The organism is Larkinella punicea, from assembly GCF_003334855.1.
Taxonomy (GTDB): domain Bacteria; phylum Bacteroidota; class Bacteroidia; order Cytophagales; family Spirosomataceae; genus Larkinella; species Larkinella punicea.
This window is the reverse complement of sequence record NZ_QOWE01000019.1, coordinates 57,672-115,342: the sequence shown is the minus strand read 5'-3', so window position 1 is coordinate 115,342 and position 57,671 is coordinate 57,672. Positions and strand designations below refer to the sequence as shown.

The following is a 57,671-nucleotide window of genomic DNA, read 5'->3' as shown; positions in this document are numbered from 1 at the left end:
CCACCTTCAGCATCCGCAACGATGGGTTGGCTTACAAGCTGTCGTTTGCGTCGAAGCCGTGCGGTATCTCAAAGTTACGCAAACGGAACACACCGAAAAACGGTATTTTATTACCAGTTTGGGAGCCGATGCCCAAAAAATAGGCCAGGCGGTGCGTTCCCATTGGGGCATCGAGAATGAATTGCATTGGGTCCTTGATGTCTCTTTCGGCGAAGACCGTAGTCGAAAACCAGAAGGAAATGCGGCCGAGAACTTCTCGATTCTGTGTCGAATTGCCCTAAATTTAATTAAAAATGAAACCAGCCGGAAGCGAAGTATCAAAGGCAAACGACTGGAGGCCGGATGGGACAATGAGTATTTGCTCAAAATCCTTAAAAATTAGATGCGTTTGCCCTGGGATAGCCGTTATCCGCAGGCGATTCAGTGTTGGCTTAATAAATGGGAATTATTACCACCGTTTTTCGATTACCAAGCCCCTATTCGCAAGGTAATGTACACGACTAATACGGTAGAAGGCTATCACCGCCAGCTCAGAAAGGTGACCAAGACGAAAGGCGCTTTCTCTTCAGAAATTGCCCTTCAAAAATTAGTCTATCTGACGATTTAGAATCTACAAATCAAGTGGGAAACAACAACTTACAACTAGAAGGAGGTGCTGGGCCAAATCAGTATCATATTTGAGGAACGAATTAAACCGCACCGATTCGATTAAATCCCGCTGACACAGTTCGGCGAGCACTCCCGGCAGTCGTCCAGCCTCTGGCTGGACGCAACGTTATAGACATGAATCGAACAGACCAGCCTTTATTTTCCACTATACACCCACAGACTAACCCATAAGGTAAAGGCCCCCTCTCTCCCTATGTACGAGTATAGACAATTTTCTTATATGTACGAGTCTGATAATGAGTTAGATAATTAATGGGGTGAATTTGGGAAACGATCAGGGTGAACCGCCAGCTTCCTATTAAACACTAACTGGATTCGACAAGCTTTACGGAATTAGCTTCGGGCGCAACTGTATGTATACGAAAGGACTCAAAGCATGCCAGACTACCTCGACGCTCCCCAGTTTGCCAACCTCTCCGCCCACCAGAAAACCCTGATCCGTCAGGCGGCTCAATACTACCTCCGCGAAAACAAGGAGTCCGCCACGGGGCGGAAAATTGACGATTCCCAGTTTGGTCAATTCCTGAACCGGACGGAAGTCCGGGACTATTACGACGAACTGCTGAAGGGTCTGGTGGAAGCCCGGCAGGAACAACACAATTTATCCCAAGGGGCCCAGCAGTACACCCAACACCTCGCCCGTGCGGCCCAATTCCTGAAAGCCGAAAAGAATACACAAACCACCCTGAACGATCTCAACCGCTATAATCTGGGGTTGGTCGAGAAAATAAAGCGGCTCGACGAGGGGCTTCTGCGAAATGACATCAAACGCCGGGACATCGAGAAAATGCTCGGGGAGCTGCGTGGGCAGCGCATCCGGGCGGAAGGGGCTCTGGTGGACGTCATCGAATCGGTGCAGGCCAAATCCAAGGCGTATCAGGACAAACTGGTGGACCCCAAACACTGGAAAAGTCGGGTGGCCCTGACCGGGGCTGAAATGGCGTTGCTGGATGACTACGAGGTCCGTCGGGAAAAGCTCAGGGCCGAGCAGCGAGCCACCACCAACCGCCAGCAGAAACAGGCCCTGACCGCCCAGCTCAAGGCCGAAGAAGAGCAGCACTGCGCCCTGATGGAGAAGCTGACCCACGACCGTTCCCGCTACGCCAAGGGCATTGCTAGTAGTCTGAAAGCCCAGCGGGACGGAGCCATGGCCAGTCAGGCCGCCCTGAAACAGGAACAGAAACTACTACGCGAAACCGAAACGATCTGGGGTCAGAAAGCCCGGCAGATCGGGGATCTGAAAGCCGGGGTGGCCTCCATGGTCCACCTGATGGAAGGCGTTGGCGGGACCCGGCTGGGGGGCTTCTTCGACGCTCACCAGCTAGCCGCCCGGATGGCCGATGCCAGCCGTTTGCCGGGCCGGTTTTCGGGGTTGGGCAATTCGTTCGGCCCTTCGATGAATGCGGCCTCAGCGGGCCTATCGGGCGTGGTACAGGGGCTGGCGGGGAAGCTCCTCCGCTGGAAAGCCGTCTTCGAGATCGGGGGATGGATAGTGGACTCCGTGACTAAAGCGGATGAGCGGGTAACGCAATTGGCCCGCTCGTTTGCCGTTTCCAAACAGCAGGCACGGCTGTTGTACGATGCCCTGCAAGGGCAGCATACCGCCTTGGCGGGGGTAGGCGTGAACCTCGATGATCTGGTGGGCTCGCAACTGCGTTTCAATGACTCACTGGGGACATCCGTCGTTTTGAATGCCCAGCTCAACCAGACGCTGGCGGAATCGGGCAAACTGATGGCTCTCTCCCAAGAAGCCGTTCAGGGGTTGGCCGTGAACACGATTCTGTCGGGGGATTTGAATCGCAACGTGCGCGATGAGATTTTGGGGATTTCCAAAATCGAACAACTCCGGCACGGCATCTTGTTGAACGACCAGTCGATTCTGGAAGCCACGTTGAAAACCACCGGCACAATCCGCGCCAATTTCAAAGGGCAGGCGGGTGAACTGGCCAAAGCCGTCACGCAGGCCAAAATGTTGGGGATGAATCTGGAGCAGGTTGATAAAATGGGTGAGTCGTTGCTGGACTGGCAGACCTCGATCGAGAAGGAACTCCACGCCGAGCTGCTGACCCGGAAGAACCTGAATCTGGAACGCGCCCGGGCCTTCGCCCTGCAGGGCGACATGAAGGGCCTCACGTCGGAGATCGACCAGCAGGTCGGTGGCCTCGACGGCTTTTTACGCCAGAACGTCATGGGCCAGAAAGCCTTGGCGGAAGCCATCGGCATGACCCGGGCCGATCTCGCGGACGTGTTGTTTCAAAAGAAAGCCATTGCCGACATCAACGACCAACTGACGGGGAATCTCTCGCAATTGGATCGGCAGCGGATGGCTACCTACGGCGACGCGCTGGTGACCAACGCTAAATTTCGGCAGGACTACGAACAGATTCTCAAACGCGTGGGCATCAGCGAAGAAAAGCGCATCAAAGACATGGGTGAGCTGGTCTCCACCAACCTTAGGACCCTGTCGGCCCAGCAGAAATTTGAGGAGTCGATGAGTCGCATCAAGGAGAAAATTGCCCAGCTCTTCGGGGACGGTAAAGTCGTCGATCAACTGGCGGATTCCCTGATCCGGGTGATTCAGTGGCTGCCGGGCGACAGTGGTTTGTTGACCAGTGCCGAGCAGGCCAAACAGGCGGGGATCATCACCCGCCAGCAGGAAATGGCGGAGTTGCGCAACCGGACTGATTTGACGGGCCCGGTTCGCAACGCGGTGCAGCGGTATTTCGAGAACAAGGAGAGTGTTTTCTTCGATGAAAAGCTCCTGCACGGCAATGCGATGTTTGAATATGATCGCCAGCGGGGAATCCGGTCGGTGCGGGATGCAGTTATTTCCCCCGCAGGCGAAGTGATGATTTCCGGACCACTGGGGGCGATCCGCCCCGACCCCCGGGATTATCTGGTGGCGACGCCCCATCCGGCCGAATGGCTGGGGGCGGGAGCCAGCGATCAGCAGGGGAGTCTGTTGCGCCAGTTGATCGAAGTCATTCGCTCGGGCGACCGACAGGTCCTGTCGGCGTTGGAAACGGGGCTTCAGGTGCGGTTAAACGGAGGGAAGGTAAATGAATCCCTGCGGATGGGGAATGGGAGGCTGTAACGGAACCAGCGATGATCATCATCCACCATCCACTGGCGAGCCGAGGGTCTAAAACCTTCGGCTTTTTTTAGGTCCCGGGGTTTTGGCAGGGTCCCGGAAGGAGGATTACAGGTGAAGAAACAGGGAAACGAGGGTGATCATCTGGATCAGCCACAGACCCGCCAGCCACAGAACCAAATGCCTTTTCATTCGGGCCAGCATAAGCTCAACTTGGGGGGTTGTGGGAACGGATTCGGGTCCCGGTTTTGCACCGGCTTGCTGGAGGGTAAAAATAGTTTGCATCAACTGCTGGGCCGCTTGCTGACCCAGTTTCTCTTTCAGAGCCTCGTAGGTTTTGATTTCGATGGAAGTCATGAGTTGGGTTGAATGGGGTTTACGGGTAACTATTCAAATTCAACGATTGCGGAAAATCCCGATTTGTATGATTACTCAATTGGTAACCGGCTCCGAGTTTGTGACAATCCGGTGTAGGTACCTCAACCATCTATGTGTCAGCCGGTCAGCGCAGGAAGGTAGCACCCCATGTGTCACCGTAAATTTTGATTCGTTTAGCCGACACCTCCATGTTGTACTTTTGATGCTGTTCGTATTTGCCGATCTTTTCACTGCCCCTAAAAATATACCGCCCGTTTTCTTTTACGATCGTTCCAGATTCATTTTCTTGTCCATAATAGCCAAAATCATAGGATAGAATACAATTACATGCTTCGGTTAGATCCAGCGAAGCACGACCACCGGTAATAGCTCCCATGTAAGCACTCCCTTGGTAGAAACCTGCAAAAGAATGACATGGCGAAAAATCCTCGATCCGTTTTTGCCGCTCGACCAGATCAGTGCGAGCCGCCACAATTTGGTTTAAAAGTGGAGCTTCAGGTTGGCAGTGCCGCTTAGCTTGTTGATAGTGTTTTTCTGCTTTCTGAAACATGGCCATTTTAACAGTATAATTCAGGTCAGGCCGGTAAAGGCCTTGATGTTCATAGAGTTGACCTAAAGCCAGATAGGCGTAGGGTAACTGATCCTCGAGGGCAATGGCTTTCTGTAGAGCGGCCTCGGCTTTGCGATACTGTTCCTGTTTTGTGTAGTATTCGCCCATTCCCAACTGGCCCCAGTAGAAATCTGGCTTTAGTTCCAAGGCTTTTTGGAAGTATTCGACGGTAGTCGCGCTGTCTTTGTTTTCCAGTCGTCCCCGTAAATAGTTGGCCTCGGGGCTATCGGGATGTGCTTGCAGCAGGTCCCGGTATTCTATTCGGATCGTTTCTTTTTTCCGAGGGTTGAAATCCTGATAATTAAGGTGCTTTTCGATTTGGGTTAGGGGAATTTTAGCGGCTCGTTCCTGCATACGATCCCAGATTAATAGAAAGCCCCCGAAAACGAACACCATGACCCCTACGATCTTGAGGGCAAGGGCTACCGGAGCAGGTGCGGACACATGCGAAAACTCCGGATTTTCCTCTTCGATGAGTGGGATCGTATCGAGATCCGGGACGGCTGGCGGGAGATCATCGGGGATCGGTGGAGGAACTTCTTCGTTGACCAGCAGGATTGGCGGGGTTTCTTGCTTTGGAAAAAGATCATCTAATTCCGGGAGTTCTTCGGCTTGCTTCCAGTCTGGTAAGCCAGAGTGCCACACCAGTGATGTCGGCACCATCCCAGCTTCCAGTAATTGCTCTTTGGCCAAAGGTCCTAGCTGTTGATCCCGATTCAGGAGTAAATAATAGTTCATACACGGCAAATGCTAATCAGTAGTTTGTATTCTGCGTAGGATCGATCCCGATTCAATGTTCGGGTCTATAGCGATGACTTGGCGACGTAATTCTTCGTTAAGCCATCGGATTTGGCATTGTTCGTTGGGTAAACGCTGCATTTCGAGAATATCACTTCCACTGCGAGGGTACGTGAGGCTGGAAATGCCATCCTCTTCCTGAAAGCTCAGGATGAGTTTATTGCCTTCGAAGCGCCCGGTACAGTTGAGTATAAGTTGTGCTGCTATCCAGAAGATCAAACCATCCTTTTTGAGGGCCATATCGCCCGAAAAAACATCTCCGTTAACTGGACTCCAATGGCCTTTCCAGCGAGCGTAGTTTTCGGGGTCGGCGATCAGGTTCGAAATAGCGAAGGAGGGCTGCTCGCTGCTTTCCAACCCGTTCTCGATGGGTGGTTGGGTGGCGAATCCGGGTACCTGTTCGGGCTCCTCGTTGGCAGGCTCATCCACGAAGACCATGATGGAATCTGCTTCTACCGGGGTGATTGGTGGCTTCTGTCGGGCTTCGGAAATCTCATTGGCTGTTGGCGGCAACCGGTGTTTAGTGGCGGGTTTCGTTGCCGCTTGGTTCATTGTGGACCAGTCGGAACGACTAAAAAGATAGACCAGTACCACTAAAGCAAGGGTGCCGATTATAAGCCCTACATACATACCCGTCGATGCCTTCTCGCTAGCTGTTTCTTCGGGGTCGATGGTCTCCCCCGATTCCCACGCTGGAAATAGCCTCCGGATTTCCTCGACGTGGTAAGCCCGCTGCCATTGCTTCGATCCCGGATACCAGACCAGCGTATTGGGCGTTAGGGAAAGCCCGGCGAGTTGCTCCCGGGTAAAGGGTCCTTGCCTCTGATCGTTTTCGACAAGGTAATACGTTGGGTGATGCATGCTGGGTAAGCGTAGTTCACATGGGTCAAGAGTAATCAACCCGGTGGAGGTTTTGGAATTTACCCGTTAGGGGGTCCACAGGTTCAAACTCATAAAACAACGGATGGTCCGGCTATCGCTTTCAAAAATCACCGCTTTCAACGAACCCGGGTTCCCTTTTGCTGCCGGAGCATATTTGATGAGGTAATCAATAATTTCATAGGAAAGGTGCAAAAAGCGCGGGGTGATAACTTCATCGTTCAGGTGGATTTCCGCCCAGAGTACGTCGATTTCTTCTCCATTCGGTGTCTCGTAGCGGACGACATCCTCATGCTTCAGCGGGTACTGCTTACCGCTCGGGAGTTCAACAAATACGTGGGGAAATTCGCCCCCCACCACTGGCAAGCGCCCAGTTTGTTTTTTTCCTAACGGTTGTTCGCGGTAGGTTCCGATGGCATAAATCGTGGGAATCGTACTTTTTGGGAAAGACACCAGAGGGGCCTTCTCCTGTGTCCTTAGATGATGGATTTTCTGCCCAAGGCTTTTCAAATGCCAGTCGCCTGTTTTTACTGGTTCGTCCCCTCCTTTATTCTCCTGTGGATCAAAATAGCCATTTGGGAACTGTAAACGGATGGAATAGGTACTCCGCCCCTCCCCAAACAGGCTTTGACCCGAGTAATCATGCTCGAAGCCAAAGTTGGTGAGTGGCTCGCTCATCCCCGGCCCGAAATACGCGATTCGGATGGCGTTGGGATCAAACGGAGTAGTTGAATAGTCATCTGATCGGCTCTTCATGCCGATGATTTCATCGTGGGTATAGCCGATCAGGGTTTCAAGCTTGGCCATATCCTCGGTGATTTTCCCGCTGGGCAAAGGAATCTGAATGCGAACGGTTTTGCTGGCTTCTTTCGGATTTTCAGAGTCTTCCTTGATGGCCGAATCATACGAAGAGGTGAATCCCCAATCATCCCTAATCGTGTCCATCAAAAAATCCGTGGCGCGTTCTTCAACGAACTGGGTGGAACCCAGTTCGTCAAGGGGAAGGAACAGCTCTTTTTGGAAAAAGCGGAGGTAGAGACCACCATCGGGGTATATGCTATTAGCTGGCACTAAAATGGTTGAATTACTTTCCATTTTTAATGGGTCTTTGATTGAAAATTCAGCAGCAAAGATACCTAATTTTTCAAAATAGCACTTAAAAGTGTTATTTATTGAAAGAATCAAGTTAATTATTTGTCCCGTGGTAAAAATTCGGGACAAAGAGTTACTTCGGTTATTTGGGCATCAGCTTCGTAAGGTCCGCACGCAGCGTGGAATGACCCAGCAGGCTCTTGCTGATGAATCGGAACTTTGGCTGAGTCAGGTCGGACGTATTGAGCGTGGTGAAGTAAATGTAACGCTCAGTATGATAGCAGTACTTGCTCGTACACTGAAGGTGGATTTGAAGGAATTGGTTGATTTTGAATTACCCCCATTTGAAAATCAACAGGAGCACTAGATAAATTTGGTTTCGTCACTGATCAGATCATCATGCTCTGGACATTTCCATATACCCTTCTGATTGATTCTGAATACTAGTGATCGGGCAACACATGGTTGATACGATCGTCCGATACACTTTTTGATAATAAGATTATCTTGAGGTGTTTATAGAACGATTCAACTATACGAAATTCCTTTCGGCAAAAAAGGGGGCATGAGATTTACTACAGTAGGAGAACCATCCTTTTTGAACAACATCTGACGTCTATATCGGCGCAGAGAATAGGCCCAGCAGATTAGCTTTCTGGGTATATGCCGTTTTAGGGCATTTCAAAAATGGTCTTGCGATAAAAAACACCTCTCACCACCCTTCTGAAAAAACTCTTTTCTTAGCTACGAAAACTGTCTAATTGAACTAGTAGTATGGAAATTGTGTAGCAAATTGTGTATCAAACAAAAAAGCCACCTCGTTTTCGAAGTGGCTACGTACTTGATTTTCAGGGTGGGAGTTGACGTATTCGAATATTGATAGTAATTTATTGATATACAGCTAGTTACATTTTTTATTTATTTTCAATTGTTAATTAGAATACTATTATATTATTTGTACGTATTGAATTTGCCTTGGATTTTCATTAATTAATTGACTATCAGTATGTAAGTCCGAGGTTAAATGTAAGTTGAATTGTAATTTTAGTATTAGAATAAACATTGGAATTGGAATTTGGCAAAATTGATTTCGACTAAATTTAATCTAAATTATGGAAATAAGTTTTGAAGATTTAGGATTTATTATGGAACTTAATAAAAGAAAAAGTCCATTATTGAAAATGTTATTTGAAATATACGAAGAATCAAGTATAATATTAAATAATAGAATACAAGTGGTTTTTAGTACATATACTCTGCATAATACAGGCCATTCGAACAGAATAATGGAATATATGTATAATTTTATTAACGATATTAGTCAGCTGAGCGATCTAGAGATTTGTGTTCTTTGCTATTCTGCATTGCTTCACGATATTGGAATGGCTGTCTGGGATGATGAAATACTTCAAATTAAAAATGATAATTACGTATCTAGTAAAGGTAACTATTCTGCTTATAGTAAATATTATTCGAACGAAACAATAGCAATTCAAGAATTTATTAGAGATATGCATGCCGAAAGATCGGCAAACTATATAAAAAATAATTTAATTGATAAACTACATTTGCCTAATCAAGCCACAAATAATTTTGCGCATGAAATTGCATTAATATGTCAAAGTCATACTGAAAATACAGATTGGATATTGAAAAATTTAAATAACCATGTAGTAAAAGGTGATTATACTTTTAACCCCCAATATTGTGCATGCTTGCTTAGAATATCTGATATTTTAGATATTGATACTCAAAGAACCCCATATAAACTATATAAGCTTATTAAACCAAAACTAATAAGTGATAAAGAATGGCTACAGCATTTTGTTATTAGTAATAATAAAAAAATAGAAAAAGACCAACGTACAAAATTAAATAAAATAGTGTTTTATGGAAGTTGCGATAATCCTAGTATACACAGAAAAGTACTTACTTATTTAGATTGGGTACAGCAAGAGCTTTACGATTGTATTTTATTAACTAGCAAAATGGATATGAAATACTATTTTCTATTTGACTATCAAATAGAAAATAAAATTGAACCTAAAGGTTATATTTTTTCAAATCATAAGATGATTTTAGACTTTAAAGCAATTAGTAAATTATTAATGGGAGAACATATTTACGGGTCTGCAACTCTTGGTTTAAGAGAACTTGTTCAAAATTCTATTGATGCCTGTAAAATAAGATTTGAAGAAGAACAAAAAAAAGCTTCCTTCCAAGATGATGCGTATATCCCTAAAATAAAAATTATCTTTAATAAAAAAGATAATATTGTTTCTATTAAAGATAATGGGATAGGTATGACTATTAATACTATTAAAAATCATTTTTTAAGTATTGGGTCATCTTATTATACTTCAAAAGATTTTAAATTGAAAGATTTTTCATATCAACCAATTGGAGCATATGGCATTGGATTTTTATCTTGTTTTATGCTTTCTTCAACTGTGAAAGTTGGTACAAGACATTATTTGTCAACTGAAAAATATATTATTGATTTAGAAAAAGACAGTGAATACACCTCAATTTCTGAAAATGTTGATTTATCATTTAGCGGTACTGAGATAGAATTAAATTTTTCTTCATTTATGGCAGTTTTTAATAATGATATAAAAAATGTAAAATCTTTTATTGAGGAATTTTTTATTACGGATAATATAGAATTTGAATTAATAAACTTTGATAATTCGACTAAAGACAATGTCATTAATATGATAGCTATGAATCAGAGTAATGCTAAAGAGTATACTAAAATTGATATTTCTAAATATATGGAAGGTGTTGAAGGGTTTGTTACAATAGAAATTAAGGATGAATTTATTGTTAATTATCAAAGTATATTTGAGGGGGATTCGTACATTTATGATGATATTATAGAGGAGTTTATTCAAATAGATAATGATTTAGATTTGAAGCCATATATTATTGATGGATGTATACATTACTTGAGTCTACCTATAATAGATGACGATACAACTAAAGATTATGAGAGAGCTCTTTACTATTACAGTGACGATCATGAAAAAGCTATGGAAATGATGCGGAAATCTATTGAAATTGTATACATATTATTAAATGAAAATCAATATAAAGAGCCTTATAGTGGACTTTACGCTAGCAATGATTATATTTTTAATGATTTAACCTTTGATAGACTTGGTGAATTAGGTCATGATATTTATTGTGAAATTAAAATTGATAAACATAAAATATTAGCTCATCATTCGTCGGATAATTCAGAGATATTAGAGTATAAGAAATTTGAAAAAAAAGATGGTATTTACTATCCGTCATTTAAATATAAGACATATTTACGAAATGTATGGGTATCGAGGTATTCATTTTTTAGTACTTACCTAACCAATTTATTTGTAATTCACGATTTTAAGATTAATATATTAAATAAGAAAGTTTATGCAAATGTTTCTCGTAATGATTTAGATAACGAAATATTACTTTTATTTAATTATGCATTAGAGAAATCTATTTATCTTGGGGTATTAAATGAATGTAAATATTCTGAGAGTAAGAAAAATTTACTTAAGGATTTTATTAATAAGTTTTTTTCTGAAAAGTCTATTTTGTTAAAAAATTAAAAGTATATCAATCATATTTTGATAATAATTATGAAACTATATTTATAAAATGTTAGAAATAAAATTTTAGAGTTGCTCTTTGAAGCTCTCCACTTTTTCCTTAGCCCATTCTTCTAATTTCCCCTCTGGATCAAGCTGCTTTTTAAAGACTTCTTTTGTAAGTCCAAATTGACTAATCAAACCTTCTCCCATTTCCATGAAAAGGGTCATAAAAGCCTCCAACTTTCTTTGATTAGTCATAAGGTATATATTTCTATTCTGGAGTTCATTGATAACTAAGGCACCCTTGCTAAAGGCTTTGTGCTCTAAAGGAAGTAAAAGCTCAAAAAACGAAACTCCCATTGCATTTGCAATTTCTTCAATTTGCCTAATCGATAAGTCGTTTCCTCTTTTCTCCAAACGGCTATAATTACTTCTTTCCATACCAAGCTTTTCAGCTAAATCTGCCTGCCTTAAGCCTTTCTTCTCCCTCATTGCTTTAATATTCTTCGTAACATCCATAGTGCTTTGCTTTCTTTTTGTAAAGGAAAGCACTGATTATGAGAATCAAAACAAAATATTTGATCCTTTATGTATCAAATATTGCACATTAAGTGAATAATATGCATCTTTGTGAGATTAATTATTCACTTTAATAATAAAATACATGCAATCACCTACTCCAATTAGCCGCGCAGTTGAAAGCTTTGAAAGTCGAATTGGACTTTCAATCAAGTTTAATGAACGCTTTTACCAACGAACAGGGATCAATCAGAAACGATGGGGTATGCTTATGGCCGGTAAACTAAAGCCAATCTCAGACGAATTGAAAAGCTTGTCAGAAGTATTTCAAGTACCTATTACTGAGTTAATCTAATATCTAGCTCTGATCAAAAAAGACCCGATTTTACACTTTAAATACATTTCGATGGAAATTCAAACAAATACCAAGCAGAAAAGAATTAAACCCTTTCGCGTCATATGTTGGAGACGCAAACAAGCTGAGAACTCTCAAGGGCTTGCACCAGTCATGTTTGAAATCAAGTTCAACGGACAGACGAAAACAATTCATTCCGGTATCTACTGCAAAGCAAACTCGCTAAATACAAAGGCGTTTTATGTACTGGATAATAGTCCTGCTACTCAATTACTTCAAAGTAGAAAATCTGATTTTGAAAAAGCTTTCTCGAAAGTCAGTTTATCAGGAGAAGATATTGACTTAAGCCGCATTGCAGATATGGTTATGAAGCAAGCGGGATATACTGATAAAACACCACTATTTCGAGAAGCTTTAGAGCAGGTTGTTATCCGTTATCGGGAGCAAACGGGAAAAGTCACAACAAAAGGTACGCTCAAAGCAATTGTAACGGCTCAGTACCGTTTGCATGACTACTTAAAGGATTCAGGGAAGTGGAACGTTCGATTAGCTGAAATTAAGCCTGTATTTGTCAGTGATGTTATAACCTATATGCAAGGCAAGAAAGGTTATTCAAAGAACTATGCCAATAAAGTTATACGGGTGGCAATGCAGGTTTTGAACCATGCCGAAGATTCTGAATGGATACCCCGTAATCCCCTCCGAAATGTCCGCCTGAAGCATGAGCGGGTAAACATTGTCTATTTGGATGAACAAGAAATTGAGCGGCTTAAAACGCACCATTTGTTCAATGACACTTTTGATCTAGTCCGTGATGGATTTCTTTTTCAAGTATATACGGGACTTGCTTATATGGACATGAAAAATGCGCTCATAGAGAATCTGACTACTATAGATGGCATGTGCTGTTTGCGAGTTAAGCGGGAAAAGACCAAAACCCCTTGTTTAATTCCACTTCTACCACCAGCCCTGGTATTGATTGAAAAGTATAAGGATTGGCCTTATTGCAAATATTTTGGTAAGCTAATGCCCACAATAACAAACCAGCGAATGAACAGCTATTTAAAAGAAATTGGTGGTATGTGTGGAATTAGTAAGCATTTGACCACTCATGTAGGCCGTAAATCGGCGGCTACGTTTATGGTAAATAACGGTATTTCACCCGTAGTGATTCAATCCATTTTAGGTCATTCCTCATTTTCCACTACCGCTAACCATTACGCCGTGACGATGGAACAAACGATAGTTCGAGAGATGAATGATTTGGCTAAACGTAAGTTTCCAGCCATAACAACATAACATCAAAATAAAGCCCGCTCACTACGGTAATAGTGAGCGGGCTTAAATCGTAGTCACGGTAAGACCTTCATTTCTAACCATTTTACAATTTTCTTATGGCAAATATAAGCCAAGATTCGACTGTTTCAAATAGTCGGCAACCTATTATTACCCAAATCCGAACCTACCTTTCCGAGCGGTACAAATTCCGGCTTGATGTGGTAGCAAACATTCTTGAATACCAGCGCAATGGAATAGCTAGTTTTCAAGAAATGAATGAAAATAACATTCTTCGTGAACTTTATGAAATAGGCTTTAGCCGGTTCAAAGACCAATTAAAAGCCCTTCTACGCTCAAGCTACATTCCTGAGTTTGATCCTTTTAAGACCTACTTTGAAAGCCTTCCTCCCTGGGATGATACCCAACCCGATTACATAGGCCAATTAGCATCCTATGTGACGGTTAACGACCCTGAGTGGTTTTTGACTATGTTTCGTAAAATGTTGGTTCGTTCAGTGGCTTGTTCAATAGGAGAAGCAAAATTTAATAAACAGTGTTTCGTGCTTTATGGGAAACAAAATGATGGTAAAACGTCTTTTTTACGTTTCCTATGCCCGCCCTCTTTACAGAAGTACTATAAAGAGAATATAGACTTTGAGAATAAGGACGGGCGTATCGCTTTAGGGGAAAATTTCCTAATCAACCTTGACGAGCTTTCGTCTCTGTCTAAATCGGATACCAACAAATTCAAAGCCTATCTGACAGAAGAGTTAGTAAAAATCCGGCGACCCTATGCCGAACGGGAAACCACAATTCGACGGCGGGCAAGTTTCCTTGGAAGTACAAATCAACGCGAGTTTTTAACCGACGAAACCGGAAACGTTCGGTGGCTAGTATTTGAGACAGCTGGTATAAATCACGATTCAGGCGGGCCAAACGGTTATTCAGCCAATGTGGATATTAATGGCCTTTGGGCGCAAGCCTATGCTTTGCTAAAAAGTGGGTTTCAGTATCAATTAACGCGTGCAGAACTTGAATGCTCTGAAAGTAACAATCGCATGCATCAACGTACTACAGCGGAAATTGATCTAATAAACTTCTATTTCAAACCTGCTGAAAAGAAGGCTTCCAAAGCAAGCTTTCTGACTGCAACGGAGATAACCCGACGGTTAACCATTTTAACGGATGGCAAAGTGAAAATACATGAAAATAATGTTGGCAAAGCCCTAACCTTATTAAGGTTTCAGCAAATATCTGCTAGACGTGAAAACTTTGCATTTCCAGTTAAAGGCTACTGGTTAACTCAGCAAGTAGGAGAAGCCAAATTTGAATAGCTTTCTCTAATTCCCCTACTACATTACTACAAATCATTAATTACTAACGTAAAGTATTGGTATATAGTGATTTATCATGTAGTAGGGTTAATAATTTTTAAGCTTCTACAAATAAGGCTCCTTACTACTAATTCATATTCTCTCTTACTACATCTTTTCTAGTCTACTACAACAAAAGCTCTGATTAACAGCTGGATAGCTCCACTGTAGTAGCGTAGTAAGCGATTTATTGAAAAGATTTGCCGCTAAAGAAAAAGTAAATGAAAAGCCCTGAAATTATCCAACAGATTCGCCAAATTCCGATTACCGAATATTTAGTTAGTATTAACATTAGACCTGTTCAAAGAGCTGGTCAACAGTTTTTTTATTGTTCGCCAATCACGAACGAGAAGACGCCGTCTTTTGCTGTTGATCCGAAAAAGAACGTTTTTTTTGATTGGAGTGGTGAAGGGAGGGGAGACATTATTTCACTAGTTCAATATGTCAGTAAATGCACGTTTTTGGATGCCTTACAGCTACTCGAAAATTATTTGCTCAATCCGCCTGTAACATCTTTTTCTTTTAGCGGCCACACTTCTGCTTACGAAAATACTGGTGTTAGCATTATAAATGTTAGACCCCTACAGCACCTTGCGTTAACTCAGTATGTTGAAAGAAGGGGCATTTCATTCAAGATTGCCTCCCGTTACCTAAGAGAAGTAAATTATAAAATAAAAGGTAAGCAGTATTTTGCTGTAGGATTTCCGAATGATTTAGGCGGGTATGAAGTACGGAATCAATATTTTAAAGGCTCATTTTCTCCCAAAGCTATTACAACGTTCAAAGTCAATGACTCAAAAACAGTTTTACTTTTCGAAGGCTTTTTTGATTTCCTTTCTGCTTTAGAATACTACAAGAAACCTACTTTACCTGCTTCTGTAGTAATTCTCAACTCATTAACGAACTTAACTAAGATCTTGCCCGACTTGAAACAGTATGAGAAAGTAAGCTCATTTCTTGATACAGATGAAGCAGGCCGAAAAGCATTTAGTAAAATCAAGTCAGCCTCACCCATTGCTACTGACTTTTCGAAAGTCTATTATGGCTTTAAAGATTTCAATGAGCTATTAGTCAGTAATTTAAGTTCCAATAGAATACTTGCAACCTAAAAAATCTTCCCTGAAATTCTGGAAAGCTTTAGTATTTTCAATACTCTCAAAGTAATCCCACCAAGAACCGCTAGCACGACAGATCGCTTCAAAATAAGAAACAATTTGAATTAAATCGGGCTTGCCTTTCAGGTTTCGTCGCAAGAAGCAGTAAAAAAGCAAATCCATTCCATTATTTGCCAATTTCAAATATTCCCCAAATTCGACCATTGAAAAGTCATAAACAGAAGTTTCTTTGATATTTGGTAATGGGATGCCCGTTTTACTACTTAGATAAGCTTGCTGTTTACAAGCATTGGAACAAAACAGTTTGCTTTTACGGTAAGGGAATCCTTTACCGCATACCGTACATTGAGAAATAGCTTCTAATACCATAAAATTTACCGTTTTTTTTACTATTTGTTTGTTAAGAATTTACTGTTTAATTTACGGAAATTTACTATAAGAAACAAATAGTATGGCTATAGTCCGTCCACGACTAAATGATTATTTTGACATACCTTTTACTCAAGATGAAGTAAGTTTTGCTATACCTTTTCTAGATGAAGATATACCTTTATATGTTGACCCTTTCTTACTTTATGCTAGCCCATCTCAGCAAGATCATTCTTTACATTTGAACTTGATTTCTGTAATGAATAGACTTGGAAGGCTGTATCAAAAAGGAGATGACAGATCTATAAGTATTATTATCAATGCTAGCGAATGTGATGAAGTTGGTTTAGGTAATTCAAAGACTAAAGTGGGAAGGCGAATTGGAGAAAAAACTGCAATTGCCATTCTAGATTTATATAAAAACGTGCCTCAGATCGGCGCGAATGGATTAACACATTTAGAAGAGATTCAATTATTAGTAGAAAATGTTTCTAAAGATAGGATAAGTGATATTACATGTTCATTTATCAAGTCATTTTTAATTGATTCAACGATTCAAGAATGTAGGAAATATAAAATTCCAACCGAAGAATTTCAAATTTCTATTTTTGATGTAAGGACTTTGAGTTTTAGGAATGAAGTAGTACCATTACCTTACAACCCTGAATCTGAATTGCCAATAATATTAGTCCCAAAGAGATGGCTAAGATTTGTTCCATTCATTAACTTTGATGAATATTTTAATTCAGCTATCTATCAAGAAAATTCAGATAGAACACTAGATCGTGTTGATATATTGGAGTATAATAGACATAATTACGGCCTAATTGAAGCATTTGTTAGGTCTAAAGAACTGGAAATTAGAAATTGTAAGAGCGACCCATTATTTAACCAGATTCCAATAACTTCTGCTAAGCGCAAACTAAAAACTATACTTGGCTTACCAACTGGAAAGGTTGATAATGCTGATAAAAGTTATGAAGATAACATGGTTCAATTACTTGCATCAATGTTATATCCACATCTTGATTTTGCTAAAGAGCAAAGCCGGATTGAATCTGGTAGCCAGATACGAGACCTAATTTTCTATAATAATCGTTCATTTGATTTTTTAAAAGATATTTATGATGATTATGAATGTAGGCAGCTAGTGGTGGAACTAAAAAATGTTGCTGAAGTTGAGAGAGAGCATATAAATCAAGTGAATCGTTATCTTACAAATCAATTTGGACGATTTGGTGTAATATTTACTCGAAAGAGACCTCCTAAAAAGATTTATCAAAATACTATTGACCTTTGGGCGGGACAAAGACGGAGTATTTTGATTTTAGATGATGAAGATTTAAAACTAATGTGTGAAGTTTACGAAAGTAAACAAAGGTTGCCAATTGAAGTAATTAAAAAAAAATATGTAGAATTTACAAGAAGTTGTCCATCATAAAATCATGAAAGAAAATAATATTGAGCCATTAGAAAAGGCATACACACAGTTAAGGGCTTTCTATGATGAAGTCAGCATATTAGCTAAAAAATCACCAGATGGTGCTATAAACACTTTTAAGCTAAAGTTTATAAATCAAACGTTAGGGATGTTAAATGATATTCTTAGCCAAGATTTTATGCCATTTCCTGATTTTACTATTTTCAATGTAGAAGATGTTCCTACAAATAGCGACGTAGTTTTAATACTTGCTCAATATCTTAAAAGTACTGCAAGTTTCTACGATATGTTCACGGCTTACCGGAATAGCAAACTTTATTGGATTATTGATGATGAGATTAGTGATCATGAATCTAAACGTAATTTTAAAAGGGACGGTTCTATCAATCGCTATTAGTTTATGGAAAAGCAAGAAAACACAATTTCAAAAAAGGAATTGGATATATTCTATATGGTTGAACCTTTATTAAGCTCTGTTTTAATAGAAATAAAATCCTTTGCGAATAAAAAGCAAGACGGAATTTTAAGCTTAGCTAAAGTAAATATGATCAATAAGATTTTGATTCCAGCTAAAGAACTTTTCAAAGATCAACCCGTTAATGATTTTTTAGAAATTCTAGATAAAGATTCGCTACCTTCTTATAGTGATACTGTAATCGTGATAGTTCAATACGAAGCCGCTTTACGTAGGTTTAGAAGTCAAAATATTCCATCAACTAGCTTTGACTTAACATCTTGGGACTAGAATAAATGAAGCAAATTATGCGCTATTTATGTGGAATGACTTACACTAGGTAGCCAATAAGAAAAAGAAAAACCCCTCAGAAATGATTTCTGAGGGGTTTTTGCGATTTTTGTGGGAGTTGACGGGTTCGAACCGCCGACCCTCTGCTTGTAAGGCAGATGCTCTGAACCAGCTGAGCTAAACTCCCTTTTCTGTGTTTCCCGGCGACTCATTCGCGTCGTTTGGGAGTGCAAATATAGTGGCTTCCGGCGGCATTCTGCAAGCATTCCACTAAAAAAAATCAAGTTATTTTACAACCAATTCATCGTCAGGGCTTTTGAATCGACATTCGGGACGTTGGTGCCCACGCTCAGCCTCCGGTTTATTCGAAGGTCAGATACAGCGTTATCGTGTGGGTGCGCAGTTTCTGAATGCCGATGTTGGCGGCATTGCCCTGCACCGGTTCGAAGAGGTTGACCAACCCGTGTGAAAACCGGATTTCGGGGGCAAACTTGAAGAATTCGAAAAACTGCTCGAATCCAACCCCGTATTCAACCGTCAGATCCCGGTTTTTGGTCAGCAACCGGCTCGAACCGGCCACCTCGCGCCGACGCACGTTGGTTTCGATCCCGAGCGAACCCCCGCCCACGACGTACATCCGCGAGTTCATCCGCCGTTTGGACTTGTACTTCAGCAAAACCGGAAACTCCAGCCAGGTCGATTCGCGCACTTCTTTTTTGCCGGTTCCACCCGGATACTTGTATTCGACCGAGCGGGAATAGAGCGACACTGCGGGCGTAATCCGTACATCGAAATGTTCGCTCAGGATGGTATTCATGACAAAACCGACCCGAAAACCGACTTTGCTGGGCGAATAAAGTTGGTGGGCCGAATCAGAACTGACGTAAGCGTCGCTGTATTTGATGTTGAAACGGGTGACGGGAGCCGCAAACAGAAAACCGTAGCGGATGGTCTTGTCGTCGTACCCTTCCAAATGAATCCGACGGTATCTCATTGATGACTGGGCCTGAAGATTCGGACTCAGCATCGCCAGCAGCAAACCGAGGGCTATACTTTTTTTCCGGTGTAAATAGAACAAATGCCAAATGTAAGAGGTATCCATCGTGTTTGCGTAAAGCCTGCCTGTTCAAGAACCCGGATAAAATCGGGGCCGTCCGGAAACGCCTGCATCGACTCGGGCAGGTACGTATAAGCCGAAGCGTCTTTCGACACCAGCCGGCCAATCAACGGCAGGAAACGATTCGTGTAAAAACTAAAAAATTGCTTGAACGGAAATTTGCGCGGCTTCGAAAACTCCAGTACCAGGCAGGTGCCGCCCGACCGCGTAACGCGGTGCATGTCGGTCAGTCCTTTGAGTAGATTTTCAAAATTGCGTACACCAAACGAAACGATGACGGCGTCGAAAACATTGTCTGCAAACGGTAATCTTTCCGAATCGCCGGAGCGGAGTTCGATCTTATCCTCGTGCCCGAGTTTGCGGATTTTCTCCCGCCCAAACGACAGCATGCCTTCCGAAATATCGACCCCGATGATCTTGTCGGGGTTGAGTTTCAGGGCTTCTATAGCAAAATCACCCGTGCCGGTGGCAATGTCGAGAAGCATTTTGGGTTTCTCGGGTTGCAGGAGCCGGATTGCCTTCTTGCGCCACACAATGTCGATACCGGCACTGAGGAGGTGATTGAGCAAGTCGTATTTCGGCGAAATCGAGTCGAACATCTCCTCGACCTGCTCGCGCTTGCTGGTATTTTTGTCTTTATACGGAACGACGGCCATAAACTGGATAAGCTGGATGGTTAAGATGGTTCAATAGGGTTGAATGGCTCAGGATGGTTTTTATGGTTGAATGGTTATAAATGGTTGAATGGCTCAGGATGGTTTTTATGGTTAAATAGGGTTGGGTGACTTTAGCCATGCAGTCGAAAATGTCATTCTGAGCCATTCAACCATTTTTAACCATTCAGCCATTTACAACCATTCAACCCCCTAACCATCAAAACCAAATTTCACAAAGGTACGTGCCCTTGGTTAGAAAGTTTGTGATTACCTCACAGATTGCGTAGTTTTCGAGGACTATTTCTTCCCTGCATTGTTATGAATCGTTCTGAATTTTTGAAAACATCGGCCCTCGCCGGTGCTGCGGTGGTCACTCGTCCGTTGATCACGCTGGCGCAACAATCGACCTACCGCACGGCCCTGGTTGGCGCCGGCTGGTGGGGCAACAACATCCTGCGTTGCGCCATGCAGTCCGGGCAGTCGAAACTCGTGGCGCTGTGTGATGTGGACCAGCGGCAATTGACAAAAACCGCCGAAGAATTTTCCAAACTGACCAGCGACAAACCCAAAATCTACCGGGATTTTCGGGAAATGCTGTCCCGCGAAAAACCCGAGATCGTGATTGTGGCCACGCCCGACCACTGGCACCCGCTCATTGCCATCGAAGCCATGAAACAGGGCGCTCACGTGTATGTGGAGAAACCGATTGGCCACACGATCAACGAAGGCCGGGCCATGGTGAGAACCGCCCGGCAAACCGGCAAGGTCTGCCAGGTGGGAACGCACCGGCGGGTTTCTCCGCACAATGTTTCCGGGATGGAATTCCTGAAATCGGGGAAAGCCGGTAAAATTGGCATGGCCCGTGCGTTCGTGCATTATGCCGGTGGAGCGGGGCAGAAAGTTGCCGACGAGGAAGCGCCCAAAGAACTGGACTGGAATTTCTGGTGTGGCCCGGCTCCGCTGCGGGCCTACAACCGCACGATGCACCCACGCGGTTTCCGGAATTACCTGGATTACGCCAACGGCACGCTGGGCGATTGGGGCATTCACTGGATGGACCAGATTTTGTGGTGGACGGAAGAGAAATACCCGAAAAAGGTCTTTTCGACCGGCGGACGGGCTATTAAACAGGACAATACCGATGCCCCCGACCACCAGGTGACCAGTTTTGAGTTCGAAGACTTCACGGCGGTTTGGGAACACCGGACCTTTGCCGGGAACAATGCCGAAAAAACGCACCCGCAGCAGGCCGTGGGCGTCTATTTTTACGGTACAGAAGGCACCTTTCACATGGGTTGGATGGACGGCTGGACGTTCTACCCGGCGGATTCGAAAAAGCCAGTGATTCATCAGGATGCGCAACTGAACAAACCGGACGACCAGAACATTGCCCAGCTTTGGGACGATTTTCTGAAAGCCATCAAGACGAAAAGCCTGCCGACCTGCGACATCGAAATCGGCCACCGGTCTACCAATATGGCCCTGCTGGGGATGCTGTCGTATAAACTGGGCCGTAGTGTGGAATGGGATGGGGAAAAAGAAGTGATCAAGGGCGATGCCGAAGCCAATAAACTGCTGAGCCGCGAATACCGGGGTGAGTGGAAATATCCGGTGTAAGTCCGTGGGTATGCAAACAGCTTACCCCCTAATCCGGTTATAGTAGAAGTAAGCTGTTACTATTCATGTCCGACTCAACCGATTCCTCTGGCGATTTCGACCAGGCCACCGCTGGCCGGACAACACTTCGTTATCTGGCCCGTGCCATGCATACCGAACATCCCTCCGATGAGCCTTTTGTGCTGAACAACGCGGAGCGCCACGCCCTCTACCGGATCAAAGGCGCCACGATGCTGGTGTCATCGGCTCTGGTGGTGTTCGGTATCTGGGTCGTTTACCTGCCCCATACGCTCTGGGCGAGTTGGTTTGCAAAAACCCATACCGCCCTGGGCGACTGGCCTCTGATCAGTGTTCTGTTTGCGGTTTTGGTACTTTACCTGGTTCTGCATGCGTTGCTGCTGGTCTATACCGGGGCGGTTCGTCTGATTGAAATGACGTGTCAGTTCCCGAGGTTTCATGATATAGCATTTACCCGTCACATTAATCAACTGGCCGAGAACAGCCCTCCACGGGGCCTGTTCCGGCTCCGGATGAGTCCGCGGCCCCTGCTGCCGTGGACGTTGTCCGGGTATTTGATAACGGTTTTGTTACTGGCTTTTGCCTGCAACGGTCTGGTTCAATGGATTCTCCGGCTGGGCAGTGAACGGGCCGTTGCGCCCATCGTGACCATTTCAACCAGCACCCTGGTCGCTGCCATCTGGATTAGCTGGGCCACCTACCGCATTCTGCAACAGGCTCAACTCCGGGTGATGGCCCCGTTGACCATCCGGCAGTTTACCAACGAACTCGTCGAGGAGTTTGGCCGCGAACCGGCTTTTAGGCAACTGCTCCCCAGCGTTTTGCAGTTCGCAGCGGTTTCTGTCCGCCCCGAAAATTACGCCCATCTGTTGCTCCGGGAAGCCGTTATGTCCCGGTTTTCCATCGATGCCGATCTGGAAAAGGTGGCTAAAATCGAAGAGTTCCCCGAACAACTGGCGACTTGTCCCGATGCGGTCCGGCACGGGTTGGAACGGCTTTTTGTTTTCACCATTCTCATCGACGGTCATCTGTCGTCGCTGGAGCGAAACCGGCTCCGGCAGTTGCAGAAAGCGGGCATTCTGACGACTTCCGAAGCCGAAGTGGAGTCCCTTCGCAAAAACTTCGTGCGCGGAGAGGGGTTGTGGGTGTAATTTCGGAAATTGGCCCGTAAACCCTGTTTCCATGACACCCTTCCTAACCCTTTGCTTTCTGGCTTTTGCCGTCCTTTCTTCCGCACAAAACCGCCCCAAACCACCCGTTTCCATTATTCTGGATACCGACATTGGCCCCGACTACGATGACGTGGGTGCGATGGCGGTTTTACACGCTCTGGCCGATCGGGGCGAAGCCCGCCCATTGGCGGTTATTGCGTCCAACAAACATGACCTGGTGGTGCCAGTCATCGACGTTTTGAACACCTACTTCGGCCGCCCCAACCTGCCGACCGGCGTTACCGAAGGGCCGGGCGTGGTGGATGGCGCCTGGCAGAAATGGCCCGAAATGCTGGTGGCAACCTATCCGCACAAAATCCGTTCAAGTGACGACGCACCCGATGCCGTGGCGACGTATCGACAACTTCTTGCCAAACAACCCAACGGTAGCGTGACCATCGTGACCGTCGGTTTTCTGACCAACATGGCCAATTTGCTGGACTCCAAACCGGATCGGTTTTCGAAACTGGGTGGAAAAGAACTGGTGAAACAGAAAGTAAAGGAACTGGTTTCGATGGCCGGATCGTTTCCGACAGGCCGGGAATTCAACGTGTATAAAGATTCGGTAGCTTCTGAAAAAGCCTTTGCCAACTGGCCCACGCCGGTCATTTTCAGCGGATTCGAGATCGGAAAAGAGATCAAAACCGGTCCGCGTCTGGTAGCCAACCCGTCCCTGAAAAGCCCGGTGAAGGATGTTTTTGCACTCTGTATGCCGAAAGCGAAGCAGGACCACGACGGGCGCATGAGCTGGGATCAGACGGCGGTTTTGGTGGCCGTTCGGGGTGTCGAACCGTATTATGGACTGAAACGCGGGCGGTTTTTGATCCGTGGCGGCACCAATTCCTGGCAGGATGACCCGAATGGGCCGCATTACTATCTAACCGAAAAAATGCCTGTGCCGCAGGTAACCGAAGAAATCGAAACGCTGATGATGCACCAGCCGGGGAAGAAGTGATTCAATAGACAATAGACAAGAGACAAGAGACAAGAGACAAGAGACAAGAGAAAATAGACAAGAGAGAAAAGGGATGGCAGCGAGTTGGACTTTTTTGTGATTCAGGTCTGGAAAAATAGCATGATGTTTGCTACATTTGATATGCCCAACCGTATGACCAGACATGTTCAGACAACTTTTTACCCACCTTGCTGGCCGGGTTCAGCTTCAAATAACCCGGTTTGGAATCAAAGAATGGATTTTACTGATCTATTTCTTTGTTCAACCCCTCATTTGGCAACAATGCATCGACGGTTTTGACTATGCCTGGCATTTGCTCCAGATCGCCAGTTTATTTGCCACGGCCGACATCGCCGAACACCTCATTGGGATCTTTCAAGGTCAGGTGGAAAGCCAGCAATTGCTGACCCGTATCAAAGAGTGGGGGTTGATCATTTCGGCCGCAGCCTTCCTGATTCTGTTGGTAGAAAGCGTTGTAATCGGGTTGTAATTTTACCCCAACTCCTAAAGGGACTTTTGTAGACTTGTTGAAAGCCCCTTTAGGGGTTGGGGGTAAACGATTATAAAAATTACCGGCCAGCGTCGGCCATCGTGGTTTTCTTCAACGGTATTTTCTGGTCGCGCATGGCCGCATGGTAGACGAACGACGCGACAATCGTAGAGGCCTGTTTCAGGTCATCAGCAATCAGGTGGTCGTAGGTATCCATGTTCGTGTGGTGCGTGCGGGTGCTGTATTCGATGCCATCCTGAATGAAGCCAAAACCGGCCAGTCCTGCCCGGTCGAACGACACGTGGTCGGTTCCTCCGCTGCTTTTGGGGGCAATGGTCGCGGCTCCCAAATCGTGGAAAGGCTCCAGCCATTTGGCGAAAATTGGACCCGCAGCGGTATTATTTTGCAGGTAAATTCCCCGGATTTTACCGGTTCCGTTGTCGACGTTGAAATAAGCGGCCAGTTGCTCACCTTCCTTCGTGAGTTTGTTCGTAGCCGGATCGACAAAGTGTTTCGTGACGTAATTCTTGGAACCGTGTAAGCCCTGTTCTTCTCCGCTCCACAACGCAATCCGGATGGTGCGACGCGGTTTCAGGCCCAGCGTTTTCAGAATCCGGACGGCTTCCATCATCACCGAACAACCGGCGGCATTGTCGGTCGCGCCCGTGGCAGCGTGCCACGAATCGAGGTGGGCGCCGAGCATCACCACTTCGTCTTTCAGCTTGGGATCTGATCCCGGTATTTCGGCAATCACGTTGTAGCCCTTGGTGTCGGTCGTATAGAATTTGGTTTTGACATCCAGTTCGAGTTTGATCGGCACGCCCGCTTTTGCCATGCGGCTCAGCGACAGATAATCTTCCACCGAAATGGTGAGGTCGGCCAGGTCGTCGTGGGCAATGCCGGTGGCGGCATTGGCAAAATCGCCACTGACAAACAGCGTCCCGTCTTTGCTGAGTTGGCTGGTGTTCAGAATGGCCAGCGCACCGCCCTGTTTGGCGAGTTTGCGCATTTTCTGGTTGAACGCGTTGCGGGTTCGCATGGCCGCAATCAGGCTGCGGTACGACGAGTCGCGGGCGGCTGATTCGTCTTTTGCCATTTTTTCCAGATCACTTTCGGTAAACCGTCTGGCATCGGCGTTGAAGGAAGGACTGATGGCGAACGGCTGGTGGAGCAGAATGACTTTATTTTTGAGCTTGTTGCGGTAGCCTTCCAGCGCCGTTGTGTCCGACTCGTCGATGTATAGCACTTCGGCCTGCTGCATTTTTTCCGTCCCTCCGCTCCAGGCTCTCGGCACGGCGATGATGGTTTTGTAGTAGGGGGCCGTCATGGCGATGTAACTGCGCTCGATCTCCCAGCCTTTGCCCCACTCGCCCCAGGATTCGAGTTTGGCGTTTTGCAGCCCCCATTCCGCCAGTTTGTTTTTCGACCAGTTGGCCGCTTTCATAAAACCGGGTCCCTGCAAGCGTGGGCCGTTGACATCCGTCAGGTAAAAGGCGGTTTCCATGACTTTGGAACGCGTCAACCCCTCTTCCCGAATTTTTTTTACCACCGCTAAATCCGGTTTGTCATCCTGCTGGGCAACGGATGCGAGAGAAAAACTGGTCAGGAAGCTAAGCAGTAACAGTCGCCTTTTCATGTGTAAAAACGTTTAGGTTGTGTTACCAAAGTACAAATTTGGAAAACGAATATCTACTTCAACCCGCTGGTTGTTTGTTAATTACAATCGAATCTGTGAATAGTATAGGTTTGTGAAAGTGGAAGACAACCGCATCGGATGAATCATTTTGTAGCCCCCGGTTGAAACCGGGGGAAGGATGAAATAAAAAGATTTAAAATCCCGTAGGGATGACCAATTTAAGACCTGGTTCCTGAAATCAAATTTGCGGTGGGCTTAATAAAAACCGTATTCCGTAGAGATGTCAATACGTGATTAATCCGCTGTTGCCTTCTTTCTGCGCTTTTTTGATCTGCTTCAACCCTTCCTGAATCAGACTCAAAACGATGACCCAACCCAGCAATCCCAGCAGGATGTGCTTAAACTGGATGCCAAAAATGGACGGCAGCAACGGCAGATCGAACCCGGCGTTCCAGAGCATGTGCATGACGACCACGAGGAGAAATAAGCGGATGAACGATTTTTCCTGCAACAACTCCCACCGGAATTTATCAAAACGTTTGAGCCGCCAGATAGCAGCCGCCGTAATGGCCGTCCAGATGATGTGGCCGAACGGGGCCAGAATGCCCCGCACCACGATGTTCCCGAGTGCAACATCGACCGAACCGTATTCCAGCAACGCCACAAAGGCATAACCCGCTGATTCAAAGGCGGCAAAACCGGTTCCAACGGCTGCGCCAAACAATAGGCCGTTCAAAATCCAGGGGTATTTCCGTTTATTCCGCATCAGGGCCAGAACCGTCAGCAACTTCCCGGTTTCCTCCACAATCCCGGCACTCGATGCGCCCAGCCAACTGGACAAAAAGCTGACATTGCTGAAAAACAGCAGGGAAATCAGGATGGACAGGATACCGCCCATAAACAGCAGCTTCACCGTCTGGTAGAGCGAAACGTTCTGGGGAGCGTTCATTTCCCAGAAGAAAATCAGGCACGCAAATGGAACGGCAAAAGCACCGATGAAGAGCAAGCCGGGAATGACAATGATGTTGCTGAACTGCGCGGCACCGATGTACAATCCCCAGAAAATGAGGAGAGAAGCACTGGCCATTCGGGCAAAAAGCCAGGGCTGTGGCCAGTTTGCCGCGATTTTCGAAAGGGGAGGGGTGGTTTCCCGCGTACCTACGGTGAAGGCATTCTCGATGTCGTCGTCCGTCCGTTTTTCGCCGATTCTGGAGAAGATGGCCTTCAGGCTGAAATCCTTGTCGAGCTGGTCGATCCCGGCGAAATTGGAAAACCGCTGGAAAGGTTCGGCAAACTGGTGCTCGGATGTTGGCTTCGACAACCGCCAGAGCGACGTTCCCAGTTGCAGGGTATCGATTCCCAACGCCAATTCCCCCGCCATGGCCGGTACGCCATTGAGTCGAATGTACTGGTTATCTACGGTATGGAATTGGATTCGGGTTCCGTCGAAGAAAAGGCTCAGGTGTTGTTCGGCGACATACGGATCGTTCAGCCGGTAGCTGCTTTGGATGCCGGTGCCCAGCAGCAACCGGACGTGGGGCGTCAGGACGATGGTTTTGCCGGCATCGGGGCCGGCGAAACACTGAAAAATGAACAGATTGGGTGGTAAAGGGGGGTGGTTCATAGCCAGAATGAGCGATTACCTTGCTGATTAACTGGGTGTTTCCTGTCTGACAATTTCAACGTGTTGGATTCGCTTATCATCGGCCGAAAGGACTTTAAACGTAAATTCGCCGTAGCTAACCTCCTGTCCCGTTTGGGGAACCCGGGTGAACAATTCGAGCAGCAAACCGCCCAGCGACTCACTTTCGCCCTTGACTTCGTCAAAGTAGGTAATATCAACCTGTAGAACCCGGCAAATGTCTGTCAGCAGGATTTTGCCTTCCACCCGAATCGTCCGGTCATCGACGCGCTGAAACGGAATGGGCTCTTCTTCATCAAACTCGTCGTTGATATCGCCAAAAATCTCTTCGATGATGTCTTCCAGCGTAATGAGGCCGCGGGTGCCGCCGTACTCGTCCACCACAATGGCCATGTGTACCCGGCGTTTCTGAAAGTCCTGGAGCAGGTCGTCGATTTTTTTGGTTTCCGGAATAAAGAAAACCGGGCGGATCAGCGTCTGCCAGCGGAACGAATCGTCGCTGTCCAGGTGCGGTAACAAATCCTTGAGGTAGAGAATGCCTTCGATTTCGTCCAGCGATTCTTTGTAGACCGGCACCCGCGAATAGCCCGACTGGTTGATCTGGGCCAGCAATTCCGTAAAGGTCAGTTCTTCGCTGAAAGCCGTAATATCGACCCGGGCCCGCATGGCCTGCCGGGCCGTCAGGTTACTGAAATTGACAATGCCTTTGATCAGTTCGCGCTCCTCGTGGGTTGATTCGCGGCTGGTTAACTCAACGGCCTGGTTGAGTTCCACCATCGAAACCTTGTAGCCCCGTCGCTGGATTCGCTGATCGATCACACTGGTCAAACTGACCAGCAGGACCGACAAAGGCCGGAAGAGGGTGGAAGCCAGGGCCACCAGCGGAGCCGTCCGGCGGGCCACCGACAGACTGTTCTGGCTGGCGTACACTTTCGGAATGATCTCGCCGAACAACACAATCGTCAGGGTCAACACCGCCGTTAAACTGGTCAGTACCCAGCCGGAGGTCGGGTCGAGCTGGCTGAGTTTCCAGACGAGGTAGGTGACGATCACGACAATCGCCAGGTTTAGTAAGTTGTTGAAAATGAGGAGAGAAGCCAGAAGCCGCCGGGGTCGGTCGAGCAGATTCATGATCCGGCGTTCGGCAACCTCATCGCTGCTGCGGCAAATGGCGCGGTCGTCGGACGAAAGGGAAAAAAAGGCAGCTTCGGAAGCGGAGACAATGGCCGCCAGGGCCAGTAAGACAATCAGAATGGCGGCATAAGGGCCATAAAAACTAAGATAGGTGCCCCAGGCATCAGCCGGGAGCACCTTACTCGAGAGGGGATCGCTATCCATGAAATTGCGTATAGGTGAACAAAAACACCGCCTTAGAACGGTAAATCGTCGTCGCCTGCGTTATTCATATCATCGGGAACAGGCTCCGGTTTTCGGGCTGCCGGAGCGGGCCTTGGCGCCGGTTGCGCAGCCGCCTGGGGCTGGGGGGCCGGCTGCCGGGCGGGCGCTGGTTGGGGAGCTGCCTGTTGCCGGGGTGCGGGTGTCGATTCGGCGTAGGACTCGCCACCGCCTTCAGCGCCATCCTGACGGGCACCGCCGAGAAATTGAAACGTCGTGGCCCGAACGGTTAGCGAGAAACGTTCCTTGCCTTCGCGGTCGGTATAGGTTTCGGTTTTCAGCCGGCCTTCCACATAAATCTGATTGCCTTTGCGGACGTATTTTTCAACGGTTTTAGCCTGGTCATTCCAAACTTCGACCCGAAACCATTCAGTTTGGTCGACTTGCTCTCCGGTGCGGGTGGTGTAGCGTTCGTTTGTGGCAACGCTAAATTTGGCAACCACTGACCCTCCATCCAGGTAGCGGACTTCAGGATCGTTACCAACATTGCCAATCAGAATCACTTTGTTCATGCTTGCCATAAAACGGTAAATAAAATGGTGAATGGATGCTAATTTACTAAGTAAAAGTAGCTAAAAACGAAGACTTTTCAAATAATCCACGACTAAAATTGGCTTTGGTAACCGTTCTGTTTCAGACGGTTTACAAAAAGTTAACCCGTCCGGGAGCTCCACTTTTCGACCCTCCGGCACCTCCACCAGCCAGAACCGTGCGCGGATCTTTTGGTGGGTTAAAACGTGCGTTCGTTCGTCGGATAATCCCTTCAGAATGCCTTCCTGCAACACCCAGTTCAGCACACGTCCCTCCGGTAATTCCCGAAACGCTTCCATCGGCTCTTCGGTTTCAATCAGGCAAAAATCGTACAGATGCTGCCAGATGTCTTTCTGAGTCCGCTCTTTCAACGCAATGCGGTCGCCCTGACGGATCACAATGTAGTTAAAAAACCGTTCGCGGACGGCGGTTTTCTTACTTTTGACCGGTAACATTCGTTGCCGGCCCGTCAGATAGGCGTGACATTGCTGCTGCAAGGGGCACAAAAGGCAGTCCGGCGAAACCGGCGTACACTGAATCGCGCCGAATTCCATAATCGCCTGGTTGTAGGTCGCCGGATTGTCAGACTGCTGAATCAGCCGGTTCGCCAGGGCTGAGAAGGTTTTTTTTGCGGTCGTCGTCGTAATGTCTTCTTCGATACCGAACACCCGGGCCAGCACCCGGTATACGTTGCCGTCGACCACGGCCACTTTTTCATCGAACGCAAACGAGGCAATGGCGGCCGCCGTGTAGGTGCCGACACCGGGCAGTTTCAGCAGTTCGGCATACGATTCCGGAAACCGGCCGGCGAATTCTCCGGCGATGTACTTCGCGGTTTTGTGCATATTTCGGGCCCGTGAATAATAACCCAGCCCCTGCCAGAGCCGCAGCAACTCACGCTCGTCGGCGTCGGCCAGCGACTGAACCGTGGGGTAAGCCGCCACGAAGCGTTCGTAGTAGGGTCGGCCCTGAATTACGCGCGTTTGTTGCAGAATAACCTCTGATAACCAGATGAAATAGGGGTTGCGGGTGTGACGCCACGGCAAATCCCGTTTGTGATGCGCATACCACCCCGTCAGGGTAGCGGCAAAATCGATTCTTGTGTCGTCGGAGTCTGAAAACCAATCCAAAACAATTCGTAACTTGGTGTTGTTGAGAAGAAAAAACAAGGTAGAGTGTTTTTTCTCTAACAGGAAAAATCTACCTTTGTGCTCCCAATTTGGAGAGGCTTTTTTTTCAACAACTGATTGAACCTTAAAGTTTAGTACGAACGTGACGAAAGCAGACGTAATCGCAGAAATTGCCGAGAAGACAGGAATCGACAAGGCAGATGTTCAACACACCATTGAAACATTCTTTACCGTGATCAAGAATAATCTGGCGAAGAATGAGAACATCTACGTGAGAGGGTTCGGTAGTTTTATCAACAAAAAGAGAGCCCGTAAAGTGGCCCGGAACATCTCCAAAAACACGGCGATGGTCATTGATGAGCATTTTATCCCGAGCTTCAAACCGGCCAAAGTGTTTGTTGAGCAAGTTAAAACCCAGGTTAAACGGAACGAAAACGTTTCAGTTTAATCATTGTATGACAAAAGAGGTGAGATGTTAGAACGGAGAATTATCTCGTTTCTCTGGTCTACCATCTCATCTCTATTACCATGAACAAATCTATTTTTCTAGTCATCGGTGTTGGTATCCTATTGACGGCGGGCTTATACAGCCTGCCCAATGTAGTGGTTCGTAACGAAGACCGGAAATTGACCAACGAAAAGACGACGGATCCGGAAACGGCCGTGCGGGATACGGCGGTGCTGCGTACGGATCGTTCAGACCTGCACACGGCCAGTCTGGCGCCCGAACAGCAAAAGGAACTGAACCGGTTGAGCCGCCGTTTCGAATCGGCAGAGGAGAAGCAAAAACCGGTTATTGGGAACGAATTGATTCAGGCCTACCGGAAGGTGAGTCGGTATGACAGTGCGGCCCGGATTGCCGAACAACTGGTGACGCTGGCTCCAACCGAAGCGAACATCCTCCGGACCGGCGATTTGTATTATGAAGCCTATGGGTTTGCCGTCGACAATCAGAAACTGGCAAACCTGGGGAAAAAGACCCGGGAGTTTTATCAGAAAGCACTCGACAGTAACCCTAATCTGCTGGCTGCCAAGGCAAATATGGCGATGACGTATGTCACGACCGAAACGCCGATGCAGGGGATTATGCTGTTGCGGGATGTGCTGAAGGAAGATCCGACGAATGAACTGGCGCTGTTTAACATGGGTCTGTTGTCGATGCGCTCCGGTCAGTATAACCGGGCAGTAGAGCGGTTCCAGGCCATTTTGGTCAGTCATCCCGACAATACCAAGGCGCAGTTTTACCTGGCCATCAGCCTCGGTGAAATGGGCCGCAAAGAAGAGGCTCGAAAATTGCTGGCTAAAGTGAAAGAGCGGGAGAAAGACCCGACGATTCAGGCCGCCGTGAAAGAGCTGGAAAAGAATTTTTAACCATAAAAAAATAATTACCATTATGCCTTGCGGAAAGAAGAGAAAACGTCACAAGATTGCTACCCACAAGCGGAAGAAGCGCCTGAGAAAGAATCGCCATAAGAAAAAATAGGTAGATCGCTTTCGGGCGATCTTACCATACGGGCCGGCCAATCGGAGGACTTATTCGCTTGTGCAACAGGACTTTAACCTGGATGCCAACGAACCGATTGCCCGGCCTTTTTATATATTTTCGGGCCTCTTAACCGCATATTCATCTTGTGAGTAACGAATTAGTCATTAGTTCGACTCAGAAAGGTGATCGGATAGCACTTTTGCAAGACAAAAGACTGCTGGAATATCACGTTGAAGAGTCGGACAGCAGCTTTACCGTCGGCGATATTTACTTAGGAACAGTTAAAAAATTAGTGACGGGCCTCAATGCGGCATTTGTCGACATTGGCTATGAAAAAGATGCATTCCTGCATTATTTGGACTTAGGCTCCAACATTAACTCGCTTAACAAATTCACGAAAGACGTTATCGCCAAACGGGCCAATACCGGCCGGCTGAACAATTTCAAGCTGGAACCCGAGATCGACAAGCTCGGGAAAATTGATAAGGTATTGAGTAAGAACGCACCCATTCTGGTGCAGGTTGTCAAAGAACCCATCTCGACCAAAGGGCCGCGTTTATCCTGCGATATCTCCATTGCAGGGCGGTATCTGGTATTGGTGCCCTTTGCCAGTACGGTCAATATGTCCAAAAAAATTACGGATAAAGCCGAACGCACGCGCCTGATGCGCCTGATGTCGTCGATAAAACCGCAAAATTTTGGGGTAATCGTCCGGACAGTAGCACAGGGCAAAGACGTTGAAGAACTGGATCGCGATCTGACCAATTCCCTCGAAAAGTGGGAAAAAGGGATTGCTCTCCTGCGCGACGCCAAACCCCGCGACCGGATTATTGGCGAGATGAACCGGGCTTCGTCCATCCTCCGCGACATGCTGAACGAATCGTTCGACAGCATTACCGTCGACACCAAGGAGATGTACGATGAAATTAAAACGTACATACACACCATTGCCCCCGAAAAAGAGAAAATCGTCAAGTTCTATACGAACAACAAGATGAAGGTTTTCGAACAGTTCGGGCTTGAAAAACAGATCAAGTCACTGTTCGGGCGATCGGTTAGTCTGCCTGCGGGCGGTTATCTGATCATTGAGCACACGGAAGCGCTGCACGTGATCGACGTGAACAGCGGGAACAAATCGAATTCCGAGGAGGATCAGGAGGCTACGGCAGTCAGTGTCAATAAAGAAGCCGCAAAAGAAATTGCCCGCCAGCTCCGGCTGCGCGACATGGGTGGAATCATCGTCATCGATTTTATCGATATGAAGAAGCCCGACAACAAAAAAATGATTTTCGACGTGATGCGGGAGGAAATGAAAACCGACCGCTCCAAATTCACGATTCTGCCGCTGACGAAGTTCGGCTTGATGCAAATTACGCGGCAGCGTGTTCGTCCGGAAATCAACATCGTTACCAAAGAAGTTTGCCCGACCTGTGGTGGCACCGGTACAATTCAGGCCAGTATCCTGATTACGGACGCCATCGAACAGAACCTGGAATACATTCTGACCCGCCAGAACGAGCGTGGTGTCCAGATCATGATGCATCCTTACCTCTACGCCTATTATACCGCAGGCTGGTATTCCAAGCAGATGCAATGGTTCATGAAACACAAAACGTGGGTTAAGTTGATCAAGGACAGTTCGTTTGGGATCAACGAATTCAAGTTCTATAACAAACAGGGCGAAGAAATTGAGGTGACAGCCGCCTGATTTTCGTACCATCTTCTCCAAAAAAGCCGCCCGAAAAGCGGCTTTTTTGGTTTAACAGGCTATACGATTCAAACCAACCCCGGCCTGTTTTGGTTAGATTGAAACAGGAAAAAGTGATTCAAATGTCTACATCCAAGCCCCCCGCTCTCCGGTCGTCCTGGTTGCAGCACCTGCCTCTGGTCGTTACCGGTTTGCTGATTTTGTCATTCGGTTTGGCGTATGGTTTAGTGCCGGAGTTTCGGGCATTTTTGCGGGAAGCAGTCGACGTCTTATCGGGTGATGATGAGAAGCGAATTACCCGGTGGGTTGCCCAATTTGGCTGGCGTGGCCCGTTCCTGTTGATCGTAGCCATGATTGCCCAGATTTTTCTTGTGATCATCCCTTCCTGGGGATTGATGATTGTGTCGGTATTGGCCTATGGCCCGGTTTGGGGAACGGTTTTGTCGCTGGTTGCAACGGCGATTGCAGCTTCGATTGGTTATGGAGTCGGTAAGTCCGTGGGCGATGCGACCGTACGGAAACTGGTGGGTGGCAAAACCGAAAAGAAAGTAACAGACTGGGTGCAGCAATATGGATTCTGGGCGGTCGTTTTTGCGCGGGCTTCCCCATTCATTTCGGGCGATGCCATTAGCCTCATCGGCGGAATTTCACGCATCGGCTTTCCGAAGTTTATCAGTGCAACGGTTTTAGGGGCCACTCCGCTGGTGGTTGCCATTGGGTATTTTGGCGAAAATACGCAGCGATTGAAAGTGGGATTTGGCTGGATGACCGCCGTAAGTCTGCTGTTGTTTGCAGGGTATTACCTTTATCGGAAGAAAAAAGAGGGCTGATCCTTGATCAACCCTCTTTCGGTTTATTTCAATATCGGTTCGAGGGCCTCCCGGTTTTCGTCGAGCCACTTCGTGATGTCGGTGACAATTTCTTTGATGCCCAACTCGGGTTTCCAGCCGGTCAGTTTCGTTACTTTTGTATTGTCGGTGATGTACAACCGGATGTCGGCGGCCCGGTTTTCGGCCACGCTGCTGATGGGAATGGTTTTGCCGGTGACTTCCTGACAGATTTTGGTCAGTTCCTGCAAGGACGCACTGCTTTCGTTGCCCCCTCCCGCATTCAGGATTTCGCCGTTGACCAGATCAATGTTGTGTAACTCCCAGTCGATCAGTCGGTACAGATCGGCGATGTGGAGCATGTCGCGGGTTTGTTTGCCGGTGCCGCCGTAACCAATATACGCCAGTTTCTGCTCAAAGTAGTGTTTGGCAATCCAGAGAACCATCACGCCCTGGTCGACCTTGCCCATCTGCCACGGACCGGTGATGACCCCGCAGCGGTTGATGACGGTTTTCAGGCCGAAAAACTCCTGATACTCCTGAATAATCAACTCCGAAGCCAGTTTCGTGGTGCCGTAGAGCGAGCGGGCGCCGTCGAGCGGAAAGTTTTCGGCAATGCCTTTGGACGAAACGCCCGGCACCGGTTGTTCGTCGGACAGCACAAACCGGGTGTCGTGTTCATCGAAATTCAGGGTTTCGATGGTTTTGATAGGATAAACCCGGCTGGTGGAAAGAAAAATGACGTTGGCTTTGGATTTCAACGCAAAGTTGAGGCAGTTCACCGTACCAAACAAGTTGGTATTGATGAGATAATCGGGCGTTCCGGTCAGACCGGCCAGCACCGACGGTTCGGCGGATGCCTCAATCAGCGTATCGACGGGCGGAATGGGATCGAAATCTTCCTTGTTCCGGATGTCGCCGTGAACAAATTGAATACCGGCTTTGGTCAACCGGGCCACGTTCAGTTCGGAGCCTTTTCGTTTGAGGTTGTCAAGAACAAAAATTTCGTACTGTGGGTAGTCGGTTTTGAGAGACAAAGCCAGTGAAGAGCCAACAAAACCGGCTCCGCCGGTGATCAGTATTTTCATTTATGGGAGAAATTAGGTATCGATTCGTTTCAATTTGACATTCTCGACCGGACGGATTACCAGCGGCACTTTTTCGATTTTCACGGCACTGCTGTCGAGTCCGAACCAGCGGTCTTCGGGGGTGGTGAAGTTTTTAACAAAGAAATAAACATCCATCACAATCCGTTCGCGCAGCGGCAGGTCGTTTTCAAAGGAAAGAAATTTTTCCAGCACCACAAACCGGAAATCACCGATCACGTTCTGGCGGCTGAGGGATTCGTAGCGGCTGGTGATGTCCACTTCCTTGTTTTTCACCATGTCTTCGATCACCCGCCGGAAAAAGAGGTTGATCCGCTGTTCGATCCGGAAACCCAGCCGGAAAGTAACTTTATAGACGTCATCGGGGGCGATGGTGTTCACCTTGTATTCCATCGTATACGGATCATCGGTGGTGTCGACGTGAATAAACCAGTAAATATCCGCGCGTTTGGGGCGTTTCTGAAAAATGGAGTAAATGACCTTGGACTCGATTTCGGCGGCCCGGGCCGCGTTGCTCATAAAAACCAGGTGCGTCGCATATTTCGGGATGCTGATATCCCGGCTGAGTTCCTTGAACGGTTGAATATACTGGTCGATTTTAACGTATTCCGTCAAGCGCAGTTTGATCTTGTTCGCGTTCAGCCAGATGATCATGATACCGGCCATGATGCCCGCAATCAACACCGACACCCACCCGCCGTGGGTAAATTTGGCCAGGTTGGCGATCAGGAAACTGGTTTCCACGAGCAGGTAAAAAACCAGGAAGAGCATGACGAACCACGCGTTGTATTTGTGGGAGTACATGTAATAGCTGAACAGAATGGTCGTCATCAGCATGGTGAGCGTGATGGCCAGCCCATAGGCCGCTTCCATGCGGGACGATTCCTGGAAGTAGAGAACAACGCCCACACAACCCGCAAAAAGCAGCCAGTTGATGCTCGGAACGTACAATTGCCCTTTTTTATTGGTCGGGTAGCGGAGCCGGACCTTCGGCCAGAAATTCAGCCGGATGGCTTCACTGATGAGGGTAAACGCGCCGGTAATCATGGCCTGGCTCGCAATGACGGTGGCCATGGTGGCAATGACAATACCGGCAAAAAGGAACCATTCGGGCATCAAACCGTAAAACGGATTGCGTTCACCGAGGGGCTGACCGGCCAGACTTTCCACGAAGGCACCTTGTCCAAAATAGTTGAGCAGGAGACAGGCCTTCACAAAAACCCAACTGATCCGAATGTTTCCCCGACCCGTGTGGCCCATATCGGCATAGAGGGCTTCAGCCCCGGTTGTCGACAGAAAAACCGCACCCAGAAGCCAGAAAGCACCGGGATAATCAGTCAAAAAGTGATAAACGTAATACGGATTGACCGACTGGAGAATGGATAAATCGTCGGCGATGGCCAGCACCCCCAGGGTGCCGAGCATCGTAAACCACAGCAACATGATCGGACCGAAAGCCGTGCCGACAACGCTGGTGCCAAAGGTCTGAATCAGAAACAGAAACGCCAGAATTCCGAGCACGATCGGTACGGTCGGGATGTCGGGGTAAAGAATGCGAAGTCCCTCGATGGCGGAAGATACGGAGATGGGAGGGGTAATGATGCTGTCGGCTAATAAGGCACTGCCACCGATAATGGCCGGGATGGTCAGCCAGCGGGCATGTCGGCGGACGAGCGCATAGAGCGCAAACGTTCCCCCTTCACCCCGGTTATCGGCCCGCAGCACCAAAATAACGTACTTGATGGTAGTCTGTAAGGTAATGGTCCAGAAAATGCAGGAAAGGGCTCCCCTGACAATGTCTTCCTGAATGGGTTGATCGGTGCCAACAACAGCACGGAGCACGTAGAGGGGCGAGGTGCCAATATCGCCGTAGATGATACCCAGTGCAACCAGCAGACCCGCTGCCGATACCTTATCCAGGTGCCTTTTATCGTCCATAGAGAATAAACGCCGTGCTAAACGAGTCCGGCTGGTGAAATCCGGGTAAAGATAACGCTAAATCCCGGTTTTCTCCATTAAAGAGTGCCAACAAGCAAGACGACATTCAAAACAATAATCAGACCGGCAACCGCCCAGCTCAGAATCGTCAGCCAGCGGGGATTGACAAAAGCCCCCATTTTCAGTTTGTCACTGGTGAACAGAACCAGCGGTACGACGGCGAAACTGAGTTGAACCGACAGCACTACCTGGCTGAAAACCAGCAACTCCGAGGTGCCGCGTTCGCCGTACAGGATGGTGACGATCAGGGCCGGCACAATGGCAATCAGGCGGGTGATGAGCCGGCGTAGCCACGGTTTCAGCCGGATGTTCAGAAAACCTTCCATCACAATCTGACCCGCCAGCGTGCCGGTGAGCGTCGAGTTTTGCCCCGATGCCAGCAGTGCAACGGCGAAGACAACGCTCGCCAACGTGGCCCCTAAGAGCGGATCGAGCAGGCGGTGGGCGTCGGTAATATCGGCGACCTGGTGGTTTCCGGAAGTGTGAAAAGCCGCTGCCGACAGAATCAGAATGGCCGCGTTGATGAAAAAAGCCAGGAAGAGCGATAGCGTGGAGTCGATGGTGGCAAACTTGATGGCATTCCGGCGACCGCTGTCGGTTTGGGCAAAATCGCGGGTTTGAACGATGCTCGAATGCAGGTACAAATTGTGGGGCATCACGGTGGCCCCCAGAATCCCGATGGCAATGTACAGCATGTCCGGATTGGTGATGACTTCTTTCTGCGGAATCAGTCCTCCCAACACGGCGGCTATTTCGGGCCGGGCCAGCAAAATTTCGTAGGCAAAACACAGCAGAATGACAAAAATCAGGGCACCCACAATGCTTTCGAGCCAGCGGAACCCTTTGTGCTGTAGATAGAGCAGCAGTAAAACATCCAGCGCTGTGATGCAAACGCCCACCGATAGCGGAATTCCGAACAGCAGATTCAGGGCAATGGCCGATCCGATTACTTCCGCCAGATCGCAGGCGGCAATGGCAATTTCGCACAGAAACCACAGAACCGCCGACACCGGGCGGCTGTAGTGATCGCGGCAGGCCTGGGCCAGATCGCGGCCCGTTGCAATGCCCAGCTTCAGCGACAGGTGTTGCAGCAGCATGGCAAAGAGGTTGGAAATCAGGATGACAGACAGCAGGGTGTAGCCGAAACGAGACCCCCCGGCGATGTCGGTGGCCCAGTTACCGGGGTCCATGTAGCCGACGGCCACCATCAAACCCGGCCCCGAAAAGGCCAGTAATCGTTTATAAAAAGAACCCGTTTCCGAAACCGGTATGCTGGCGTGAACTTCAGGCAGTGATTTCGATCTATTTTCGGACTTCCATCCCTGGGCCATCTTTGAGGTAGATTCGTTGGTTACCATAGCGTTAGACTGCTATATACATATTCTTTTATTTAACGCAACAAATATATCAAATGTTTCTAAATAAAAATTTAGACGAGTCTAAAAATTTTTTGAACGGTAATAAAAATCTAAATTTGTAGCCGGAAAATATCAGTTGGTGATCCCATCGGTCGTTTTCTGGTTTTAGTCGATTCTGGAGAGATTGGGTGGATGGCAAATCCGTCCTGCGCCTATGCATTCATTCACGGAAGAAAATTATCTAAAGACCATTTATTACCTGGCTGCCCGGCAGGAAGGGGAGGTTACGACCAATTCGCTGGCCGAAATGACGGCGACGAAGGCGGCTTCGGTATCGGATATGCTGCGGAAACTGGCGGAGAAGCAACTCATCCATTACAAAAAATACCAGGGTGTGCGGCTCACCGAAGAAGGTGAACGGCTGGCGTTGAAAGTGATCCGGCGGCACCGGATCTGGGAAGTGTTTCTGGCCGAAAAACTGGGTTTTGGCTGGGACGAAGTACACGAAATGGCCGAAGAATTGGAACACATCCGCTCGGAAGACCTGGTGCAGAAACTGGATGCCTTTCTGGGCTATCCGCAATTTGACCCCCACGGCGACCCGATTCCCAGCCCGGCGGGGCAGATGCCGACCGTGGAATACACCAAATTGTCGGAAGTGACCATTGGCGAAGAAGTTCAGGTCATGGGTGTGCTCGAACATTCGCCGGAATTTCTGCAACACCTCGATAAAACCGGGTTGAATCTGGGCTGCCGGGTGCTGGTGCAGGATGTCAACGCGTTTGATAAATCCGTTTCTGTACAGATTAACCACGAAAAAACGTTGTTTGTCAGTAATGAAGTAGCCCGGAATCTATTAGTCAATTAGACGACTGTCTGGCTGACTTTAACCCACTTTCATGAAACTCCTCGACTGGTATATTTTAAAACGGTTTTTGCTGACGTACTTCTTTGTCGTAATGGTCATCGTGCTGGTGGTCTGCGTGGTCGATTACACCGAAAAAGTGGACGATTTTTACAAACACAAGGCTCCCGGCGACAAAATTCTCTTCGACTACTACCTCAACTTCATTCCGTATTGGGCCAACTACATCAGTCCGCTGATGGTTTTCATTGCCACGGTTTTTATGACCTCCCGGCTGGCGGCCAAATCGGAGATCATCGCCATGCTGAGCAGCGGCATGAGCTTTGTCCGGCTGTTGGTTCCCTACGGGATCGGTGCCCTGATCCTGAGCGTGGCGACCTATTTTCTGGTGGGCTGGGTGGTTCCGAAAGCCAACCAGACCCGGATCGCTTTCGAGCTAAAATACACCAAAGATCCGTACACCTATTCGGGCCGGAACATCCACATCAAGGTGGCTCCCAATGTGTATGCCTACCTGGAAAGCTATAATAACCAGAGCAATACGGGCTATAAATTCACGCTGGAACAGGTTCAGGGCAACAAACTTCTGCAAAAAATGGCGGGCGACCGCATCGAATGGAGCCCCGAAAAAAAGAAGTGGACAGTATATGATTACAGCATCCGGAAAATTGACGGCCTACAGGAAACGCTCACCCACGGCACCAAAGTCGACACGCTGCTGAATCTGTATCCGTCGGATTTTGACAGTGATTTCAGTCTCTACGAAACCTTTACCTTTCCTGAACTCGACAATTACATCAGCCTGCTCAGCAGCCGGGGGGCCGACGGGGTTGAAACCTATTTGCTGGAGAAATATTCCCGGCAGACGCGCCCCTTTGCTATCATCATTCTGGCGGCCATTGGCGTGATTATGTCGGCCCGAAAAAGTCGCCGGGGAGTGGGCTGGCAGGTGGCGCTGGGGTTTGTGCTGGCGTTTGTTTACCTGCTGTTTTTTATGCTGGCCAAAGGCATCGCCGAGTCGGGCAACCTCAATCCAATCGTGGCGGTTTGGTTGCCGAACATCATTTTTACGGCGATTGGGGTGATTTTATACCACACGATTCCGCGATAACGTATGAATCGCCCCACGACCACCGATTACCTGCACCTGCATTTTCTAGTTTTGATCTGGGGTTTTACGGCCATTCTGGGTGTCCTGATCTCGGTGTCGGCCTTGACCCTCGTGGTGTATCGCACTTTGCTGGCGGCCATCGGACTGGGGATTTTGCTCTTTGTGCAGAAAAAAATGGTGCCGGTTTCCGGGCCCGACCGCCTGAAACTGCTGGCTACGGGGCTGGTGATTGCGCTGCACTGGGCGCTGTTTTTCGAAGCCGCCCGAACGGCCAACGTTTCGGTTTGTCTGGCCGGCATGGCCACCGGTTCCTTGTGGACGAGTTTGCTGGAACCGCTTTTTTTCCGCCGACGCCTGCGGGCCGTTGAAGTGATCCTCGGCGTGGTCGTGATGACGGGGTTGTATCTGATCTTTCGCTTTGAAATTGACCGGGCTGCCGGACTGGTCATGGCGGTTTTTTCGGCCATGCTGGCGTCCATTTTCACCATCATCAACAGCCAGTTTACCCGGCGGTATCCACCGATGGTTATCACCTTTTATGAAATGTCGGGTGCGTTTGGTAGTTCCTTGCTGTTTCTGGGGCTATATTTGGCATCGGGTTCGGAAAAACCGACGGCCTTGTGGCCGCAGCCTACCGATTGGCTCTGGATTTCAATCCTCGCGTTTGTCTGCACCGTCTATGCCTATTCGGCTTCCGTGTGGCTCATGCGGAAATTTTCGGCCTTTGCGGTGAATCTGACCGTTAATCTGGAACCCGTCTACGGAATCATGCTGGCCTGGTTGTTTTTTGGTGACCGGGAGCGGATGACGACGGGTTTTTACGCCGGTACGCTGATTATTCTGCTGGCCGTGCTGGTGTATCCGGCTTTAAACCGGAGAATGGGTAAAAACAAAAACTATTCTATTCAATAACAAAAGTTTACAAACGCCGGCTTCGGTCTATGTAACTAACGCTGAAACTGATGGATAAATTTATTTCGCCAAACAAATACATTTTTTTTCTTTTGACAGGATGTCTGCTACTGATCTCCATTCCGTTGATCTGGCTGGCTTTTTACAACCATCCGTCGATCGTCGATGATTATTGTTTTGCGTATACCGTGATGCGATTTGGCGTATGGAAATCCCAGATGATGTATTACGATGGCTGGACAGGCCGCTATTTTCACAACTTTATCGTCCACACGAGCCCCTTGATCTGGCGGTGGTTTGGTGCCTACACGGTTTTTCCCATCCTGTTGCTGCTGGCACTCTGGACCGGTTTTTTCACACTGATCCGCCAACTGGGCCGGGCCGTTCTGACCACTTCCGAGCAAATTGCGATCGCGTCGGGCGTCTGTTTTTTATACATTACGCAACTGCGCTCCATCGCCGAATTTTTCTACTGGTATACGGGTTTGGCGGGCTATTCCCTCGCCTGTGTGTTTCTGCTGTTTCTGATCGGTATTTTCATCGCCCATCACCGGCAGCAAACCGGCTGGAAAAGTCCGCTCCTGTGGCTGGAAGCCCTTTTCATTCTGGTGATTATCGGCTCCAGCGAGACCTGGATGGTGGTGATGCTGTCGTGCCTGGGCTTCCTGGCTTTGCTCAGCCTGATCGACCAGCGAACCCTTCCGGTTTCCCTGCTAATCCTGATCGTTTGGGCTGGTCTCTGTAGTTACGCGGTGGTGCAGGCACCGGGCAATGCCATCCGGATGGCAGGCAATAGCTTGAGCCAGGATGTGATTTTTTCGGCGCTGGAAGCCGCAAAATTCGGACTGATCTATTTCCGGGACCTGGTTTTCCAGTCGGCCATTTTGCCGTTGTCGCTGCTTTTTCTACCCATCGCCTACCGGCTGACCGACAGCCGGAATCCGGCGCGGGTTTATTTTGCCATTAATGGGTGGCTGACGCTGGGTTTCTACCTGGGTCTGCTGTTTATTCTGACCTTCCTGCATTTCTGGGCCGTGGGTGTTCCGCCGGTGGCTCGTCTGCTGAATGTCGTCAATTTCGTGTGGGTCGTGGGATGGTTCTATACGCTGACGGTTTTCGTCCGGATTTTCCGCGGAACCATCGGCCCATGGTCATTGCTGTTGCGCTATCGGTGGCCGGTGGTACTGGTTGTGACGGTGGTGCTTGGATGGCAGGGGTACCGGAATGCCAATGTTCGGCTTACGTACGAAGACCTCCGCTATGGACGGGCTCAGAAATACCATCGGGCGATGATGGCCCGCTATCAGTTGATGGGCGCCACCAAAGGAGATACGGTTGCATTGCCGCCTTTACCCGTCCTGCCGGTTTCGTTGGCTCTGGATGACCTGAGCTACCGATCTGCCCATATGTTTAACGATTGCTGGGCCGGCTATTTTTACCGCAAAGGGGCGAAGCTCCACAAACTGCCGGTTTTGGCAGACACTCCAAAAACCGTATTTCCCCAGATTGCCCGCAAACCGTAAGACCTCTTCCTGAATCGTTTCAGCAGCCCGGTGGAAAGATTGGGTAGGATGGGGTGCGTTCCTTATCTTTACTTTCTTTACTTTTGTCAATTTCAGCGTATTAAAAAGGAATATGCCCTTTTTAGTACGTTTGCTGTGCCCGGCTGATGCTGGTGCGCGGGCTATTCGTTGTGCCTATAGCGGATTGTTCGGCAATGGTGCTGAGAAGGGGTAAAGAGAACGGTAATCTATTCACTAACAAAACGTTGCGAGCTATTACACGTGTTTCGTGTGATTAACCTGTCACTAATGAATCCATTCATTACACCCAACAAGTTCGTTTTTTTTCTGATTCTTGGCTGCCTGTCCCTGGTTGCCATTCCACTCATCGCCCTGTCTTTTTATAACCAACCCTCGCTGGTGGACGACTACTGTTTTGCCGATACGGCCCGGCAATTCGGGGTCTGGCAGGCGCAGAAGTTTTACTACGATGGCTGGACGGGGCGGTATTTTCACAACCTGATGGTCCACACCGGGCCGCTGGTTTGGGAGTGGTATGGGGCCTACGCCGTGTTTCCGATTCTGCTCCTGATCTTGCTGTGGCTGGGTTTTTATGCGGTTATTCATGAACTGGCCCGGCCGTTGCTGACATTGACGGAGCAGATCGTCGCAGCCTCGGCGGGCTGTTTTCTGTTCATTTCCCAGCTCGTGTCGATCCCGGAATTTTTTTACTGGTATCCCGGTCTGGCCTGTTATTCCGTCGCCTGTGTCGGTTTCCTGTTTTTGATAGCGGTTCTGATTGCCCACGACCGGATTCAATTCCGAATGAACGGCCGCTTTCTGTTCCTGGAAGCGTTGCTGGTCGCGGTAATCATCGGATCCAGCGAAACCAGCATGATTATGGCCATGGCGTTGCTGGGAACCGTTCTGATGGGCCTGCTGATTTATCGAAAAAAACTCCCGGTTTCCCAACTCATTTTGTTTGGCATTGCCGCCATTTGCTGTTATTTCCTGATTCAGGCACCCGGCAATGCCGTACGGATGGGCGGCAATGAGCGCAGCCAGGATGTGCTGTTTTCCGTTACCGAGACGTTGAAATACTGCGTACAGTATTTTCCGAAACAGTTTACAAAAACGCCATTGCTGCCCCTGTCATTGCTTTTTCTGCCCGTTGCCTACCAGTTGACCGACACCCGGAACCCCACCCGTCGTTACTTTGAGGTGCATGCGGGCCTGGCCATCCTCCCGTATGTCGGGCTGTTGTTTATCCTGACGTTGTTGCATTTCTGGGCGGTCGGTGTCCAGCCGGTGCCCCGTTTGCTCAACGCCGTGAACCTGATTCTGACGCTGGGGTGGTTTTATAACCTGACGATTTGGGTGCGGGTTTTCCGGCAGAATGTCGGTGTGCTGTCGTTTCTGACCAGTTACCGCTGGACGGTGGTGGTGGTGGTGGCCATTTCGCTGCTTTTTTTAACGTACCATAATGTGAACTTTCGACTGACCGTCAGTGATTTGCGTTCCGGCCGGGCCAAACAGTACCACGAGGCTGTGGAGCAGCGGTATGCGCTGATGGCGCGCAGCAAGAGCGATACCGTTCAGTTGAGTCCGTTGCCGGTTAGCCCGGTTTCGCTGGTGCTGGGCGATTTCAGTTCCGACCCCTACCATCTGTGGAACCGATGCTGGGCGGGATATTACCACAAAAAAGGGGTGAAGCTGGGGCCAGCAACCATTGAATAAGAGTGTAAAGCCCGGGCTGTCACAAGTCTGGGATATGTTCTATTTTTGTGGCACCGTTCTTTATATAAATCGACCGTACGTTGACCGACATACCCACTGCACCCACCGACAGAGTATACATTGTTATTCCCTTGTTTAATGACTGGGAAGCTTTAAGCCTGCTCCTGGAGAAAATGACGAAAACCGTCGCTCCCGCTCTCCGGAAACGGTTTCATTTCCTGATTGTGGACGATTGTTCCGTTACCAACTACGCATCGTTGCCGACCGATACGGGCTACAGCCTGTCGATCATGCGGCTCTGGCGGAATGTGGGTCACCAGAAAGCGATTGCGCTCGGTCTTTCGTACCTGGCCGATCAGCCGGAAACCCATACCACCATCGTGATGGATTCGGACGGGGAGGATCAACCCGAAGACATCGCCCGGCTGCTGGAGGCTTCAGCCCAAAAGCCCGGACAGATCATTTTCGCCCACCGCACCAAACGCCGGGAAAGCCGCCTGTTCCGAACCTTTTATTTAATTTATAAATCCGTATTCAAGCTGCTGACGGGGAAAGCCATTACCTTTGGTAATTTCAGTGTGATTCCGCCCAACCTGCTGCGAAAACTGGCGCACGTTTCCGACATCTGGAACAACTACCCCGGTGGTGTGATTCGCTCGCGATTGCCCTACCAGTCGGTTCCGGCCGAACGGGGCGCGCGACTGGCTGGCACGTCGAAAATGAATTTTGTGTCGCTGATTTTGCACGGTTTGAGTGCCATTTCGGTGCTGATGGAAGCCACTGCCGTGCGAATTCTGCTCTTCTGTGTCATCACGGCGGCAGTTTCGACGGTGGTCATCACGGTGGTTATCCTGTTGCGGGTGACCGACCAGTTGATCATCTCGCAGGGAGCTATTTACATTGTTTTTTCATTGTTCATTGTTATTCTACAGGCTTTCCTGATCTCGCTGTTGCTGGTGTTTATCGTGCTGACCTACCGAACACAGTCACACTTCATTCCGGCCAAACAATACGGGGATTTTGTAGAGCAGATAGAAAAGGTCTATTGACCTGAAAAACCGCACTTTACAGGCCTGATGCTATTCCGGGGAAGTATAAACGTTGAATGCCAACCGTTACCGTATCAGGCCGACCACTCGCTATGATTCAGATTTCAGAACCGCTTCGGAAAATTTCTCCGTTCCTGGTCGCTTTCCCGATTGCCAGTTTTCTCGCGTTGGTGCTCCTCTTTACCGACAATGTTCCGTGGATGGACGATCTCGAATCGTTCGTGGGGTTTCTGGTCAATTATACCGAAGCCGATACTTTCTCCGAAAAATTCCACTGGTTGCTGGCTCCGAACAACGAACACCGCATCCTGTTTGCCAAACTAACCACGCTGGTCTTCTACAACCTGACCGGCATGCTCAACTTCCGGTGGCTGATTCTGCTGGCGTTCTGCTGTTTGCTGGGTATTCTGCTGGTTTTTTACCGGGTTTTTCGGACCCTGCGGTTGCCTCTGCTGGCCTTTCTGCCCATAGCACTGATTCTGTTGCAACCCCAGCACCGCCTGACCAGTTTCTGGGCCATCACGGCTTTGCAGCACCTGGCCGTGGGCATGATGATTCTCTGGGCCTTATACTGGCTCGCTTTCCCCGAACGATCCAACCCGTTTTCGATCCGTTTTATCGGCGCTCTTTTTTTTCAGATTCTGGCTTCGTTTTCCATGAGCACCGGCCTGTTTGGCTGGGTGGCCGGAGCGGGTGTTTTGCTGGTGCAATGGCGTCTGGAAGGGCGTCACTACCTGGTGCGGCTGGCGGTTTGGATCACGATCGCGGTGGTAGTCATCATCCTGTATTTTCACGATTTTACCAGTTTGCAGGGCAACGAAAGCAGTCTGTCGTTTTTCCTGCAGCATCCCCATCTCGTCTTTTTCGGTTTTTTTACGTTCCTGGGCGGTTTGTTCGACTTTTTCCCGCGAACCGATATTTTGATCCGCAGCCTGTTGCCCACGCTGGGCGGTATGCTGCTCATTGGCCTCCTTTTCCGGTTGTTCAAAACGACGCTTCTTCCCAGCCTCTGGCAACCCGACCAAAAACCGGCCGAGGCCGAACACCGTCACCGGCGGTATTTTTTTGTGGGCGTATACGGTTTTTTGCTGGTTAATGCGGTGGTGGTCGCGATTCTGAGACCCCGGTTTGGCTACAGTGTCATGCTCGTGAGCAATTATATGCTGTATCCGGCGCTCTTCGTAAGTGTGCTCTATCTGAACCGATTGAGTGAACTTCGGAGCCCGGAGCACCGGAAACGATGGATGGTGGGTGGTCTGGTTCTGGGGTGGGTCGTCTGGGGCGTGATGTACTTCAACCACCTGCCGTTTCTGGGTGCCCAGACGCTCATGAGGAAGACGTCGGCTTTCAACCAGAAACACAACGATCTCGGTTTTGGGGCCATGATTGGTTCGCCCTATGCGGCTGCCAGCGAGAAATGGATGCACACCGCCGTTGAAAAAGGATTTTACACCTATCCCAAAAACACGTTCTACGCGCCATATGAATCGACGCTGCTGAAACCGGCACCGCCCGCCGACTCTGCCCTGCACCTGCTGGTGGAGGAATCGGCGGGTGAGATTCGGGTGGTGACCCAGAACTGGCCGTTGCCAGCGGGAATCACGGAGGCCTGTATCGTGGTCAAGTCGGATCGTCATACCTATCTTTTTCCGGCCGAAAACCTGTTTTTTCCCCTGCAATATTACCTGAGACGCCGAATGCCCAATGTCAGTGCACAGGTGTTTAAATCGTTCCTGCATCCGGGTTCCTATCAGCTTGGCATCCTGATTGTTTCGGGTGCTGGTGCCGACATCCGTTTTTCGAATCAATTCATAAACGTTCGGTAAGTACTGACAATAATGTAATTTTGTGCGTTCCAATTAACTGCTATACACTTTGTCTGATCCACAGATTTCCATAGTCGCTCCACTATACAACGAACGGGAATCGTTTCCACACCTCGTTACCCGGCTAAATGCCTTGATGGATCGTTCACCACTGGCCATCGAAGTCGTCCTGATCGACGACGGCAGCCGCGACAATACGGCCGTGTTAATGCAGCAACTGGCCCTGACCGACGGCCGGTATCATTGCGTTTTTCTGGCCCGGAACTACGGCCACCAGATTGCACTGACCGCCGGCATGGCAGCCGCGAAAGGCTCCGAAGCCCTGTTCATCATCGACGGCGACCTTCAGGATCCCCCCGAATTGCTCGGCGAATTCTACGCCAAATTTCAGGAAGGGTACGATGTTGTTTATGCCGTTCGAAAGAAACGGAAAGAGGGCGCTTTCAAGAAAACCGCCTATTTTCTATTTTACCGGTTCATGAAATCCATTTCCTACGTCGACATTCCGCTCGATAGTGGCGACTTCTCACTCATCAGCCGCCGGGTTGCCAACGTCCTGAACCAGATGCCCGAAGAAAGCCGCTTCATCCGCGGGATGCGCAGTTGGATTGGCTTCAAACAAATTGGCGTCGAATACGAGCGCGACGCCCGGGTGGCCGGTGATGCGAAATACACGTTCAAAATGCTCCGTAAACTGGCTTACAACGGTATTTTTAACTTCAGTGAGTTCCCGATCAAGTTCCTGACCAATCTGGGCATGTTCTCCATCGGGATTGCTTTTTTGTATTTTATTCAGACCCTCATCAAGAAATACTTCTTCGGGGGGGTGCCGGAAGGGTTTACGGCGCTGCTGTTTACCATCATCCTCTTTGGGGGAATTCAACTCATCGGGATGGGGCTCATCGGCGAATACGTGCTGCGGATTTTCTTCCAAAGCAAAGGCCGCCCGCTCTACATCGTCCGGGAAACCATCCGAAAAAAAGAACGCCAGTAATAAATACAGATACAAGAAGTGAGATGAAAGACAAGAGAATACCACCCGTTGATCTCTTGTCTCTTGTCTCTGATCTCACGTCTCAAGAGAATGCTATTTAATTCGCTCCAGTTTTTATTGTTTTTTATCGTCGTAACCCTGGCGTATTACAGTCTGCCGTGGCGCGGGCGGTGGGTGTTGCTGTTGTTGGCCAGTTGTTACTTCTACATGGTCTTCAAGCCGGCTTACATCCTGATCCTGTTTCTGACCATTGTCATCGACTACTACGCCGGGATCTGGCTGGAGCGCACCAAACCCGGTTCGGGCCGAAAATGGCTGCTGATCGTCAGCCTGATTTCGAATATCGGCATTCTGGCGTTCTTCAAGTATTTTGGATTTTTCACCGATAGCCTTGTCTGGCTCCTCGACCAGGCGAAGTTCGACGGCCCGGCCCAGCTTGTCAACCAGAAAGCCATCGGTCTGCTCAATAAAGTGCTGACGCTGTTTGGCCAGCCCAACACCACCTCGTTCAGCATCGTCGATTCGATACTGCCCATTGGTCTGTCGTTTCACACCTTTCAGGCGATGAGCTACACGATCGAGGTGTATCGGGGCAATCAGAAAGCCGAGCATCATTTCGGGATTTACGCGCTGTATGTGATGTTTTATCCGCAACTGGTAGCGGGTCCCATCGAGCGACCACAGAACGTTTTGCACCAGTTTCATACCCATTTTCATTTCAGTTTCGAGAATCTGAAAGCCGGGTTGATGCAAATGGCCTTCGGTTTTTTCAAGAAAGTGGTCATTGCCGACCGCATGGCGGAGATCGTTAGCCATGCCTACAACAACCCCACGCAGCAAAACGGCCTGACGTTGCTGGTGGGAACACTGGCTTTTACGATCCAGATTTACTGCGATTTTTCGGGCTATTCCGACATTGCCATCGGGGCGGCCCGGACAATGGGGTTCACACTGATGGACAACTTCAGGGCGCCGTATTTCTCGCGTTCCATCACCGAATTCTGGCGACGCTGGCACATTTCGCTTTCCACCTGGTTCCGCGATTACCTCTATATTCCGCTGGGCGGAAACCGGGTCAGTCCGTCACGGCGGTATTTGAACGTTTTTATTGTGTTCTTAGTCAGTGGATTATGGCATGGCGCGAGCTGGAATTACGTCATCTGGGGCGGTTTGCACGGCGCCTACCAACTCATGGCGGGCTGGCGCGACAAGGCATTTAGTCAGTTCGGCATCAAACTGCCGGAAGAGAACAAGGCCTACCAACTCCTGCAAACTGTGCTAACGTTTGTGCTGGTGATGCTGACGTGGGTGTTTTTCCGGAACCACAAAGCGCCGGTCGGCAACGCCTTTCACATTCTCGGTAAAATTATATTTTCTCCCTTCGACGGGCCGCTCCACACGCCTTTCAACTCGACCGAATTGTGGTTTTGTGTGTTGCTGGTGGCGATTTTATTCGTGAAAGAGAAGTTGTACCTGACGATTCCGACACGCAACACCGCCCTGTTTTTCGTGCTGTTTCCGCTGATCTGTTTTCTGTCGTACCTCTTCGGTGTTTTCACCTCGAATCAGTTTATCTATTTTCAGTTTTAAATCGTTCAATGGTTTAGGCCCGGTAATTCGATTAGAAAACAGGGTTGTAAACCCGTATTTTTTCAAAGATCAGATTGGTCGAACCGTATTTTGCCCCGTTAGGGGCTTTACAGCGTAGCGTCGGTAGCCAAAACAGGAACGGTTTTCCACGCGTGCCGTGAGGTACGCGACCATTCATAGGAATCCGACGGTCGCGTACCTCACGGCACGCGGGAAGAACGGAGTATCCTTTTCTACCGACGCTACGCTGTTGAATCCCTACGGGATGGAGAGATGGATTGGCTGGTCGAGAGAATCTATTTGGGAATGGAGACTTCTTAATTTACGCCTTACAAAGTAAAAATACTTCATTTTTAGCTTCTATACGCAGCGCGAATTCGATCGAAAACCACGCGTGTGATCTCGTTTTTTAAAATGAAGAAAAGAGCTTCTGTAGAAGTCACAATCCGGTTTATTTTACCAATTCTTCTGATTTGGATTGCGGCCGAAACCCGGTTACTGGCTCAGGAACCCCGTTTCGAGTCCGAAATCAAAGCCTACGAAGCGAAGGCGGTTGATGATCCGCCCGTTCCCGGCTCGACATTTTTCGTCGGTAGTTCGACCTGGCGGCTTTGGAGACCAACGCTGGAAGAAGATTTTAACCAGTTTAGTCCCGTCAACCGGGGTTTCGGCGGAGCCACCATTCCCGATGTGGTGCGTGTCATGGACCGGATTATTCTGCCATACCGCCCCGCCCGCGTTGTTTTTTCCTGCGGAGGAAATGATTTGGCAAATGGCGATGAGCCTGAAACCGTGGTCAAAAACTTCAAAACGTTCCTGGCCCGACTCTGGCAGGCAAACCCCCTGGCGGAAGTGTATTTCGTGTCGAACCGGCATTCCCCGGCCCGGCAAAAATTCAGAAAGCAGGGTGACCGGTTTAACCAGGAAATCAAAAAGCTGGCGGGCAAGCTGGACGGTTTGTACTACATCGATGTCGTTCCGCTGACGGATGACCAGGACGGAAAAGGCCGCAGTGAGTTGTTTCTGGCCGACGGTCTGCACCTAAACCGGGAAGGTCAGCAGCTTTGGATACCGGTTATTTCTGCCGCGCTGGAGGAACGGGATCGGTCGCAAATGAAGCAAACTGTCGCGGATTTGTACCGAAAACGGGTGTCTGCGGGAATTTTTCCGAAGTCAGATACTGTCAAATACCCACAACAGAAACTGAATATTGTTTTTATTGGCAATAGCATCACGGCCGGAGCCGGACTGAAAGATCGTCAGACGGAAGCACCGCCGGTTTTAGCAACGGCGTATTTGAAACAGCAGGCTGGCATCAATGAAGTTGTGTTTTCCAATCAGGGTGTGGGCGGTTTTACGACCGTCGATTTTCTGCCCGCAACCAACAAAGCCTTCGGGAAAGTGGCTCAGGCTGCGGAAACTTTCCGGAAAGAAACCGGTCAACTCGTTTTTTCCATCATCCTCGGCACGAACGACAGCGCCATGCAGGGACCCAACGGCGCCCCGGTTTCGCCGGAATCCTACCGTGCCAATCTGAAAACCATCGCCGACACTTTACTGAAAGCCAATCCGGGTTGCAAGCTGGTGATTCACCGCCCGATCTGGTACAGTCCCACGACCTACAACCGTTCGAAATATTTACAGGAAGGCCTGGATCGGTTGCAGACGTATTTTCCGGAAATCGACGCTTTGATCGCATCGTATGGCGCGACGCATCCGGGGCAGGTAAAACTCGGCGATACGCAGGGCTTCAATTACTTCAAAACCCATTACCTGACCGATTTCCAACACGAAAATGGCCAGCAGGGGACGTTTTTTCTGCACCCGAACGAGAAGGGAGCCGCTACGCTGGGCCTTTTCTGGGGAGAAGCCATTCGAAAAGCTGTGTTGAAATAACTGATTAAGGCTTTTTTAGAAGGAATGCTAAATGTAAAATCAGTACTGTACGAAGGATTTTTCTCCGTGCTTCAAGTTTGGGATGTTGGCGTAAAATTTTCTGTATCGTATGCATTGAAGCGAACGGTAAGAGACTGGGCCGCGTAGCGGACAGATGTTTGTAGCAAGGCGTGTGTCTTTCAGAGCGCTAGCGTGCTGTCAGGCACGCAACCTGTGCGCCTGTTGCGTGCCTGACAGCACGCTGGACTGCGAGCATACCTGCGTCTTGCTACAAATATTCGTCCGCTACGCGGCCCAGTCTGCTCGGGGTTGCTTTATGGTGGCGAAATGGGTGTCAAAAACCGTAGTTAATAGATAAAAAGGCGATTTTAAAAGCATGCTTTGCTTAAACCCCAAAGACTATTCGGCAAAATCAATCCTTCGTACAGTATTAATGTAAAATGATGAATGCTAAATGTAAAAGTGCTGGATTGGGAAATACTTTTACATTTAGCATTCCTTTTGGTGTTCTCTTTCCACTCAGGAGTTCAACCTGGTGTGTAAGTAGACGCCAATCACTTTTGACAAACGATCCTTTTTTCCATGAATCCAACCGAAAACCAACCGTCACGAAGAGCCTTTTTAAAGGGTGCTACCGGAATTCTGGCCGGAATAACCGCAGCGAATACATTGGCTAAAGCCGGGATGGGGGAAGCAACCAGTGCCGGATTATCTCTGCCTTTGGGCGTTTGTGCCGGGTATGAGAAGGTCGGGCTATTGAAAAGCCTGGGCTTTTCGTTCATCGAGGAAAGTGTTGGCCGGTTTTTGATTCCCGATGCGGGGGATTCGCAATACGAAAAAAACCGGGTGGCACTGAAGACGGAAGGTTTGCCTGTTCGATCGTATATTTATTTTTTTCCGGGCAGCCTGAAGTCAGTGGGGCCAACCCTCCACCACGAAGCCATTTTGCAGCGGGCCGATCTGGCACTGAAGCGGGCGAAGGAATGCGGCTCAAAGAATATTGTGTTTGGCAGTGGCGGTTCGCGGGCGATTCCCGACGGATTTGACCGGGCAACCGCGAAAGCGCAGCACATCGAACTGTGCAAGAAAATGGCTCCCCTGGCCGAAAAACACGGCGTTACGCTGGCGGTCGAACCGCTCAACCGGGGTGAGACCAATTTTATCAACAGCCTCGCCGAAGGCGTGGAAATCATTCAGGCCGTCAACAATCCGTGGTTTAAGTTGCAGTGTGACATTTACCACATGCTGAAAGAAGACGAAAAACCGGAGGAAATCATCAAATACCGCCAATACATCACGCATTGTCACATTGCGGAAAAACAGAAGCGAACCGCACCCGGTGTAATGGGCGATGATTTCAAGCCGTATTTTCGGGCCTTGAAACAAATCAAATACGAAAGTGGGCTGTCGCTGGAATGCAACTGGACCGATTTTGACAAGGAGGTCGCGATCGGTCTGGCATCCGTCAAGAAACAACTGGCTGAGGTGTAAAACCGGACGGTTCTACACCTCAGCAGCAACTATAGTTACTTCGTCTTCATAAAATAAGCCAATGACTGAGGCATGGATCGCCACCGTCGCACAAATGCTTACCCCAATCGGCACGTTCAGTGAGGAGCAGGTTCGGTTGTTTGCCCATCGCGTGCGTCGCCGGTCCGTCGAAAAGGATGCCGTTCTGCTGGCTGCAGGAGCCGTTTGCCAGACGGTTTATTGCAGCCTCGGAGGTGCTTTCTACCAGGTCAGTTACAACGACGAGCAGGAGCCGGTCATCATTGATTTACACCTCCCTGGGCAGTGGTTTTTCAATCACCAGAGTTTTGTCACCCAGACGCCCTCGGCCTACACCATTCAGGCGTATTCAGACGGCATCGTGCTCGAATTGACGATTCAGGTGATTCACGAACTGATTGCGATGTCCCCCGTATTCCTGCAACTGGGCAGCCTGCTCAATCAGGCCACGGACCGGATTCGCTTCTTCGACCAAAATCTAACACCTGCCCAGAAATACCAATACGTGCTTGATTTTCAGCCCCAACTGTTGCACCTGTTTCCCCTAAAAATGATTGCGGCTTATTTGAAAATGACGCCCGAAACGCTGAGTCGGGTCAGAGAGCGTCTGGCGCGGGGCATTTCTTGATTTGAATCAAGTGCCAAATCAAACCCGGTTTCCTATGTTTGCCTCATCGATACCATCCCAACCTTATGCTGACGGCCATTCATCCCAAATTACCGATGCGAAACAAGCGCGTCACCAAAGACTTTTACCTGAACCAACTGGGCTTTCAGGAGGTCGGGCAGACCGGTTTTGCGGACTATTTGATGGTGCAGAAAGACGCGATCGAGATTCATTTTTTTGCGTTCAGCGACCTCGATCCTGCCGAAAACTACGGACAGGTTTACATCCGAACGGATGCCATTGATCAATTATACCAGTCTTTTCTGGATCATAACGTGAGCATCCATCCGGCAGGGCCTTTACAGGTAAAACCCTGGGGACAAAAGGAGTTTTCGGTTTTAGATCCTGATAATAACCTCCTTACGTTCGGGCAACGGGTCTGATGCTCCACCCAACACCGTTGACTTATCATGATAAATCATCGTTTCTTTGTCGTATCGGGTTATTGCCTGCTGATCGGCACGCTGCTGTTGGTGGGTACGATGGTGCTGCACCCGGCGGGCGGCTCAATGGATCACATCCGACGCATTACCCCTCTGCTGATGGGGTCACACGCGCTGGCGATCGGCAGTCTGCCCTTGCTGGGTTTCGGCTGTTACGGACTGGCTATTCGTCTGGCAAGCCCTAGCCGGTTAGCCACACTGGCCCTGATCACGCTCTTTTTTGGGCTGTTGGCCGGTCTGATCGCTGCCACCATCAATGGCCTTACGCTGCCCCTGTTCGTGGCTAACCAGCCTGATGCTTCGGCAGAGCAATTAAAGCTGATCATACGCTATGGCTTTCTGATCAATAAGCCCATGAGCTACATCCTGATGGCCTGCCTGACGGTGTCCGTTGGGATTTGGTCGGCTCTGATGCTGCGTCGAAACGACCTGTCGAGGTGGTTGGGCTACGGAGGGGTCGGATTGGTTGGATTGGGCCTGCTGGGGACCGTGATTGGCTACGATTTTCACGGGGTAGGCGGTTTTCGCCTGTTCGTGTTCGCGCTTGCGGGCTGGTTGGTGGGGGTTGGGGTGCTGCTGATCCGGACCCGGCCCGCCGATCCGGCCACACCCGCCATCGTTCAATAGGGAGTTGTGGAATAAGGGAAAAAACTAAACCTGAAACTGCGGTTATGAAATTTACCAGACTCGTGCCGAATGTTTTTTACACCGACATCAACGATGCCTTAATTTTTTTTGTCAATTGTCTTGAATTCACAATTGAGCACAATGAACTGGGCGCTAAGCAACCCTTTTGCGTCATTGAAAAAGACGGTTTGCGGATTAATCTTTTTGAAAATGCGGAGCTGGCCCAGGAACACAACCCTGAATTCAGACTGGTAACCGATGATATCGAAGCGGTTTATCAGCAGATTGCATCTTCCCATCCGGAGTTCCTGCATCCCAATCTCAATAAAATCACCCTTCGACCCTGGGGAGCAAGAGAATTCGCTTTAACCGATACGCAACTCGGTATAGTTATTCAACAATGGTAGGAAGTAACCAGCAGAGATTCCCAATACGACCGGTTTTAGCGGCTATCGAATGCCTGGCTTCTGGCACCATGAAAACTTAGCTTTGAGGACGGTGATTTTAACGCAATTCTTACCGCTTCTGGCGGAAATTTTCAATTCGTCCCTGTATCCACCCGGGGAGCAAGGCGGTCTATTCTACGGTTCCGGTTTCGATCCGTCAGGCCACCCGGTTCAACGGGTGGGGCTGGCCCTTGAACCCTGGCCGGCACTTCCGGAATGGCTGGTTACCCACCGCATCGATACGCTCTGGCTGCACCGCCCCTGGAAGCTCGACCGGGCTTCCCTGCCCGCGAACGTGGCGGTTTTGTATCACCATCTCCCGTTCGATGAACACCTTACGATTGGATATAACGGTTGGTTGGCGGAAGCCCTGGGGTTTTCCGGAACGCCGAAACCGCTCCTGGAGGTGATCGGCTACAAAGCGATGCCGGGCTACCCGGAGCGGCCGATTGGGATGGTGGGCTCAGAACCGCAACTGGACTTCCGGGGCTGGTGCCAGCGGATTGCCCACGAGTTTGGAGGATACGAAGATGCCATTCCGGGACGGCAAACCGTGCCGGGCCAGATTGCGGTCGTTGGGGCCATGAATCCGGCCTTGATCCGGGAAGCTTCGGAGCGGGGAGTGGGTTTGTACCTGACGGGGCAGTACCGGAAATCCGCCCAACAAGCCGTCGAAGAAACGGGCATGGGCGTCATTGCCATCGGCCATCGACGGAGTGAGGAATGGGGGCTTCGGAAGCTCGCTCAAATTTTGGCGGAGATTGATTTGGTTGTGGTAATGCCTGATTTGGAAAGCCCCCCTTCTTCTGACCGATGAATTTCCTCAAAAAACCGTTGAAATAGTCTTCACCACCTTCGCGGGAACACCGGCAACGACCGCATTGGGCGGAACATCCCGGCTGACAACCGCACCAGCCGCCACCACCGCGTTTTCGCCGACCGTAACACCGGGTAAGATGGTGGCCCCGGCACCAATCCAGGCGTTGCGTTTAATTACCACCGGTTTGGGAATCAGCGTTTGACGATCAGCAGGGTCGATCGGGTGGTTCTCCGAAGTCAGATTGACCCGGGGGCCAATCTGCACCTCATCTTCAATCGTGATACCGCCAATATCCAGAAAAGAACAGGCGTGGTTGATAAACACGTTTTTCCCTAGGGTAATAAACCGGCCGAAGTTGGTATAAAACGGTGGGAAAACCGTTGTCGACGCATCGACCTCGCTACCAATGATTGCACTCAAGCGTTTGCGCACCTCGTCGACGTTGGTTGCCGTGGCATTCATTTCGACGCATAACCGGATCGTGCGAGAAACCACTTCGGCAA

The 57,671-nt window shown here is 48.8% G+C and carries 51 protein-coding genes, 1 tRNA gene and 1 pseudogene (2 of these 53 cut by a window edge); 35 read left to right on the top strand and 18 right to left on the bottom strand.

The window, feature by feature from the left end:
* The 3 genes and pseudogenes from DUE52_RS21900 to DUE52_RS21890 all read left to right on the top strand — a co-directional run.
* Positions 1-382 carry the 3' portion of an ISAs1 family transposase gene (locus tag DUE52_RS21900; RefSeq protein WP_445475332.1) on the top strand. It extends 470 nt beyond the left edge of the window, so 382 of the gene's 852 nt are visible here — the last part of the coding sequence; its start codon lies beyond the left edge, outside the window; it ends in the stop codon at positions 380-382.
* Positions 383-394: 12 nt separating this feature from the next.
* A pseudogene (locus tag DUE52_RS21895) lies at positions 395-712 on the top strand (transposase); the annotation flags it as partial.
* 333 nt (positions 713-1,045) lie between these two features.
* Positions 1,046-3,763: a hypothetical protein gene (locus tag DUE52_RS21890; RefSeq protein ID WP_114408192.1), complete on the top strand. Its 2,718-nt coding sequence runs from the start codon at positions 1,046-1,048 to the stop codon at positions 3,761-3,763.
* A gap of 105 nt (positions 3,764-3,868) precedes the next feature.
* Here the strand turns inward: DUE52_RS21890 and DUE52_RS21885 are convergent, their stop codons facing one another.
* The 4 genes from DUE52_RS21885 to DUE52_RS21870 all read right to left on the bottom strand — a co-directional run bounded on the left by DUE52_RS21885 (position 3,869) and on the right by DUE52_RS21870 (position 7,646).
* Entirely contained in the window at positions 3,869-4,117 is a 249-nt protein-coding gene (locus tag DUE52_RS21885; RefSeq protein ID WP_114408191.1) for a hypothetical protein, read from the bottom strand.
* A gap of 145 nt (positions 4,118-4,262) precedes the next feature.
* On the bottom strand, positions 4,263-5,486 hold the full coding sequence (locus DUE52_RS21880; RefSeq protein WP_114408190.1) for a DUF4339 domain-containing protein: 1,224 nt from the start codon (positions 5,484-5,486) through the stop codon (positions 4,263-4,265).
* 12 nt (positions 5,487-5,498) lie between these two features.
* Complete coding sequence (locus tag DUE52_RS21875; protein ID WP_114408189.1) at positions 5,499-6,407, bottom strand: DUF4339 domain-containing protein; 909 nt, start codon at positions 6,405-6,407, stop codon at positions 5,499-5,501.
* Positions 6,408-6,473: 66 nt separating this feature from the next.
* Complete coding sequence (locus DUE52_RS21870) at positions 6,474-7,646, bottom strand: hypothetical protein (RefSeq protein ID WP_133299905.1); 1,173 nt, start codon at positions 7,644-7,646, stop codon at positions 6,474-6,476.
* Between DUE52_RS21870 and DUE52_RS32160 the strand changes: the two genes are divergently transcribed.
* Complete coding sequence (locus tag DUE52_RS32160) at positions 7,588-7,884, top strand: helix-turn-helix domain-containing protein (protein WP_114408187.1); 297 nt, start codon at positions 7,588-7,590, stop codon at positions 7,882-7,884. The two genes, DUE52_RS21870 and DUE52_RS32160, sit on opposite strands and share 59 nt — an antisense overlap.
* Positions 7,885-8,629: 745 nt before the next feature.
* Positions 8,630-11,116 (top strand): HD domain-containing protein, encoded by a 2,487-nt coding sequence (locus DUE52_RS21860; RefSeq protein WP_114408186.1) that lies wholly within the window; start codon positions 8,630-8,632, stop codon positions 11,114-11,116.
* Between the two features lie 66 nt (positions 11,117-11,182).
* Here the strand turns inward: DUE52_RS21860 and DUE52_RS21855 are convergent, their stop codons facing one another.
* The gene (locus DUE52_RS21855; protein ID WP_114408185.1) at positions 11,183-11,617 is read right to left on the bottom strand and encodes a helix-turn-helix domain-containing protein; all 435 of its coding nucleotides are present in this window, start codon (positions 11,615-11,617) and stop codon (positions 11,183-11,185) included.
* Between the two features lie 406 nt (positions 11,618-12,023).
* Between DUE52_RS21855 and DUE52_RS21850 the strand changes: the two genes are divergently transcribed.
* The 3 genes from DUE52_RS21850 (at position 12,024) to DUE52_RS21840 (ending at position 15,732) form a co-directional block, all read left to right on the top strand.
* Positions 12,024-13,271, top strand: a complete 1,248-nt coding sequence (locus DUE52_RS21850) for a site-specific integrase (RefSeq protein WP_114408184.1) — start codon at positions 12,024-12,026, stop codon at positions 13,269-13,271.
* 95 nt (positions 13,272-13,366) lie between these two features.
* Positions 13,367-14,584 carry a VapE domain-containing protein gene (locus DUE52_RS21845; RefSeq protein WP_114408183.1) on the top strand — a complete coding sequence of 406 codons (1,218 nt, stop codon included), beginning with the start codon at positions 13,367-13,369 and terminating at the stop codon, positions 14,582-14,584.
* Between the two features lie 260 nt (positions 14,585-14,844).
* Positions 14,845-15,732 carry a DUF8464 domain-containing protein gene (locus tag DUE52_RS21840; protein ID WP_114408182.1) on the top strand — a complete coding sequence of 296 codons (888 nt, stop codon included), beginning with the start codon at positions 14,845-14,847 and terminating at the stop codon, positions 15,730-15,732.
* Here DUE52_RS21840 and DUE52_RS32155 read toward each other — a convergent pair.
* Positions 15,703-16,107 (bottom strand): hypothetical protein, encoded by a 405-nt coding sequence (locus DUE52_RS32155; protein WP_133299903.1) that lies wholly within the window; start codon positions 16,105-16,107, stop codon positions 15,703-15,705. The genes DUE52_RS21840 and DUE52_RS32155 overlap by 30 nt on opposite strands.
* Positions 16,108-16,189: 82 nt before the next feature.
* Between DUE52_RS32155 and DUE52_RS21835 the strand changes: the two genes are divergently transcribed.
* Genes DUE52_RS21835 through DUE52_RS21825 form a run of 3 tightly spaced genes read left to right on the top strand, consistent with a single transcriptional unit; the run spans position 16,190 to position 18,293 of the window.
* Positions 16,190-17,548: a DUF8370 family protein gene (locus DUE52_RS21835; protein ID WP_114408181.1), complete on the top strand. Its 1,359-nt coding sequence runs from the start codon at positions 16,190-16,192 to the stop codon at positions 17,546-17,548.
* Between the two features lie 4 nt (positions 17,549-17,552).
* Positions 17,553-17,945: a hypothetical protein gene (locus DUE52_RS21830; protein ID WP_114408180.1), complete on the top strand. Its 393-nt coding sequence runs from the start codon at positions 17,553-17,555 to the stop codon at positions 17,943-17,945.
* A 3-nt stretch (positions 17,946-17,948) separates the two neighbouring features.
* A complete protein-coding gene (locus tag DUE52_RS21825) occupies positions 17,949-18,293 on the top strand; it encodes a hypothetical protein (RefSeq protein WP_114408179.1) in 345 nt (114 codons plus the stop codon).
* Positions 18,294-18,405: 112 nt separating this feature from the next.
* Here the strand turns inward: DUE52_RS21825 and DUE52_RS21820 are convergent.
* The 3 genes from DUE52_RS21820 to ubiE all read right to left on the bottom strand — a co-directional run bounded on the left by DUE52_RS21820 (position 18,406) and on the right by ubiE (position 20,066).
* Positions 18,406-18,480 (bottom strand) — tRNA-Val (locus DUE52_RS21820).
* A 174-nt stretch (positions 18,481-18,654) separates the two neighbouring features.
* Complete coding sequence (gene porT, locus DUE52_RS21815) at positions 18,655-19,395, bottom strand: type IX secretion/gliding motility protein PorT/SprT (protein WP_114408178.1); 741 nt, start codon at positions 19,393-19,395, stop codon at positions 18,655-18,657.
* Positions 19,341-20,066 carry a bifunctional demethylmenaquinone methyltransferase/2-methoxy-6-polyprenyl-1,4-benzoquinol methylase UbiE gene (gene ubiE, locus DUE52_RS21810; protein ID WP_114408177.1) on the bottom strand — a complete coding sequence of 242 codons (726 nt, stop codon included), beginning with the start codon at positions 20,064-20,066 and terminating at the stop codon, positions 19,341-19,343. Before ubiE ends, porT begins: the two co-directional genes overlap by 55 nt.
* Before the next feature lie 318 nt (positions 20,067-20,384).
* Here ubiE and DUE52_RS21805 point away from each other — a divergent pair, with 318 nt between their 5' ends.
* The 4 genes from DUE52_RS21805 (at position 20,385) to DUE52_RS21790 (ending at position 24,357) form a co-directional block, all read left to right on the top strand.
* The gene (locus DUE52_RS21805; protein ID WP_114408176.1) at positions 20,385-21,683 is read left to right on the top strand and encodes a Gfo/Idh/MocA family protein; all 1,299 of its coding nucleotides are present in this window, start codon (positions 20,385-20,387) and stop codon (positions 21,681-21,683) included.
* Positions 21,684-21,748: 65 nt separating this feature from the next.
* Positions 21,749-22,852 (top strand): LBF_2804 family protein, encoded by a 1,104-nt coding sequence (locus tag DUE52_RS21800; RefSeq protein ID WP_114408175.1) that lies wholly within the window; start codon positions 21,749-21,751, stop codon positions 22,850-22,852.
* 31 nt (positions 22,853-22,883) lie between these two features.
* Positions 22,884-23,867, top strand: a complete 984-nt coding sequence (locus DUE52_RS21795) for a nucleoside hydrolase (RefSeq protein WP_114408174.1) — start codon at positions 22,884-22,886, stop codon at positions 23,865-23,867.
* Positions 23,868-24,030: 163 nt separating this feature from the next.
* Positions 24,031-24,357 carry a hypothetical protein gene (locus tag DUE52_RS21790; protein WP_114408173.1) on the top strand — a complete coding sequence of 109 codons (327 nt, stop codon included), beginning with the start codon at positions 24,031-24,033 and terminating at the stop codon, positions 24,355-24,357.
* A gap of 79 nt (positions 24,358-24,436) precedes the next feature.
* Here DUE52_RS21790 and DUE52_RS21785 read toward each other — a convergent pair whose 3' ends face one another.
* The 5 genes from DUE52_RS21785 to mutY form a co-directional block, all read right to left on the bottom strand.
* Entirely contained in the window at positions 24,437-25,993 is a 1,557-nt protein-coding gene (locus DUE52_RS21785) for a M20/M25/M40 family metallo-hydrolase (protein ID WP_114408172.1), read from the bottom strand.
* Positions 25,994-26,276: 283 nt separating this feature from the next.
* The gene (locus tag DUE52_RS21780) at positions 26,277-27,617 is read right to left on the bottom strand and encodes a PrsW family glutamic-type intramembrane protease (RefSeq protein ID WP_114408171.1); all 1,341 of its coding nucleotides are present in this window, start codon (positions 27,615-27,617) and stop codon (positions 26,277-26,279) included.
* Positions 27,618-27,644: 27 nt separating this feature from the next.
* On the bottom strand, positions 27,645-28,973 hold the full coding sequence (gldE, locus tag DUE52_RS21775) for a gliding motility-associated protein GldE (RefSeq protein WP_114408170.1): 1,329 nt from the start codon (positions 28,971-28,973) through the stop codon (positions 27,645-27,647).
* 32 nt (positions 28,974-29,005) lie between these two features.
* On the bottom strand, positions 29,006-29,551 hold the full coding sequence (locus tag DUE52_RS21770) for a single-stranded DNA-binding protein (RefSeq protein WP_114408169.1): 546 nt from the start codon (positions 29,549-29,551) through the stop codon (positions 29,006-29,008).
* 51 nt (positions 29,552-29,602) lie between these two features.
* A complete protein-coding gene (gene mutY / locus DUE52_RS21765; protein WP_114408243.1) occupies positions 29,603-30,691 on the bottom strand; it encodes an A/G-specific adenine glycosylase in 1,089 nt (362 codons plus the stop codon).
* A 142-nt stretch (positions 30,692-30,833) separates the two neighbouring features.
* Here mutY and DUE52_RS21760 point away from each other — a divergent pair, with 142 nt between their 5' ends.
* The 4 genes from DUE52_RS21760 (at position 30,834) to DUE52_RS21745 (ending at position 34,715) form a co-directional block, all read left to right on the top strand.
* The gene (locus tag DUE52_RS21760; RefSeq protein ID WP_114408168.1) at positions 30,834-31,139 is read left to right on the top strand and encodes an HU family DNA-binding protein; all 306 of its coding nucleotides are present in this window, start codon (positions 30,834-30,836) and stop codon (positions 31,137-31,139) included.
* A gap of 80 nt (positions 31,140-31,219) precedes the next feature.
* The gene (locus DUE52_RS21755) at positions 31,220-32,062 is read left to right on the top strand and encodes a tetratricopeptide repeat protein (RefSeq protein WP_114408167.1); all 843 of its coding nucleotides are present in this window, start codon (positions 31,220-31,222) and stop codon (positions 32,060-32,062) included.
* 260 nt (positions 32,063-32,322) lie between these two features.
* Positions 32,323-33,885, top strand: coding sequence for an Rne/Rng family ribonuclease (locus DUE52_RS21750; RefSeq protein WP_114408166.1), 1,563 nt, complete (start codon positions 32,323-32,325; stop codon positions 33,883-33,885).
* Positions 33,886-34,007: 122 nt separating this feature from the next.
* Complete coding sequence (locus DUE52_RS21745) at positions 34,008-34,715, top strand: TVP38/TMEM64 family protein (RefSeq protein WP_133299902.1); 708 nt, start codon at positions 34,008-34,010, stop codon at positions 34,713-34,715.
* A 23-nt stretch (positions 34,716-34,738) separates the two neighbouring features.
* Here DUE52_RS21745 and DUE52_RS21740 read toward each other — a convergent pair whose 3' ends face one another.
* From DUE52_RS21740 to DUE52_RS21730, 3 genes are all read right to left on the bottom strand, one after another.
* On the bottom strand, positions 34,739-35,800 hold the full coding sequence (locus DUE52_RS21740; RefSeq protein WP_114408164.1) for an NAD-dependent epimerase/dehydratase family protein: 1,062 nt from the start codon (positions 35,798-35,800) through the stop codon (positions 34,739-34,741).
* A 12-nt stretch (positions 35,801-35,812) separates the two neighbouring features.
* Positions 35,813-37,756 (bottom strand): KUP/HAK/KT family potassium transporter, encoded by a 1,944-nt coding sequence (locus tag DUE52_RS21735; protein WP_114408163.1) that lies wholly within the window; start codon positions 37,754-37,756, stop codon positions 35,813-35,815.
* Positions 37,757-37,833: 77 nt separating this feature from the next.
* Entirely contained in the window at positions 37,834-39,174 is a 1,341-nt protein-coding gene (locus DUE52_RS21730; protein ID WP_114408162.1) for an Nramp family divalent metal transporter, read from the bottom strand.
* Between the two features lie 214 nt (positions 39,175-39,388).
* Between DUE52_RS21730 and DUE52_RS21725 the strand changes: the two genes are divergently transcribed.
* The 16 genes from DUE52_RS21725 to DUE52_RS21650 all read left to right on the top strand — a co-directional run bounded on the left by DUE52_RS21725 (position 39,389) and on the right by DUE52_RS21650 (position 57,165).
* A complete protein-coding gene (locus DUE52_RS21725; protein ID WP_114408161.1) occupies positions 39,389-40,042 on the top strand; it encodes a metal-dependent transcriptional regulator in 654 nt (217 codons plus the stop codon).
* 31 nt (positions 40,043-40,073) lie between these two features.
* Positions 40,074-41,150, top strand: coding sequence for an LptF/LptG family permease (locus DUE52_RS21720; RefSeq protein WP_114408160.1), 1,077 nt, complete (start codon positions 40,074-40,076; stop codon positions 41,148-41,150).
* Between the two features lie 3 nt (positions 41,151-41,153).
* Positions 41,154-42,062 carry a DMT family transporter gene (locus DUE52_RS21715; protein ID WP_114408159.1) on the top strand — a complete coding sequence of 303 codons (909 nt, stop codon included), beginning with the start codon at positions 41,154-41,156 and terminating at the stop codon, positions 42,060-42,062.
* A 50-nt stretch (positions 42,063-42,112) separates the two neighbouring features.
* Positions 42,113-43,585, top strand: a complete 1,473-nt coding sequence (locus DUE52_RS21710; protein WP_114408158.1) for a hypothetical protein — start codon at positions 42,113-42,115, stop codon at positions 43,583-43,585.
* 288 nt (positions 43,586-43,873) lie between these two features.
* Complete coding sequence (locus DUE52_RS21705) at positions 43,874-45,301, top strand: DUF6056 family protein (protein ID WP_114408157.1); 1,428 nt, start codon at positions 43,874-43,876, stop codon at positions 45,299-45,301.
* Positions 45,302-45,474: 173 nt separating this feature from the next.
* Positions 45,475-46,350 carry a glycosyltransferase gene (locus DUE52_RS21700; RefSeq protein WP_229312258.1) on the top strand — a complete coding sequence of 292 codons (876 nt, stop codon included), beginning with the start codon at positions 45,475-45,477 and terminating at the stop codon, positions 46,348-46,350.
* Positions 46,351-46,442: 92 nt separating this feature from the next.
* Entirely contained in the window at positions 46,443-48,176 is a 1,734-nt protein-coding gene (locus DUE52_RS21695; protein WP_114408155.1) for a hypothetical protein, read from the top strand.
* Positions 48,177-48,225: 49 nt separating this feature from the next.
* Positions 48,226-49,170 (top strand): glycosyltransferase family 2 protein, encoded by a 945-nt coding sequence (locus DUE52_RS21690; protein WP_114408154.1) that lies wholly within the window; start codon positions 48,226-48,228, stop codon positions 49,168-49,170.
* A gap of 90 nt (positions 49,171-49,260) precedes the next feature.
* Positions 49,261-50,760 carry an MBOAT family O-acyltransferase gene (locus DUE52_RS21685; RefSeq protein ID WP_114408153.1) on the top strand — a complete coding sequence of 500 codons (1,500 nt, stop codon included), beginning with the start codon at positions 49,261-49,263 and terminating at the stop codon, positions 50,758-50,760.
* Positions 50,761-51,174: 414 nt separating this feature from the next.
* Positions 51,175-52,656 (top strand): GDSL-type esterase/lipase family protein, encoded by a 1,482-nt coding sequence (locus DUE52_RS21680; protein WP_114408152.1) that lies wholly within the window; start codon positions 51,175-51,177, stop codon positions 52,654-52,656.
* Between the two features lie 582 nt (positions 52,657-53,238).
* Entirely contained in the window at positions 53,239-54,147 is a 909-nt protein-coding gene (locus DUE52_RS21675) for a sugar phosphate isomerase/epimerase family protein (RefSeq protein WP_114408151.1), read from the top strand.
* Between the two features lie 61 nt (positions 54,148-54,208).
* Positions 54,209-54,793, top strand: coding sequence for a Crp/Fnr family transcriptional regulator (locus DUE52_RS21670; protein WP_114408150.1), 585 nt, complete (start codon positions 54,209-54,211; stop codon positions 54,791-54,793).
* A 65-nt stretch (positions 54,794-54,858) separates the two neighbouring features.
* Entirely contained in the window at positions 54,859-55,215 is a 357-nt protein-coding gene (locus DUE52_RS21665) for a bleomycin resistance protein (protein ID WP_114408149.1), read from the top strand.
* 27 nt (positions 55,216-55,242) lie between these two features.
* Entirely contained in the window at positions 55,243-55,902 is a 660-nt protein-coding gene (locus DUE52_RS21660; protein ID WP_114408148.1) for a hypothetical protein, read from the top strand.
* Positions 55,903-55,946: 44 nt separating this feature from the next.
* Positions 55,947-56,309, top strand: coding sequence for a VOC family protein (locus DUE52_RS21655; RefSeq protein ID WP_114408147.1), 363 nt, complete (start codon positions 55,947-55,949; stop codon positions 56,307-56,309).
* A 91-nt stretch (positions 56,310-56,400) separates the two neighbouring features.
* Positions 56,401-57,165, top strand: a complete 765-nt coding sequence (locus DUE52_RS21650; protein ID WP_165840989.1) for a Nif3-like dinuclear metal center hexameric protein — start codon at positions 56,401-56,403, stop codon at positions 57,163-57,165.
* Between the two features lie 6 nt (positions 57,166-57,171).
* On the opposite strand, the gene DUE52_RS21645 is transcribed toward DUE52_RS21650, so the two are convergent.
* Positions 57,172-57,671 carry the 3' portion of a DapH/DapD/GlmU-related protein gene (locus DUE52_RS21645; protein ID WP_114408145.1) on the bottom strand. It continues 103 nt past the right edge of the window, so only the last 500 of its 603 coding nucleotides appear in the window; the start codon falls outside the window, past its right edge — the gene reads right to left on this strand; its stop codon occupies positions 57,172-57,174.

Excerpts from the sequence above, each read along its gene's own strand:
- DUE52_RS21890 (WP_114408192.1), top strand. The coding sequence starts at position 1,046 with ATGCCAGACTACCTCGACGCTCCCCAGTTTGCCAACCTCTCCGCCCAC.
- DUE52_RS21885 (WP_114408191.1), bottom strand. The coding sequence starts at position 4,117 with ATGACTTCCATCGAAATCAAAACCTACGAGGCTCTGAAAGAGAAACTG.
- DUE52_RS21880 (WP_114408190.1), bottom strand. The coding sequence starts at position 5,486 with ATGAACTATTATTTACTCCTGAATCGGGATCAACAGCTAGGACCTTTG.
- DUE52_RS21875 (WP_114408189.1), bottom strand. The coding sequence starts at position 6,407 with ATGCATCACCCAACGTATTACCTTGTCGAAAACGATCAGAGGCAAGGA.
- DUE52_RS21860 (WP_114408186.1), top strand. The coding sequence starts at position 8,630 with ATGGAAATAAGTTTTGAAGATTTAGGATTTATTATGGAACTTAATAAA.
- DUE52_RS21855 (WP_114408185.1), bottom strand. The coding sequence starts at position 11,617 with ATGGATGTTACGAAGAATATTAAAGCAATGAGGGAGAAGAAAGGCTTA.
- DUE52_RS21850 (WP_114408184.1), top strand. The coding sequence starts at position 12,024 with ATGGAAATTCAAACAAATACCAAGCAGAAAAGAATTAAACCCTTTCGC.
- DUE52_RS21845 (WP_114408183.1), top strand. The coding sequence starts at position 13,367 with ATGGCAAATATAAGCCAAGATTCGACTGTTTCAAATAGTCGGCAACCT.
- DUE52_RS21840 (WP_114408182.1), top strand. The coding sequence starts at position 14,845 with ATGAAAAGCCCTGAAATTATCCAACAGATTCGCCAAATTCCGATTACC.
- DUE52_RS32155 (WP_133299903.1), bottom strand. The coding sequence starts at position 16,107 with ATGGTATTAGAAGCTATTTCTCAATGTACGGTATGCGGTAAAGGATTC.
- DUE52_RS21835 (WP_114408181.1), top strand. The coding sequence starts at position 16,190 with ATGGCTATAGTCCGTCCACGACTAAATGATTATTTTGACATACCTTTT.
- DUE52_RS21830 (WP_114408180.1), top strand. The coding sequence starts at position 17,553 with ATGAAAGAAAATAATATTGAGCCATTAGAAAAGGCATACACACAGTTA.
- DUE52_RS21825 (WP_114408179.1), top strand. The coding sequence starts at position 17,949 with ATGGAAAAGCAAGAAAACACAATTTCAAAAAAGGAATTGGATATATTC.
- porT (WP_114408178.1), bottom strand. The coding sequence starts at position 19,395 with ATGGATACCTCTTACATTTGGCATTTGTTCTATTTACACCGGAAAAAA.
- ubiE (WP_114408177.1), bottom strand. The coding sequence starts at position 20,066 with ATGGCCGTCGTTCCGTATAAAGACAAAAATACCAGCAAGCGCGAGCAG.
- DUE52_RS21805 (WP_114408176.1), top strand. The coding sequence starts at position 20,385 with ATGAATCGTTCTGAATTTTTGAAAACATCGGCCCTCGCCGGTGCTGCG.
- DUE52_RS21800 (WP_114408175.1), top strand. The coding sequence starts at position 21,749 with ATGTCCGACTCAACCGATTCCTCTGGCGATTTCGACCAGGCCACCGCT.
- DUE52_RS21795 (WP_114408174.1), top strand. The coding sequence starts at position 22,884 with ATGACACCCTTCCTAACCCTTTGCTTTCTGGCTTTTGCCGTCCTTTCT.
- DUE52_RS21790 (WP_114408173.1), top strand. The coding sequence starts at position 24,031 with ATGTTCAGACAACTTTTTACCCACCTTGCTGGCCGGGTTCAGCTTCAA.
- DUE52_RS21785 (WP_114408172.1), bottom strand. The coding sequence starts at position 25,993 with ATGAAAAGGCGACTGTTACTGCTTAGCTTCCTGACCAGTTTTTCTCTC.
- DUE52_RS21780 (WP_114408171.1), bottom strand. The coding sequence starts at position 27,617 with ATGAACCACCCCCCTTTACCACCCAATCTGTTCATTTTTCAGTGTTTC.
- gldE (WP_114408170.1), bottom strand. The coding sequence starts at position 28,973 with ATGGATAGCGATCCCCTCTCGAGTAAGGTGCTCCCGGCTGATGCCTGG.
- DUE52_RS21770 (WP_114408169.1), bottom strand. The coding sequence starts at position 29,551 with ATGGCAAGCATGAACAAAGTGATTCTGATTGGCAATGTTGGTAACGAT.
- DUE52_RS21755 (WP_114408167.1), top strand. The coding sequence starts at position 31,220 with ATGAACAAATCTATTTTTCTAGTCATCGGTGTTGGTATCCTATTGACG.
- DUE52_RS21745 (WP_133299902.1), top strand. The coding sequence starts at position 34,008 with ATGTCTACATCCAAGCCCCCCGCTCTCCGGTCGTCCTGGTTGCAGCAC.
- DUE52_RS21740 (WP_114408164.1), bottom strand. The coding sequence starts at position 35,800 with ATGAAAATACTGATCACCGGCGGAGCCGGTTTTGTTGGCTCTTCACTG.
- DUE52_RS21735 (WP_114408163.1), bottom strand. The coding sequence starts at position 37,756 with ATGGACGATAAAAGGCACCTGGATAAGGTATCGGCAGCGGGTCTGCTG.
- DUE52_RS21730 (WP_114408162.1), bottom strand. The coding sequence starts at position 39,174 with ATGGTAACCAACGAATCTACCTCAAAGATGGCCCAGGGATGGAAGTCC.
- DUE52_RS21725 (WP_114408161.1), top strand. The coding sequence starts at position 39,389 with ATGCATTCATTCACGGAAGAAAATTATCTAAAGACCATTTATTACCTG.
- DUE52_RS21720 (WP_114408160.1), top strand. The coding sequence starts at position 40,074 with ATGAAACTCCTCGACTGGTATATTTTAAAACGGTTTTTGCTGACGTAC.
- DUE52_RS21715 (WP_114408159.1), top strand. The coding sequence starts at position 41,154 with ATGAATCGCCCCACGACCACCGATTACCTGCACCTGCATTTTCTAGTT.
- DUE52_RS21710 (WP_114408158.1), top strand. The coding sequence starts at position 42,113 with ATGGATAAATTTATTTCGCCAAACAAATACATTTTTTTTCTTTTGACA.
- DUE52_RS21705 (WP_114408157.1), top strand. The coding sequence starts at position 43,874 with ATGAATCCATTCATTACACCCAACAAGTTCGTTTTTTTTCTGATTCTT.
- DUE52_RS21700 (WP_229312258.1), top strand. The coding sequence starts at position 45,475 with ATGACGAAAACCGTCGCTCCCGCTCTCCGGAAACGGTTTCATTTCCTG.
- DUE52_RS21695 (WP_114408155.1), top strand. The coding sequence starts at position 46,443 with ATGATTCAGATTTCAGAACCGCTTCGGAAAATTTCTCCGTTCCTGGTC.
- DUE52_RS21685 (WP_114408153.1), top strand. The coding sequence starts at position 49,261 with ATGCTATTTAATTCGCTCCAGTTTTTATTGTTTTTTATCGTCGTAACC.
- DUE52_RS21680 (WP_114408152.1), top strand. The coding sequence starts at position 51,175 with ATGAAGAAAAGAGCTTCTGTAGAAGTCACAATCCGGTTTATTTTACCA.
- DUE52_RS21675 (WP_114408151.1), top strand. The coding sequence starts at position 53,239 with ATGAATCCAACCGAAAACCAACCGTCACGAAGAGCCTTTTTAAAGGGT.
- DUE52_RS21670 (WP_114408150.1), top strand. The coding sequence starts at position 54,209 with ATGACTGAGGCATGGATCGCCACCGTCGCACAAATGCTTACCCCAATC.
- DUE52_RS21665 (WP_114408149.1), top strand. The coding sequence starts at position 54,859 with ATGCTGACGGCCATTCATCCCAAATTACCGATGCGAAACAAGCGCGTC.
- DUE52_RS21660 (WP_114408148.1), top strand. The coding sequence starts at position 55,243 with ATGATAAATCATCGTTTCTTTGTCGTATCGGGTTATTGCCTGCTGATC.
- DUE52_RS21655 (WP_114408147.1), top strand. The coding sequence starts at position 55,947 with ATGAAATTTACCAGACTCGTGCCGAATGTTTTTTACACCGACATCAAC.